This window comes from Vibrio sp. B1FLJ16 (assembly GCF_905175385.1).
GTDB lineage: Bacteria > Pseudomonadota > Gammaproteobacteria > Enterobacterales > Vibrionaceae > Vibrio.
On record NZ_HG992750.1, the window covers coordinates 807,105 to 864,775 of the forward strand.

The 57,671-nt window shown below is 44.8% G+C and carries 49 protein-coding genes and 2 pseudogenes (2 of these 51 cut by a window edge); 31 read left to right on the forward strand and 20 right to left on the reverse strand.

The window, feature by feature from the left end; genetic code table 11:
- Both KHN79_RS17660 and KHN79_RS17665 read right to left on the reverse strand, forming a co-directional pair.
- A protein-coding gene (locus tag KHN79_RS17660; RefSeq protein ID WP_182009964.1) for a hypothetical protein crosses the window boundary here: on the reverse strand, positions 1-151 show its 5' portion. 62 nt of this gene lie to the left of the window's left edge; 151 of the gene's 213 nt are visible here — the first part of the coding sequence; it begins with the start codon at positions 149-151; its stop codon lies beyond the left edge, outside the window.
- Between the two features lie 58 nt (positions 152-209).
- On the reverse strand, positions 210-440 hold the full coding sequence (locus tag KHN79_RS17665; protein WP_182009963.1) for a hypothetical protein: 231 nt from the start codon (positions 438-440) through the stop codon (positions 210-212).
- 469 nt (positions 441-909) lie between these two features.
- Here KHN79_RS17665 and KHN79_RS17670 point away from each other — a divergent pair, with 469 nt between their 5' ends.
- Positions 910-2,538, forward strand: a complete 1,629-nt coding sequence (locus KHN79_RS17670; protein WP_182009962.1) for an EAL domain-containing protein — start codon at positions 910-912, stop codon at positions 2,536-2,538.
- A 90-nt stretch (positions 2,539-2,628) separates the two neighbouring features.
- Here KHN79_RS17670 and KHN79_RS17675 read toward each other — a convergent pair whose 3' ends face one another.
- Together KHN79_RS17675 and KHN79_RS17680 are read right to left on the reverse strand one after the other, a co-directional pair.
- On the reverse strand, positions 2,629-3,099 hold the full coding sequence (locus KHN79_RS17675; RefSeq protein ID WP_182009961.1) for a heme-degrading domain-containing protein: 471 nt from the start codon (positions 3,097-3,099) through the stop codon (positions 2,629-2,631).
- A 10-nt stretch (positions 3,100-3,109) separates the two neighbouring features.
- Complete coding sequence (locus KHN79_RS17680; protein WP_182009960.1) at positions 3,110-4,153, reverse strand: oxidoreductase; 1,044 nt, start codon at positions 4,151-4,153, stop codon at positions 3,110-3,112.
- A gap of 320 nt (positions 4,154-4,473) precedes the next feature.
- On the opposite strand from KHN79_RS17680, the gene KHN79_RS17685 reads away from it, so the two are divergent.
- The gene (locus tag KHN79_RS17685) at positions 4,474-5,232 is read left to right on the forward strand and encodes a DeoR/GlpR family DNA-binding transcription regulator (protein ID WP_182009959.1); all 759 of its coding nucleotides are present in this window, start codon (positions 4,474-4,476) and stop codon (positions 5,230-5,232) included.
- Between the two features lie 130 nt (positions 5,233-5,362).
- On the opposite strand, the gene KHN79_RS17690 is transcribed toward KHN79_RS17685, so the two are convergent.
- A complete protein-coding gene (locus tag KHN79_RS17690) occupies positions 5,363-6,037 on the reverse strand; it encodes a fructose-6-phosphate aldolase (RefSeq protein WP_182009958.1) in 675 nt (224 codons plus the stop codon).
- A 191-nt stretch (positions 6,038-6,228) separates the two neighbouring features.
- On the opposite strand from KHN79_RS17690, the gene KHN79_RS17695 reads away from it, so the two are divergent.
- From KHN79_RS17695 to KHN79_RS17705, 4 genes and pseudogenes are all read left to right on the forward strand, one after another.
- The gene (locus KHN79_RS17695) at positions 6,229-7,143 is read left to right on the forward strand and encodes a glycyl-radical enzyme activating protein (protein ID WP_182009957.1); all 915 of its coding nucleotides are present in this window, start codon (positions 6,229-6,231) and stop codon (positions 7,141-7,143) included.
- A gap of 2 nt (positions 7,144-7,145) precedes the next feature.
- Positions 7,146-9,087 (forward strand): annotated as a pseudogene (locus KHN79_RS17700) (formate C-acetyltransferase/glycerol dehydratase family glycyl radical enzyme); the annotation flags it as partial.
- Positions 9,088-9,156: 69 nt separating this feature from the next.
- Positions 9,157-9,567 carry a glycine radical domain-containing protein gene (locus tag KHN79_RS21650; protein WP_244812788.1) on the forward strand — a complete coding sequence of 137 codons (411 nt, stop codon included), beginning with the start codon at positions 9,157-9,159 and terminating at the stop codon, positions 9,565-9,567.
- Between the two features lie 91 nt (positions 9,568-9,658).
- On the forward strand, positions 9,659-10,399 hold the full coding sequence (locus KHN79_RS17705; protein WP_182009393.1) for a DNA-binding transcriptional regulator YciT: 741 nt from the start codon (positions 9,659-9,661) through the stop codon (positions 10,397-10,399).
- Positions 10,400-10,427: 28 nt separating this feature from the next.
- Here the strand turns inward: KHN79_RS17705 and KHN79_RS17710 are convergent, their stop codons facing one another.
- Positions 10,428-13,271, reverse strand: a complete 2,844-nt coding sequence (locus KHN79_RS17710; protein ID WP_182009392.1) for an AMP-binding protein — start codon at positions 13,269-13,271, stop codon at positions 10,428-10,430.
- Between the two features lie 449 nt (positions 13,272-13,720).
- On the opposite strand from KHN79_RS17710, the gene KHN79_RS17715 reads away from it, so the two are divergent.
- From KHN79_RS17715 to KHN79_RS17755, 9 genes are all read left to right on the forward strand, one after another.
- On the forward strand, positions 13,721-16,144 hold the full coding sequence (locus tag KHN79_RS17715) for an ATP-binding protein (protein ID WP_182009391.1): 2,424 nt from the start codon (positions 13,721-13,723) through the stop codon (positions 16,142-16,144).
- Between the two features lie 182 nt (positions 16,145-16,326).
- Positions 16,327-17,712: a F0F1 ATP synthase subunit beta gene (gene atpD / locus KHN79_RS17720; RefSeq protein ID WP_182009390.1), complete on the forward strand. Its 1,386-nt coding sequence runs from the start codon at positions 16,327-16,329 to the stop codon at positions 17,710-17,712.
- Positions 17,709-18,113, forward strand: coding sequence for a F0F1 ATP synthase subunit epsilon (locus KHN79_RS17725; protein WP_182009389.1), 405 nt, complete (start codon positions 17,709-17,711; stop codon positions 18,111-18,113). The genes atpD and KHN79_RS17725 overlap by 4 nt, the downstream gene beginning before the upstream one ends.
- Positions 18,114-18,117: 4 nt before the next feature.
- Entirely contained in the window at positions 18,118-18,387 is a 270-nt protein-coding gene (locus KHN79_RS17730; protein ID WP_182009388.1) for an AtpZ/AtpI family protein, read from the forward strand.
- Positions 18,388-18,440: 53 nt separating this feature from the next.
- A complete protein-coding gene (locus KHN79_RS17735; protein WP_182009387.1) occupies positions 18,441-19,082 on the forward strand; it encodes a F0F1 ATP synthase subunit A in 642 nt (213 codons plus the stop codon).
- Entirely contained in the window at positions 19,075-19,341 is a 267-nt protein-coding gene (gene atpE / locus KHN79_RS17740; protein ID WP_182009386.1) for an ATP synthase F0 subunit C, read from the forward strand. The genes KHN79_RS17735 and atpE overlap by 8 nt, the downstream gene beginning before the upstream one ends.
- 52 nt (positions 19,342-19,393) lie before the next feature.
- Positions 19,394-20,143, forward strand: a complete 750-nt coding sequence (locus KHN79_RS17745; protein WP_182009385.1) for a F0F1 ATP synthase subunit delta — start codon at positions 19,394-19,396, stop codon at positions 20,141-20,143.
- Positions 20,130-21,629: a F0F1 ATP synthase subunit alpha gene (locus tag KHN79_RS17750; protein WP_182009384.1), complete on the forward strand. Its 1,500-nt coding sequence runs from the start codon at positions 20,130-20,132 to the stop codon at positions 21,627-21,629. Before KHN79_RS17745 ends, KHN79_RS17750 begins: the two co-directional genes overlap by 14 nt.
- A complete protein-coding gene (locus tag KHN79_RS17755) occupies positions 21,626-22,474 on the forward strand; it encodes a FoF1 ATP synthase subunit gamma (protein ID WP_182009383.1) in 849 nt (282 codons plus the stop codon). Before KHN79_RS17750 ends, KHN79_RS17755 begins: the two co-directional genes overlap by 4 nt.
- A gap of 196 nt (positions 22,475-22,670) precedes the next feature.
- Here the strand turns inward: KHN79_RS17755 and KHN79_RS17760 are convergent, their stop codons facing one another.
- From KHN79_RS17760 to pdhA, 5 genes are all read right to left on the reverse strand, one after another.
- Positions 22,671-23,612: a universal stress protein gene (locus KHN79_RS17760; protein WP_182009382.1), complete on the reverse strand. Its 942-nt coding sequence runs from the start codon at positions 23,610-23,612 to the stop codon at positions 22,671-22,673.
- A 214-nt stretch (positions 23,613-23,826) separates the two neighbouring features.
- The gene (locus KHN79_RS17765) at positions 23,827-25,488 is read right to left on the reverse strand and encodes an electron transfer flavoprotein-ubiquinone oxidoreductase (RefSeq protein WP_182009381.1); all 1,662 of its coding nucleotides are present in this window, start codon (positions 25,486-25,488) and stop codon (positions 23,827-23,829) included.
- A gap of 167 nt (positions 25,489-25,655) precedes the next feature.
- Positions 25,656-26,816 (reverse strand): dihydrolipoamide acetyltransferase family protein, encoded by a 1,161-nt coding sequence (locus KHN79_RS17770; protein ID WP_182009380.1) that lies wholly within the window; start codon positions 26,814-26,816, stop codon positions 25,656-25,658.
- Complete coding sequence (locus KHN79_RS17775) at positions 26,813-27,796, reverse strand: alpha-ketoacid dehydrogenase subunit beta (RefSeq protein WP_182009379.1); 984 nt, start codon at positions 27,794-27,796, stop codon at positions 26,813-26,815. The genes KHN79_RS17770 and KHN79_RS17775 overlap by 4 nt, the downstream gene beginning before the upstream one ends.
- Positions 27,789-28,883 (reverse strand): pyruvate dehydrogenase (acetyl-transferring) E1 component subunit alpha, encoded by a 1,095-nt coding sequence (pdhA, locus tag KHN79_RS17780; protein ID WP_182009413.1) that lies wholly within the window; start codon positions 28,881-28,883, stop codon positions 27,789-27,791. The genes KHN79_RS17775 and pdhA overlap by 8 nt, the downstream gene beginning before the upstream one ends.
- Before the next feature lie 651 nt (positions 28,884-29,534).
- Between pdhA and KHN79_RS17785 the strand changes: the two genes are divergently transcribed.
- The 3 genes from KHN79_RS17785 to yegD all read left to right on the forward strand — a co-directional run bounded on the left by KHN79_RS17785 (position 29,535) and on the right by yegD (position 32,158).
- Positions 29,535-29,855: a DOPA 4,5-dioxygenase family protein gene (locus tag KHN79_RS17785; RefSeq protein WP_182009378.1), complete on the forward strand. Its 321-nt coding sequence runs from the start codon at positions 29,535-29,537 to the stop codon at positions 29,853-29,855.
- A 253-nt stretch (positions 29,856-30,108) separates the two neighbouring features.
- Positions 30,109-30,735 (forward strand): hypothetical protein, encoded by a 627-nt coding sequence (locus tag KHN79_RS17790; RefSeq protein ID WP_182009377.1) that lies wholly within the window; start codon positions 30,109-30,111, stop codon positions 30,733-30,735.
- 70 nt (positions 30,736-30,805) lie between these two features.
- Positions 30,806-32,158, forward strand: coding sequence for a molecular chaperone (gene yegD / locus KHN79_RS17795; protein WP_182009376.1), 1,353 nt, complete (start codon positions 30,806-30,808; stop codon positions 32,156-32,158).
- A gap of 95 nt (positions 32,159-32,253) precedes the next feature.
- Here the strand turns inward: yegD and KHN79_RS17800 are convergent, their stop codons facing one another.
- Both KHN79_RS17800 and KHN79_RS17805 read right to left on the reverse strand, forming a co-directional pair.
- Positions 32,254-32,727, reverse strand: coding sequence for a copper chaperone PCu(A)C (locus tag KHN79_RS17800; RefSeq protein ID WP_182009375.1), 474 nt, complete (start codon positions 32,725-32,727; stop codon positions 32,254-32,256).
- 77 nt (positions 32,728-32,804) lie between these two features.
- Positions 32,805-33,266, reverse strand: coding sequence for a hypothetical protein (locus KHN79_RS17805; RefSeq protein WP_182009412.1), 462 nt, complete (start codon positions 33,264-33,266; stop codon positions 32,805-32,807).
- A gap of 333 nt (positions 33,267-33,599) precedes the next feature.
- On the opposite strand from KHN79_RS17805, the gene KHN79_RS17810 reads away from it, so the two are divergent.
- From KHN79_RS17810 to nirD, 11 genes are all read left to right on the forward strand, one after another.
- Positions 33,600-34,529 (forward strand): SRPBCC family protein, encoded by a 930-nt coding sequence (locus KHN79_RS17810; protein WP_182009374.1) that lies wholly within the window; start codon positions 33,600-33,602, stop codon positions 34,527-34,529.
- 813 nt (positions 34,530-35,342) lie between these two features.
- Positions 35,343-37,958, forward strand: a complete 2,616-nt coding sequence (locus KHN79_RS17815; RefSeq protein ID WP_182009373.1) for a nitrate reductase — start codon at positions 35,343-35,345, stop codon at positions 37,956-37,958.
- A gap of 29 nt (positions 37,959-37,987) precedes the next feature.
- Positions 37,988-38,875, forward strand: a complete 888-nt coding sequence (cobA, locus tag KHN79_RS17820; RefSeq protein ID WP_182009372.1) for a uroporphyrinogen-III C-methyltransferase — start codon at positions 37,988-37,990, stop codon at positions 38,873-38,875.
- Complete coding sequence (locus KHN79_RS17825; protein WP_182009371.1) at positions 38,872-39,834, forward strand: glycosyl transferase family protein; 963 nt, start codon at positions 38,872-38,874, stop codon at positions 39,832-39,834. The genes cobA and KHN79_RS17825 overlap by 4 nt, the downstream gene beginning before the upstream one ends.
- Positions 39,835-39,965: 131 nt before the next feature.
- Complete coding sequence (locus KHN79_RS17830) at positions 39,966-40,877, forward strand: dienelactone hydrolase family protein (protein WP_182009370.1); 912 nt, start codon at positions 39,966-39,968, stop codon at positions 40,875-40,877.
- A 94-nt stretch (positions 40,878-40,971) separates the two neighbouring features.
- Positions 40,972-41,553, forward strand: a complete 582-nt coding sequence (locus tag KHN79_RS17835; protein WP_182009369.1) for an ANTAR domain-containing protein — start codon at positions 40,972-40,974, stop codon at positions 41,551-41,553.
- A gap of 265 nt (positions 41,554-41,818) precedes the next feature.
- Entirely contained in the window at positions 41,819-43,183 is a 1,365-nt protein-coding gene (locus tag KHN79_RS17840; protein WP_182009368.1) for a CmpA/NrtA family ABC transporter substrate-binding protein, read from the forward strand.
- A 76-nt stretch (positions 43,184-43,259) separates the two neighbouring features.
- A complete protein-coding gene (locus tag KHN79_RS17845) occupies positions 43,260-44,225 on the forward strand; it encodes an ABC transporter permease (protein WP_182009367.1) in 966 nt (321 codons plus the stop codon).
- A gap of 11 nt (positions 44,226-44,236) precedes the next feature.
- Positions 44,237-45,070 carry an ABC transporter ATP-binding protein gene (locus tag KHN79_RS17850; protein ID WP_182009366.1) on the forward strand — a complete coding sequence of 278 codons (834 nt, stop codon included), beginning with the start codon at positions 44,237-44,239 and terminating at the stop codon, positions 45,068-45,070.
- A 10-nt stretch (positions 45,071-45,080) separates the two neighbouring features.
- Positions 45,081-47,564: a nitrite reductase large subunit NirB gene (nirB, locus tag KHN79_RS17855; RefSeq protein ID WP_182009365.1), complete on the forward strand. Its 2,484-nt coding sequence runs from the start codon at positions 45,081-45,083 to the stop codon at positions 47,562-47,564.
- Complete coding sequence (nirD, locus tag KHN79_RS17860) at positions 47,565-47,900, forward strand: nitrite reductase small subunit NirD (protein WP_182009364.1); 336 nt, start codon at positions 47,565-47,567, stop codon at positions 47,898-47,900. It abuts the gene before it with no gap.
- Between the two features lie 51 nt (positions 47,901-47,951).
- On the opposite strand, the gene KHN79_RS17865 is transcribed toward nirD, so the two are convergent.
- The 3 genes from KHN79_RS17865 to KHN79_RS17875 all read right to left on the reverse strand — a co-directional run bounded on the left by KHN79_RS17865 (position 47,952) and on the right by KHN79_RS17875 (position 50,537).
- Positions 47,952-48,956, reverse strand: a complete 1,005-nt coding sequence (locus KHN79_RS17865; RefSeq protein ID WP_182009363.1) for a branched-chain amino acid aminotransferase — start codon at positions 48,954-48,956, stop codon at positions 47,952-47,954.
- Between the two features lie 608 nt (positions 48,957-49,564).
- Positions 49,565-49,960: a DUF296 domain-containing protein gene (locus KHN79_RS17870; RefSeq protein ID WP_182009362.1), complete on the reverse strand. Its 396-nt coding sequence runs from the start codon at positions 49,958-49,960 to the stop codon at positions 49,565-49,567.
- 1 nt (position 49,961) lies between these two features.
- Positions 49,962-50,537, reverse strand: coding sequence for a TetR/AcrR family transcriptional regulator (locus tag KHN79_RS17875; RefSeq protein ID WP_182009361.1), 576 nt, complete (start codon positions 50,535-50,537; stop codon positions 49,962-49,964).
- 140 nt (positions 50,538-50,677) lie between these two features.
- Between KHN79_RS17875 and KHN79_RS17880 the strand changes: the two genes are divergently transcribed.
- The gene (locus tag KHN79_RS17880) at positions 50,678-51,292 is read left to right on the forward strand and encodes a glutathione S-transferase (RefSeq protein WP_182009360.1); all 615 of its coding nucleotides are present in this window, start codon (positions 50,678-50,680) and stop codon (positions 51,290-51,292) included.
- Positions 51,293-51,402: 110 nt separating this feature from the next.
- Here KHN79_RS17880 and KHN79_RS17885 read toward each other — a convergent pair whose 3' ends face one another.
- The 4 genes and pseudogenes from KHN79_RS17885 to KHN79_RS17900 all read right to left on the reverse strand — a co-directional run bounded on the left by KHN79_RS17885 (position 51,403) and on the right by KHN79_RS17900 (position 56,785).
- Positions 51,403-51,594 carry a hypothetical protein gene (locus KHN79_RS17885; RefSeq protein WP_182009411.1) on the reverse strand — a complete coding sequence of 64 codons (192 nt, stop codon included), beginning with the start codon at positions 51,592-51,594 and terminating at the stop codon, positions 51,403-51,405.
- A 492-nt stretch (positions 51,595-52,086) separates the two neighbouring features.
- A pseudogene (gene gcvP, locus KHN79_RS17890) lies at positions 52,087-54,950 on the reverse strand (aminomethyl-transferring glycine dehydrogenase).
- A 122-nt stretch (positions 54,951-55,072) separates the two neighbouring features.
- Positions 55,073-55,453, reverse strand: coding sequence for a glycine cleavage system protein GcvH (gene gcvH / locus KHN79_RS17895; RefSeq protein ID WP_182009358.1), 381 nt, complete (start codon positions 55,451-55,453; stop codon positions 55,073-55,075).
- Positions 55,454-55,489: 36 nt separating this feature from the next.
- Entirely contained in the window at positions 55,490-56,785 is a 1,296-nt protein-coding gene (locus tag KHN79_RS17900; protein WP_182009357.1) for a serine hydroxymethyltransferase, read from the reverse strand.
- Positions 56,786-57,174: 389 nt separating this feature from the next.
- On the opposite strand from KHN79_RS17900, the gene KHN79_RS17905 reads away from it, so the two are divergent.
- Positions 57,175-57,671: the 5' portion of an XRE family transcriptional regulator gene (locus KHN79_RS17905; RefSeq protein ID WP_182009356.1), read on the forward strand. Its footprint extends 127 nt past the window's final position; 497 of the gene's 624 nt are visible here — the first part of the coding sequence; it begins with the start codon at positions 57,175-57,177; the stop codon falls past the right edge of the window.

The window sequence follows — 57,671 nt, forward strand, 5'->3', positions numbered from 1 at the left end:
AGTTGAAAGAAACCTCTACTTGGGTGTCTTCTTTTTCAAAAATCACTTTATCGAAATCGGTATACATTATTTTGAAACCTTTTCGAGCAAACAAGCTAGTGACTTCTGTCCGTTTTCTTAGCAAAAAGATTGTCTTAAATAACTCATCCATGAGTTTTGCTCCATATTTTAATATTGAACTGCGATCTGTGAATAAACATCCTTATTGATTAATGACTCGACAACATTTTAAGCGCTGCTTTTATTGAAACATATTTTGCATCAATACATTCATCTCGCTGATTAAACAGAGCAACGAGATAACGGCTTTTCACTTTTGAGCCTCGGGCTGATAGCCACTGTGCGACAACGTCATACTTATCACCGACATGCGATCCTATCTCAATTCCATTGCCTGATTTCGCTTTGAAGTAAAGCTTTAAAGTACATCCTTGTACCATTGTTACATCCTCCATGTGTTAACAATTTAATAACAGTTCTTGTGTGGTTAAAAATCAAATCTCATTATTGGCTTTGGTGATTTTGCTCAATGAAAAAGAGTGATTGTTTCCTGATTACATCATGCAGTTTGCAGTAGTATCTCTCAGTATTTCTTAGAGTTTTTACTCACTTAAAAATAATGTAGACCGGAACAGATAAGCTGTTTCTCGCTAAGATGAGGAAGCGTTGAGCCTGTTGGTGTTATTTAGTTAACCGGCTAAGTGATTATAAGCGGTAGCATCGTTTATATAAGCGGGGGACACGATTGGATTTCAGAAAGTCAACGTGTTTCTAACAGTCTTTCATAAAAATATCTTTATTCGTATAGTGAATAAATATATGAAAAATATAAATCGCCCTGATAGAATACGCCGTTTCATATGAAAGCATCAGTTGGTTGCACCAACGCAGACAGGAATTGTATTGGTTATGAGTCGGGCAGAACGCTTTATCAATATCCTCAACACTTCAAATGATGGTCTTTGGTACCAAGATGAAGATGGTAACGTCGAGTTTTACAGTGAAAGTTTTTATCAGTCTTTTGATATCCATTTGAATAACTCTACGTTTGATGATTGGTTGAAGCTTGTTCACCCTCTCGACGTTGAAAAACTGTCCAGCGCTGCTAAAAAACAGCAGAGTAGTAAATCCAGTGAAAGAGTCGTCACTCGTTACCGGGTGAGGGATAAACAAGGCAACTATCGCTGGATTGAAGCGTTAGGAATTAATGTCGAGGTTGGTAGTCAAAAGTACATGGTAGGGCTTCACAAGGACGTTTCTGACGAAGTCCTGATGACGGAATATCTTGTCCATGAGGCCTCCCATGATAGTGAAACCAATTTTCTGAACAGGCGTCAGTTTGAGCGGGATATGCGGGAGTTAGCTCCGGACAGTGTGGTGGTGACTTGCTGCTTTGATCCTGCGATCAACAGAGTGACCCGCACGAGAGAAGATGTGTTTCTCGGTCAAATTGCATCCAACCTGATTACGGCTTTTGATGAGGTGGTAAGTGGAGATTATGAACTTTACCGAGTAAACTCCAATACATTCGTTGCTATTATTCCTGACCAAAAGGGATTGGAGAAAAACTTACCGGGTTTAGTTATTAAGTTAGATACAGTCTACTTACAGTCTTCCCAGAAGAACTCTCAATGGATAAATAATAAAGGCGTTTATTTTTCTCCGTTATCTGGTCAGGAGTTTGTTGGTAAAGAGCCTCTCGATTACATCATGCAGGTTTCGGATTACGCTCTGTTCAAGAAAAGCAATTACTCGTGCCGCGATGATATGTCGGTTGAACTCCACCGCCATGCTTTTATTTATGAGAATATCGGTGAAGCCATACGGGCAGGAGAAATCACAATTGATCTACAACCTATCGTCGATGAGCTGGGTACTATTGTCTCATTTGAGACTTTAGCTCGTTGGCCTACAGAAGAATTTGGCTTTATATCACCAATAGAGTTTATTCCTGTTGCAGAGAGTCAGGATGCTATCCATCAATTAGGTTTGTCCGTTGTCAAATCCGCTTGCGTATTTTTGAATCAATATGATCTTATTGACGATTCCAAACCCCTTATAAACGTCAACGTTTCGGTTAAGCAGCTATTAAATAAGACTTTTGCCCAAGATGTCGTGGACATTGTGGTAGAGACCGGTCTTTCTTCAAGCCGAATTGTTTTAGAAATTACTGAGTCGTACATTTTGGATGATAATGTCGACGTTATGTCGCAAACCGCTTTGCTTGCTAAATTAGGTTTTAATATTTCTATTGACGATTTTGGCTCTGGGTACAGTTCCATTACATCGATATACCGACTACCTCTTTACCAGATAAAACTGGACAAAGGCCTTGTGTGGCAATCATTACAATCACCTTCGTGCCGGGAATTTGTGGAATACATGGCTGAGTTTGGCAAGAAGCACAATATTTCAATTGTCGCTGAAGGCATTGAGAGCCAAAGTATGATGCAAGAATTCATGGCTATGAAAGTAAGTCACTTTCAAGGCTACTATATTCACGAGCCAAAACATGCGTCGACTTTTCTGAAAAAGTAAACGTAATCATACGATAACTTGACTACCGATATAGTTATCACAACTAGATGATTAAAAAGCGTATTTAGTCTAACTAAATACGCTTTTTGTTTACTTCGAATTATTCATGTGTTTTCTGAGTGCCGCTACCACCATATTGTGGTCGTCCTCTGAGGGTAGGCCGGACACTGTGATCACGCCAATGAGTCCGCTGCCTTTAATACGAATAGGAAATGCCCCTCCGTGGGCGCAGTATTCATTGGCATCAATATGGGGCTGAGTTTCAAACTCGCGCTGTTTTGAGGCATTGTAATGACCAAGATAATGAGAACTGCGTCCATAACGCAGTACGGATTGACGCTTGCGTCTTGCCCAATCTTGGTTGTCTATACTGGTACCAGCCATGGCGTAACTGAACAGTACCTGGCCAAACGCATAAATCTCTATTGTTACCGCCGCGAACTGTTTCTCCGCCGTTTCTTTTAGTGAACTGCCGAGTTCCCATGCAATTTCATGATTAAAACAAGGTAACTGTAATTCCGTTTCTTGCTCAAGAAGCTCTGATAAAATGTCTTTACTCATTCACTCGTTCTCAAGCCTTGGTTACCGGAAGTTTTTGACCCAAGCGACTGCTTTCCATCGCAAGTTCGATAAGTTTGATGTTCCATAGTGCATCTTCCGCTTTAACCGGCGGGGCGGTGTGGTTTCGGATTGCCTCAGCCATTCGCAAGAAATAGTGTTGGTAGCCACCTCTCTCTGTGGCAACAATTTCACTATCATCTGCACCATAGAAACAACCATAGTTATCTGAAGTTTCATCTGCCCAGCTTGGCTCGGTTGGCAAGACGCCTTCAATCAAACGAGGTTCTTGAGGGTCTAACCCCAGTTTTTCGTAGCTTCCTTTTGTGCCTTTTAGTGTAAAACGTTTATTGGGGCCTGCGCTAAATAGATCACCGTGCACGATGGCTAGATGGTTTGGGTAGTGCATCGCCACATCAAAGTAGTCGACATTGGTCGAGCCTTCATGCATCATTTTACATTCTGCGCTAACTGCTTCTGGCAGACCAAATAACTCTATTACCTGATCAATTAGGTGGGGACCTAAATCAAACAAAATACCACCGCCATCAGTTGCCTGCTCACGCCAGCGCTGACGTACTTCAGGACGAAAACGATCAAAATGAGATTCAAAGTGTTTTAGCTCCCCGATGCGTTTCTCTTCAATAATCTTTTTCGCCGTTAAGAAGTCACCATCCCAGCGGCGGTTATGGTAAACACTTAATACTCGGTTGTTTTCTTTGGCCAGCTTGATGAGCGCTTCACCGTCTTTAACGTTCGTGACAAACGGTTTTTCGATAATCACATGCTTACCGTTTTCAATCGCCTGTTTAGCCAACTCAAAATGCACATCATTTGGAGCGGTGATAATAACCAGTTCAGCGTCAGATGAGGCAAGCAAGTCGCTCGCATCTACATAGTGCTTTACGCTTGGCCAATCCCTCGCAACTGCATCGCCATTGCTGGTGCTGATGGCAACAAGTTCAAATTCTTCCAGAGAGCTAACGAAGGGGATATGAAAGGTTTTTGCTGAAAATCCATAACCGATAACGGCGGTTTTTATTGGTGAAAAAGTCATAACGTCTAACTCTCAGTGAGTGGGTAAAAAGATGCTCCTTGGTACTGATTAGGGACCATCTCTATAACGGCTATATATCGCATTAATCCATCAGGTTAATTGTAAGTATCACTTATACTTTTGGTGGAGATACTTACAATTGCGTAATAATACGTACTTAGTAATTAAATTTTGCACGTTTGCTTACGGTTTATCAAGTGATGTTGAATTTATTGCGCCTATTTTTCATATAGAAATACGAATGAATGTAAGTGTTTGTACGTGTATTCAAGTGTTTAATGGTGGTACACTAGTCCTAATTAACGCAAGGTGTATTTTTGATGACGCAAGAAGAACGTTTGATTGAGATAGAAGCTTATATAAAAAGCCATGGCAAAATCACCATTGAAGATATTTGTCATACCTATGGTATTTCTTACGACTCAGCGCGGCGCGATCTGGTTAAGCTCTCCAGCTATCCCGGCATTTTGCGCATACGAGGCGGCGCCATTCTAGATGACAAGAAGGTTACTTTATCTTTCAGTCAGAGATCTCAATCGAATCCAGTTAAACAAAAGCTTGCTGCTTTCGGAGCATCACTTGTGAAAGAACACGACATCGTCTTTCTCGATGCTGGTACTACATGCGCGGCTCTTGCACATCAACTTGAAGTGTCTTCTAGTGTTATTACAAATTCACTCGAAGCGCTGATTGAACTAAGAGAAAAAGCGAATATCAAGAAATGTGTACTTGGCGGAACGTTTGATGATTTTTCACATGCCATACTCGGTGATATGACTACGCAGCAGATAAGAAAATATCAGGCAAATAAAGCTTTCATTGGTGTTAGTGCCTTATCTGAATCAGGGATAACGACCGACTTAGAATCCGATGCGAATCTAAAGTTGGCGATGGCGAATCAATCAACGCAGGTGATTTGTATCGCTGAAGAGAGCAAGTTCAATACTCAGTTGATGTTCCAGTCTTGTGCATGGTCAGATATCGACTTTGTCGTGACCAACCGCCGACCGCCAGAAAATATAGTTAAACAGATGGAAAGTCATGGTGTCGAGTTGGTATTGGTAAATATTGATAAGTAAATCGTCTATTGTTTTAGATGTTTTTGCAGAGATAGATTCAATCAAACTTTAGAGCAGAGCCAAACGAAGAATGCGCCCGAAGCGGACAGGGCGCATAAAGACAGTGACATAGCCTTGGCCACATTATTAATTAACTTTCAAATGAAAGTTTGTTTCCAAACGCCTCTTTCCAGTCTTTGCCAAACTGATCCACCGCGGGTTGAACGGCTGGGTGAGCAAACATTTGTGCCGCGACATCGACAGGCAGAGTAATGGCTTCAATACCGAGTTTCATTACTTCCATCGCTTGTTGCGTATTCTTAAAGCTCGCAGCCAAAATTTTTGATGGCAGTTGGTTTTGATCCAGCAGCAATTGAAGGTCTGCAACCACTTCCACACCGTTACCGTTCATCGCGTCAATCCGGTTTACGTAGGGTGCTAAATAGTCTGCGCCACATAACGCCGCGAGAAATCCTTGTTGAGCAGAATAGATGGCCGTTGCCAATACTTGAATTCCTTCTGCTTTCATTCGCTTAATTGCGGCTAATCCAACTTCAGTCGCAGGTACTTTTACAACCATGTCATAAGGCAGTTCATTGATTTGGCGCGCTTCTTCAACCATATCTTCAACCGTTGTGCTGACGACTTGAGCATGAAAGCGAGGTGCACCACTTAGCGCTTCTTGCATTCCGGTTAGGGTTTCATTCAGCCCCTGTTTTGATTTCGCCAAGATGCTTGGGTTTGTGGTGACACCTTTTAGAGGTAGGCATTGGTTAAAGCGCTTTACTTCTGCCACATCAGCAGTATCTAAATAGAGTTCAATCATGGGTTCTACCTTAAATCATTCTTTGTTTTGATGATGGAGTCACTATAGATCTGACAATCCGCAGAGATCTTGATTTCGATCAAATGTAGTTTCATTTGAAAGTATAATAATTTCACTTAATGAAAGTTTAGTTCGAAAGTGCAGATATAAATTGCCGAACGAGATTAAGGTAAACCAAGAGGCTAACAGAGATGTATTTCAATATTCAGAGATTCTCGACTCATGATGGTGATGGTATTCGTACCATTCTGTTTCTGAAGGGGTGCAGTCTGTCGTGTCCTTGGTGTCAGAATCCGGAAAGCCGTAGTGAGAAACTCTCTCTATTATTTGATGAAAGAAGTTGCCTTGAAGAGTGCGAGCTTTGCGTTGCTGCGAGTCGTGAAATGGGATGCGATGGTATACAGCGCATCAATAACCAGATCATGATAAACCGTAAAGCGATTAAACAAGAGCAGCTTATCTCACTACGCAATGTCTGTCCGACGCAAGCGCTAACCGTATGTGGGGAAGAAGCGAAGTCTGACTTTCTGTTTGACATACTGATGAAAGACAAGCCTTTTTATGACCAAAGCAAAGGTGGTGTAACGTTTTCTGGTGGTGAACCCTTGATGCAAGCGGAACTTGTTGCCGAACTGGCTGAGCGGCTGCAACAAAACCACGTTTCGACGGCGATTGAGTCGTGCATGCACGTACCATGGAAAAACGTAGATAAAGCCGCGCCATTTATTGATTGCTGGCTCGCGGATTTAAAACACACCGATGAGGAAAAGTTTCTTAGCTGGGCAAAAGGCTCGCTAAAACGCATTAAAGACAACTTCCAGAAACTGGCACCAATTGCGAAACGCATCGTGATTCGTGTTCCTGTTGTTCCAGGCTTTAATGACACCATTGAAGAACTGAAAGACATCATTGATTTTGCTGCTTCACTAGAAAGCTGCCAAGAACTTCATTTGCTGCCGTACCACACGCTCGGCATTAATAAATACCGTTTGCTCGACATGCCTTACGAGTGTTCTGACAAGCCATTAAACAATCCAGAACTGCTAGATAACGCAATGCAATACGCAAGCGAACATACTCAACTTAACGTGATTGTTAGAGGTTAACCATGAACCTAAATGTCCTTCCCGAACGTATCAAAGCGCATAAATCTGCACTGGTAAATATTGTAACGCCGCCTGTTTGTACAGAACGTGCAGAGGCTTATACCCGTGCGTATCAAGCTAATGAAGATAAACCTGTCATTGTTCAGCGAGCTCTGGCGTTGCAAGAGCATTTACGCACTCGTACCATTGGATTAAACACGATGAGCTGATAGTTGGTAACCAGGCGAGTAAAGTCCGCGCTGCGCCAATCTTTCCGGAATACACGGTGCGTTGGATTGAAGCTGAAATTGACGAACTGGCTGATCGCCCGGGCGCAGGCTTTGCGGTAACGGAAGAAGATAAACAGAATATTCACGCGATCACGCCATACTGGCGCGGTAAAACGGTTCAAGACCGTTGTTATGGACTGTTTACTAATGAGCAGCAAGAGATCTTAGCCAGCACTATCATCAAAGCCGAAGGCAACATGACATCGGGTGATGCGCACCTTGCGGTAGATAACGAAAAGATCCTTAAGTTGGGCATGAATGGCTTAATCGAAGACGTTCGTCACCATCGCGGTAATAATGACGTTTCTACTTATGAAGGTTTGAAAAAAGAGCAGTTCTACAAGTCAGTAGAAATTGTCTTGCTTGCGATTCAGGATCATATAGTGAGCTACGCAGACCTTGCTTTTGAAATGGCGCAAAGTGAAACACGTCCGGAGCGAAAAGCGGAGCTTGAGGCGATTGCAGATAACTGCCGTCGCGTTGCTTTCCATGCGCCGACTAACTTCTGGCAAGCGTTGCAATTAAGCTACTTTGTTCAGTTGATGCTGCAAATTGAATCGAATGGCCACTCAGTGTCATTTGGACGTATGGATCAGTTCCTAAATGAATACTACGTGCGCGATATTGAAAATGGGGCGATAGAAAAAGAATTTGCTCTGGAGTTATTGCAAAGCTGCTGGTTGAAGCTGCTGGAAGTGAACAAAATCCGTTCAGGTGCGCACTCGAAAGCATCGGCTGGCTCGCCACTGTATCAAAATGTTTGTATCGGTGGTCAAAAACTGAATGAGAACGGAGAGCCAGAAGACGCAGTAAACCCACTTTCTTGGGCGATTCTGGAGTCATGTGGTCAGCTGCGTTCTACTCAACCAAACTTAAGTGTACGCTACCATGAAGGTCTGAACCAAGAGTTCTTGATGGGCTGTATTGAAGTCATTAAATGTGGTTTCGGTATGCCTGCGTTCAACAATGATGAAATCGTAATTCCAGAATTCATCAAACTGGGTGTCGAGAAAGAAGACGCTTACAACTATGCTTCCATTGGTTGTATCGAAACCGCCGTTCCGGGTAAATGGGGTTACCGTTGTACTGGTATGAGCTTTATCAACTTCGCTCGAATTTTACTTGCAGCGTTAAATGAAGGTGTGGATGCAACCACCGGTAAAGCTTTCTTGCCGCATGATAAGTCTCTGGCGAAAGGCAACTTTGAGAACTTTGAGCAGGTGACCGAATCGTGGGCAGAGCAAATTCGCTACTACACGCGTAAATCGATTGAGATTGATTGTGTGGTTGATAGTGTTCTTGAACACCAAGCGCAAGATATCTTCTGTTCTACATTAGTGGATGACTGTTTGGCAGTGGTAAAACGGTCAAAGAGGGTGGTGCGAAATACGATTGGGTATCTGGCCTGCAAGTGGGTATCGCAAACTTAGGTAACAGCCTGGCTGCGATTAAACATCTCGTGTTCGATGATGCGCAAATTACTCAACCTGAGCTAGCAAAAGCATTAGCTGAAGATTTCGACGGTATTGAGAACGAACAGCTTCGCCAGCGTTTAATCAACTTTGCGCCAAAATATGGTAACGATGATGATGCGGTCGATCAGCTATTGGCAGACGCATATCAAGTCTACATTGGTGAACTAGAGCAGTTTGTCAATACACGTCATGGCCGTGGCCCTGTCGGCGGCGGTTACTATGCAGGTACATCAAGCATTTCAGCCAACGTTCCGTTTGGTGCGTCGACGATGGCAACGCCAGATGGTCGTAAAGCAAAAACACCACTAGCAGAGGGTGCGAGCCCTGCTTCAGGATCGGACCGTTTAGGGCCAACAGCGGTCTACAACTCAGTGGGTAAGATTCAAGCGAATAAAATCTTAGGCGGTGTACTGCTTAATCAGAAGTTAAGCCCAGCGGCAGTGGCGTCAGAAGGTGATAAGCTGAAACTTTCTATGCTTATCCGAACCTTCTTTAACCACCACAAGGGTTGGCACGTTCAATATAATATTGTTTCTCGCGATACCTTACTGGCTGCGAAGAAAAATCCGGAACAATACCGTGATTTAGTGGTTCGAGTGGCGGGTTATTCTGCGTTCTTTACCGCGCTATCACCAGATGCACAAGACGACATTATTGCGCGTACTGAGCACGAGCTATAAGTGAATCTTCACTTTAGTTTCAAATGAAAGTAAGAGGCATTATAATAATGCCTCTTTTATTATTCCGTCCTTTACTGAAAGTCTATAAGCCATGAACCCAAGACAAAATGAAATTCTCCAGCTCGTTAACGACCGAAAGCGAGTTCAAGTTACTGAGTTAGTGGACGTGATTGGCGTTTCTGGGGTGACTATCCGACAAGATCTCAATTTCCTTGAGCAAGAAGGGTACTTAAAGCGAGTGCACGGCGCTGCAATGGCTTTGCAAAGTGATGATATTGATAACCGACTGGAAGTGCGCTTTGATATTAAACAATCGCTTGCGAATAAAGCCGCAGATTTGGTTGCACCTAATGAAACGGTGTTAATTGAAGGGGGAAGTGCGAACGCGCTGTTGGCGAGAACACTGGCTGAGAGGGGAGATGTCACGATTATCACACCTTCTGCGTACATCGCACACTTGATACGTAACACCTCCGCGAACATCATTTTGCTTGGCGGTGTTTATCAGCACCAAGGTGAAAGCTTAGTGGGGCCATTAACTAAACTCTGCATTGAAAATATTCACTTTAGTACCGCTTTCTTAGGTATCGATGGATTTCAACCAGACACCGGTTTTACCAGCCGCGATATGATGAGAGCAGAGATAGCCTCGACTATTTTGGCTAAAAATCGCCGCAACATTGTGCTTACCGATTCGAGTAAATTTGGTCAGATCTTTCCTTCTACAATAGGCCGAGTTGAGCAAATATCGATTGTATTAACAGATAGCTCGGCACCTGAAGCGGATATAGAGTTCCTCAAGCAAAACGGTATCACAGTCTATTTTGGTTAGACGTGATCAAAGAGGCCACCATTCATATCTAAGCTAATTGTGAACTGCGTGCCATATCTGGCTCACCGCAGTGGCTTAGGATTTCTGCTCTGGCTTTAGCTCTGAGTTCAAGAGCACAGTTCCAGTCATTGCCTTGAGGGTAGATTGGCTGACCAATGGTGACATTGATATCGCCTCTACGTGGGAAAAGTGAATTGCCTCTGAGTTTCGAACGGGTGCCACATAGGGTAATTGGAATAACCGGAACCCCTGAATTTGTGGCAGCGATGAATGCGCCCATGTGAAACGGATGCAAACCGGCCATCCTGAATAATGTCCCTTCTGGAAAAACAACTAACGGCTGGGTATCATTTGAATCAACGGTAAGTTTTTTCGCATCCAAAACGCTCTTTTCTACATCAAAACGTTCAACGAATTCGGTACCGAGTTTAGTTAAGAAAATCCGCGTAAATGGGTTATTCAACAGTTCGCTTTTAGCGACAAAGCGACACTGTAAACCCGTTACCGCAACAATCACTAAGCCATCAAGATAGCTGCTGTGATTCGCAACTAAAATGCTGGGACTGTTCTGATTGGGTAGGTTTTGTATCCCGTCTACTTTGCATGTTGTCCCTGTTAGCTTGATCAACGCTTTCGCACCCAACTGAGTGACCTTCCAACATAAGGACTTACCAGGCAGTAAGGCAACCAATGTCCAAACGATAACGGAAAGCAAGGCTAAGATTAACCATACATACGCCGCATAGGCTATATCCGAGAAAGTACGCGCGTATTTACGTACCTGTGGCATGATGCCAGCTGCAGCCAGATTCATGGTCTGTAGCCAAACCGCGCGATGTTGTTTAGCAAATGAGCCTTTTTCATACAGCTCTTTACAAGCGCTTCGGCGGATTTTACCACTGGACGTTTTAGGGATTGCATGAGGCGGTCCAATGACGATGTCATCTACCGGGCTGCCAAGTAGGCGCAAAGCGAGTTTGTTAATTTTCGCTTTAAAGTGCTTTATTTTACCTGTATCGGTTTCGCGACTTTCTGCAAGAACCACCAGCTTTTCTGTGCCAGAATGGCAGTCGTGACAGCCAAAAGCGGCGACGCAACCTTTACGTATCCCACTAATGCCTGCTACTGCTTGTTCGAGTTCGTGGGGATAGATATTGCGACCGGCTTTTATAATGATGTCTTTACTTCGTCCAGTGATGAAAAGCTCGCCACTGAGCGTGAAAGCGCGATCACCGGTTACCAGCCAGTCATCGTGATAGAGCTTGTCTGTTTGTTCCGGATTACGATAATAGCCCTGAGTGGCAGATGGCCCCTGAAACTCAAGTGAGCCTTCCTCACCTTCGGGTAACTCCTTACCGAGTTCGTCTACAATACGAATTTGATGCTCCGGCAACGGATAACCAAGTCCAATGAAAGGGATAGCATCGGCTTCGTCTTCATTTACCAGTATCGCTTGACCATGCTGACTTAATGACTCTCTGTCGAAATATTCAATTCTGGGCTCTCGAACTTTAACAGGGAAAGTGAGTCCGACAGAGGACTCTGCTAACCCATAAACGGGCGACATGGTTTCTGGCCTGAAACCATACTTAGCATATCTTTCGGTAAAGCTTTTAATGGATTTTGGACTTACCGGCTCAGCGCCGTTCCAGGATAGCCGCCAACTGCTGAGATCCAGCCCCTCAAGCTCGCTTTCCTTGACCCGGGCAACGCAGAGTTCATAAGCAAAATTCGGTGCCGGAGATAAGGTTCCCCGGTGTCGATGAATAGCCCAGAGCCAGCGCTGGGGTTTGGTTAAAAACAGTAATGGCGACATGATCACTAAAGGAATTGCGTGGTAGAGGCTGCCGAGCCAAGCGCCAATTAAACCCATGTCGTGATAGACAGGCAGCCAGCTTACGAAAACATCATCAGATTTTGCGCCGATAATTCTTCCCATTGCACGAATGTTCGCGAGTAAATTCGAATGTGTCAGCGTCACGCCTTTGGGCACGCCAGTACTGCCCGATGTATATTGTAGAAATGCGATGTCGTCAGTTTCAGCGATACCGACGTCAGGCGAAATTTGCGATGTACTTTCAAGATCTTCACATGTGACAATTGCCTCAATGCTCGGAACCTGCAATTTAAGTAAGTGAGCGAGGGGCTTGGCTTGGGGTACTGTAATCAGTAACTTTGCCTGCGCGTTATTCAGAATGCTTGCATGACGATTTAAATGATCCTCGATTTGTTGCACTCTTGCTGGTGGATATATAGGTACAGGGATGGCTCTGGCATAGAGGATACCGAAAAAACTGAAAAAGTAATCGGTGCTCGTCGGCAGCATAATCGCCACGCAATCTCCCGGTTCAATGCCGGTATCGACTAATCCTGCAGAGATTCTGAGAGCCTGATCTTTAAGCTGTTTGTAGCTGACTTCTATGAGTTCGTCAGCGTTTTGATAGACATACAGGTGCGGACGTTCAGGGTGATGATCTACATGCCAGTCGAGCAGATCTTGTAGTGTACTGGCTTCTGTGGGGAAAAGGTTGACGGAGTCGAGTTTGATTTCTCGAGTCGAACTGCCTGGCTCAACTACTTTGTCTGCAGACATCGCTTTAATTACTTCATTCACGATATCTTCTGGTGATGAGATACTCGACAGAGCATTGTCAGACAAAGTAACGTCAAATTGTGTTTCAATACGAGTTAGAAGCTCTGCGCGAGTTAGGCTGTCAAATGCAAGGTCACGATCAAGGTCGCTCTTTAAATTAAGGGAAACAGACGATATTATTTCGGGATCCAGTTCTAGCGCAAGCTCCCGAACGACCTCTAATACAGCTTTAGTGATATTTTCAGAATTTTTACCTGTACTGCCTTTATCGTCAGACATAATAAAGCTTCCTGATAAAAGAAGAGTTGAGGCTGGTTTTATACCAATCTACATAAGTATCTGATCTTTCTTGTTGGTTAAAATAGCTGATAGCTGCGTTATAGATTTTGCAATTAGAATAACTAGTTACAGCAATCTATGCCTTGCTCTAAGCGATTTTCCCTGCGCAATAAGTAGATCACTTACTTATCCAGAATGGTATTACTCTGCTATTAACATTTATCGTATTTAAAGCTTAGACCACTACTGACAATAAATAGTAAATGGTGTTAATAAGTTACATATTCTGATAGTTCGGCCCGCCGCCACCTTCTGCGTTTCCTGGTGATGTTTTTTCATACTTCAATTTAAGCAACCATGCTTACTCTGAACTCTGGGTGTACGTAGCGGAATTGTACTACACTGGATTTTACAGAGGCTATCGTGCTTAAGGCTCTAGGAGTGACCGCGTGCAGAAGAAGTGTCTAGCTCTGACGGAGGTGCAGCTTTATCATGCCTGCGATCTCAGCTTGCTGAATTTTGATACCACCGAAGAGTTACCGACGCTGGCCGAGCCACTGGGTCAGGATCGAGCAATGGAAGCCCTGAGTTTTGGGCTCGATATGCCCCACGCGGGATACAATATTTTTGTCACCGGTTCAACTGGTTTAGGCAAGCATACCCTCATCGAGCGGGTGCTGCTAAGTCTTTCCCAGGGTGCACCTGCTGCTGACTGGTGTTATGTCAATAATTTCAACCATCCGCAGAATCCGATGATATTGCAGCTTAGCGCCGGGGATGGGCGACGGCTACGACAGAGCGTGCAAAACCTGATGGAGTACCTCGTGCAGGTGATCCCGGAAACGATGCAGAGTGATGATCTTCAGGCTCGAATACAAGCTATACAGTCGGAGTACACCGAGCGTTGTCATCGGGCTTTTCAAGCGGCTGAATCCCACTCTCAAGAGCGCCATATCGTTCTACAGAAAAACCAGAACGGTTACACTTTGCTGCCGGAACGAGACGGGAAAGTATTAAGTCAGGAGGAGTTCCGTGAACTTCCGGAAACGGAGCGGGTTAAGATAGAAGCGGATCTCAACGCACTGCGTCAGGAGCTCAAGCAAATCTCGCGGGACATGCCACTTTGGCATCGCCAACATCAGCAGGCCATTAAACAGCTTCAGCGGGATACCGTGGCCATCACTATCAGCCAACTTTTTTTGGATCTAGAGCAAAAGTTTTGCGCTTACCAGACGGTGATTGATTATCTGTATAGCTTTAAGCAAAACTTAATCGACAATATTGAACGCTTTCAACAGGTCCTGAACAGTTTGTCAGAAGAACATAAAAGCGATCAAGTGACGGAGTATTTCACTGAGTATCAAGTGAATTTGCTAGTCGATAACAGCGATACTAAAGGGCGGCCGGTGATCTATGAGGACACTCCGACCGTGGCGAATCTGTTGGGGCGCGTGGAGCACCTCAGTCATGCCGGTACGCTGTATACTAATTTCATGTTGATTAAAGCTGGTGCACTACATCGTGCCAATGGTGGTTATCTGGTTCTGGACGCGGCTCGATTGGTTAACAGTCCCTTACTTTGGGACTCACTCAAGCGAGCGATACGTTCAAATAAAATTCGGATTCAGTTTTTGGAGCAGATGCTGAGTTTAGCCACGACCACTACAATCGAGCCCGAGGTAGTCCCGTTGGATTTGAAAGTAGTGCTATGTGGTGATCGGCGGTTGTACTATCTACTCAAACATTATGATCCGGAATTTAGCTTGTTGTTTAAGGTTCAGGCCGATTTTTCGGAAGAGCTGTCTCGAGACGAAGCGTCAACACGTTTGTATGCGCAGCTAATTAGGACAGTACAGAGCCGAGAAAAGTTACTTCCTTTGTCACGAGAAGCGGTTGCCAGGGTAATTGAGTACAGTAGTCGGATGGTGGCCGATCGGGATAAACTCTCCCTGCATATGAGTTCCCTAATGGATTTGTTGCGCGACACGAATTACTGGTCTAAAAAGCGTGAAGAAAAAGTGATCACAGCAGAGGCTGTCGAAGCGGCTGTGACGGCGCAGCGTCACCGGGTAAACTACGTCAAAGAGTGCCAACAGGAAAGTGTGTTGCGCGGGATTAGAAAAATCGACACCGAGGGTGTCGCGGTGGGGCAGATCAACGCGCTATCAATTGTAGCAATTGGCGACCATTCTTTTGGCCTGCCTTCGCGCATTACATCGACTATTAGACTGGGTGACGGCAAGATACTTGATATTGAGCGAGAGGTTGATCTTGGTGGTTCAATTCACTCTAAAGGGGTGATGATTCTAAGCGGTTTTTTAGGGGAGCGCTATGGACAGAGCCAGCCACTGTCATTGAGTGCTTCTCTGGCCTTTGAGCAGTCTTACGGCGGGGTTGATGGAGACAGCGCTTCTGCCGCGGAACTATGCAGTTTGTTATCGGCCATTGGTCAGATCCCGCTTAAACAGTCGGTGGCCATTACTGGAGCGATTAATCAACATGGTCTGATTGAGGCGGTTGGCGGTATCAATGAAAAAATAGAAGGCTTTTTTGAGATCTGTCAGACACGTGAGTTTAACGGAGATAATGGTGTGATTATTCCCGCGGCTAATATTGCTCATCTGATGTTACGTTCCGATATCCGTGAGGCTGTCCGAGATAACCGGTTTCATATATGGGCGATTGACCATGTTGATCAGGCGATGGAGCTACTCACGGACTTACCTATTGGGGAGGCGGTCAACGAAAAGTATCCGGAGATGAGTGTGAATGGCAAGATCCATAAGCGACTCTCTGAGCTGACGCAATTACGTCAACAGTTTGGCGGGCATGCCAACGATCCCAGTGCCAAAAAGGGTTCTGATGATCTCTAACTGTGAGTAGGGGCGGTAACCCACAACAACGCTTTTATCTCGAACAAAACTCACCACGAAAGATATACATTCCCTGGTTACCCCAAGTTAATCAGTTAAACACTATACTAAAAACTGAAGTTGGTGCTCTCTTCGTAAATATAATTGCGTAAAGCAGGTATGCCTAAGCAGGGGTATAATTGATGAAATCAGGAAGGGAACAAATACCTATTGGTGTGATTACTGAGATACATGGTCCTGTGACTGTGATTGCTTGTGATAAGTTGCCTTCCTTGCATCAGGCTTTATATGCCAATGTTGCCGGTGAAACCTATTTGTTTGAAGTCCATCAACATCTCGATAAACGCCATATCCGCGCCATCATCTTACATAAAAATTCCTCTTTGCATCGAGGGATCTCTGTATATGATACGGGCGCTTCTCTTCATATTCCTGTAACCCCTGATTGCCTTGGACGTCTACTCAATGTTTTTGGTGAGCCGTTGGATGGTGGCAGTGAACTCAAAACGTCAACGTTTCGTAATGTCCATAGCGCTCCAGTACCAATCCATGAATCTGTCGGTGTCGGAAACGTATTAGAAACTGGAATTAAAGTTATCGATCTTCTCTGTCCTTTTATTGAGGGGGGGAAAACAGGATTGCTTGGCGGGGCTGGTGTAGGCAAAACAGTATTAATTATGGAGTTCATGCACGCCATGGCTTCATTACACCAGGGAGTATCTGTTTTTTCCGGGGTCGGGGAGCGAATACGTGAAGGCCATGAACTTTGGCACGCTATCCGTGATGCAGGCGTATTGCCACAGACATTGATGGTTTTCGGCCAAATGGATGAGTCTCCGGGGGTTCGTTTTCGGATTGGATTGTCTGCTTTGACGTACGCTGAATACCTGCGTGAAACCCTGAAAAAAGACGTACTGTTTGTTATGGATAATATTTTCCGTTTTGTTCAGGCAGGCAGTGAAGTATCAAGCTTACTTGGACGAATGCCCGCTACCGTAGGCTATCAACCGACACTATCGACAGATATAGCAGAAATGCAGGACCGCATCCTTTCAACTAATAACGGTACGATCACTTCGGTACAGGCCGTTTATGTCCCTGCCGATGACATGACAGATCCGGCAGTCAGTACGATTCTTAGTCACCTTGATAGCACAGTTATGTTGTCCCGCGCGCAAGCTGGTAAAGGTATCTATCCGGCAGTCGATGTTTTGCAGTCAACTAATAAACTAATGGATCGTCATACATTAGGGGCGCGCCATTACAGTGTTGCTGAAGGGGTGCGGGAACATTTGGCTCGTTACCATGAGCTGGAAGATATTATCACGATGTTAGGCGTGGGGGAGCTGTCTCAGGCTGATCGCAAAATCATTATGCGTGCCCGCAAGATTCAGCGTTATCTGACCCAGCCATTCTGGACAACGGCTGGACATACAGGAATGCCAGGTGTGTCGGTGCAGCTTGAGAATACGATTACGGATTGTGAGCATTTTCTGCTTGGTCACTATGATGAAATACCAGAAGAGTACTGCTATATGCAGGGGAGTATGGAGAAGCAACCACGATGAGTAGTTTTGTGCTTAATCTGCTGGATGCCACTCACACTGAAGAGATTATGGATGTCACTTCTTTTGTTGGAGAAGATCAAACTGGTAGCTTCGGGTTACAGGCAAATCACAGTCGTTTTATGACGGTTCTTTCTACTGGGATCGCGAAGTACCGCATTAGTGATGGTGACTGGAAGTACCTGGCAGCCGCTGGTGGGGTGATATATTTTAAAAATAACGTACTGACATTATGTACCTATCGTTTTTTGTTGGACGATGACTATAGTCGTATAAGCCAAGCTCTGGAGCGACAATTGCTTACAGAAAAACAAAAATTACAGACGTTCAAAGAAAGTCTTCATCAAATAGAGGAAGCGGTATTGATGCGGTTATGGGAAATCGGTAAGAGAGAGATGATTTAGTGTTATGGCCAAACTTGATGATTTAAAAAAGAAAATCGAGCATCAGGCTGGCCGTATGAAGAAGGCAGAGCGAGAACGGTATACGCTTCTCGGCCAAACGATTTACCTTGGGACGTTGGGGTTAGTGTTTGTGTTACCCGTTGTGGGGGGCGCCTACCTCGGCCATTGGATAGATAGCATGATCGAAGGATACTCAATACGCTGGACAATGAGTTTTATTTTTCTCGGACTGATAGCAGGGGTGATGAATGCTTATTTTCTAATTCGGAAATAACGCCAAGAATTTTAACTGGGGTTGGGTAACACCAAAGTGGTGAGACTATTATTATGATAGATAACACTGTAGTCACAACATGGGGAATTATGTTTGTAATCGGGTTACTTGCCTGGTTGCTGTCACGGAATTTATGCATTAAACCCGGACTGGTGCAGACTGCGGTCGAAGGGATCATTTCCAGTATTGAAAATGTGATTAAAGAAGTCGCACCGCAGCATGTTAATCGCCTGATTCCGTTTATTGGTAGTCTTTGGATATTTCTTGTTATTGCTAACCTAAGTGGTCTTATTCCGGGAGTTCATTCCCCTACGCGTGATTTATCGGCTACGTCTGCCTTGGCCATCGTTGTTTTTCTTTCTTCACACTGGTTTGGAATTAGTCTACTGGGTGTTAAACGTTATTTAAGTCATTACCTCAAACCAAGCCCCATTCTGTTGCCATTCCATCTTATTGGTGAGGTAACTCGTACGATTGCTTTGGCGGTGAGGTTGTTTGGTAACATGATGAGTCTGGAAATGGCCGCTTTGCTGTTTCTGATGGTGGCAGGATTCTTGGCTCCAGTTCCAATTTTAATGCTCCATGTTATAGAAGCATTAGTTCAGGCTTATATTTTCGGCATGTTAGCCCTCATTTACATCGCGGGTAGCCTACAATATCAACAACAGCAACAAGAAGGAGACACTAATGCATGAATTATCAACTTTTGTTCTGACTTCCACTGTTGCTGCCATTATCGGTGTTTCAATTGGTGTCATGTTACCAGCGATTGCTATGGGCTGGGCTGTTAGTCGGGCAATGGATGCGCTGGCACGTCAGCCAGAGGCTGAAAAGTCTATTACGCGGACGCTTTTTATCGGGTTGGCAATGATAGAGTCACTCGCCATCTATGTACTTGTTATTGTGCTGATTGTGTTGTTCCGTAATCCGTTGCTTGAATACCTTGTAAAATAAGGGACAGGAGCCATTCTGTGATGGCGATTGTCTAATATTGAGGAATAATGCTTTGGAGTTTAGCTGGTCTACATTTGTTCTGGAGATCATCAACTTTTTGGTGTTGGTCTGGATTCTCAAACACTTTCTGTTTAAGCCTGTCATGGCTGTTATTACTCAGCGCCAGGACGGCATTGATGAGCAGCTTGCTGAATCCCAGCGCCTTAATGATGAATCCGCAGCACTGAAAGAGGAATATGAGAATCGCCTGGCTAACTGGCAAGAGCAGTGTCAGTTAGCAAGAGAAGAGTTGAACAAGGAAATTGACGCAGAGCGGACGTCTCGATTAGAGCTGTTGACGCAGTCAATCGAAAAGGAAAAGAAAAAAGCTGAGGTCGCTGAATCACGCCAGCGCGTGGAAGTAATTCGTGAGAAGGAACACCAGGCATTACAGCAGAGTGCCCGGTTTGCTAAGACCTTACTTAGCAAGGCATCAGGACCTGATCTAGAGTCTCGGCTTCTGAATATCCTGTTGGATGATTTATCCTCGCTTTCTCATGATCATGCAGCCAATTTATTACTTCATTGGGGCGTTTCACCTGAAGTCATTGAAATTAGTAGCGCCTATCCAATACCTGAAAACAAGCGTCAAGAATTAGAGGAGGCTCTGGCCGCAGTCAGCCAGTTATCAATCCCTGTTCAGTATGATGAGGACCCCGAGTTAATTGCTGGGTTGTGTATCACGATAGGTGCTTGGTGTTTACGTGCCAATATAAGGGATGATTTAAAGGGATTCATGGAGTTTGCCTATGTTACCCGATGAAGATGGACTCAATAGCCCGCTGACACAACAGGCAATATGGCTCAGTCATTATAAGCCTGGGTTGCGTATTGAAGAGAGGGGAATAGTGCTCTCTATTGGAGATGGTATTGTCAGGATCACAGGGCTTCATTCGGCTGCGATGAACGATATTTTGACGATGGAGGATGGTAGTCAGGCCATGGTGTTTGACCTGACAGAAGGCTTGGTCAGTGCGGTTCTGCTGCATGAAACCAGTAATCTGACCGCTGGAACCCCGGTGCATCATTCCAACCATCCGCTGAGTGTTCCTGTGGGTGACAGATTACTCGGTCGGATCATTGATCCCTTAGGCAGTCCCCATGATGGGGAAGCGCCGCCCATCCCTTCAGCATGGCAGTGTCTGGATACATTGTCGCCTCCAATTATCGCCCGTGATTTTGTAAATTCCCCTTTGTATACGGGGATAAAGATCATTGATACGTTAATCCCTATTGGTAAAGGTCAGAGACAGTTACTTATCGGTGATGAAGGTTTAGGTCGGAGCGCGCTTGCCCTTGATACTGTGATTAACCAAAAAAACAGAGATGTGCGTTGTGTCTATGTGCTCATTGGGCAAAGGCGCTCTATAGTTACCAGGACGATAGAGATATTACGAGAGTTTGGTGCGTTGGAATACACTACCGTAGTGGTTGCGGAAGCGAGCAGTCTTCCGGGGTTACAGCATCTGGCGCCTTTCTCCGGTTGTGCTATTGCCGAGTATTGGATGCAGCAGGGACACGATACACTCGTTGTTTACGATGATCTCAGCACACATGCAAAAATTTACCGAGAATTATCACTGCTTCTTCGTCGACCGCCAGGGCGGGAAGCTTATCCTGGTGATATTTTTTCAGTGCATGCCAGCTTATTGGAGCGAACTACCTGCCTGAGTCCGTATCATGGTGGAGGAAGCATGACTGCGCTGCCTATCGTTGAGACTAAACAGGGAGAAATCGCCGATTATATCCCGACGAATCTGATATCGATTACCGACGGGCAGATCTATTTGGATCGTGGGTTGTTTTCAGCAGGATTCCGTCCGGCGATTGATATTGCCCGTTCGGTCTCTCGTATTGGCGGACAAGCTCAACACCCCAGAGTCAAAGCGGAAGCTGGAAGCATGAAGTTAAACTATTTACAGTTTTTAGAGCTTGAGAGTTTCACCCGTTTTGGTGCACGTCTTGAAGCGTCCATGGAAGAGGCGATTCAACGCGGTCTGGTATTAAGAGAAATCCTCAAACAGGAGCAATTTTCCCCTTTCCAAGAGACCTTTCAACTGGCATGGCTGGTTGCTTTTAATGATGGACATTTTAAAGGGATAGAACGGCAAAACGTTCAGCCACTTCTTGATATTCTTCAACAGGAGGTGGAGAGTTGCAGCCTTACTCTGGATAGTCCCAGAGAGGCATGGAGTTCAATGGTAGCGAGTTGGTTGTCTTCTAATAGAAATGCGGATGAAACGTCATGACCCGCCGCCAGGATCTACAGGATCATCATCATAATCTTAGAGAAATCATAAAAATTTTAGATGCCATGAAAATGTTAGCTTATATGGAAACTCATAAGCTGAGTACATTCCTGGATGCCCAACATCGAGTGTTTGATGCTATTAGTACCGCGACCAATGACTTTTTGAGCTTCTATCCTGAGATGAAACCAAAAGAATCTCAGGTAACCCCTGTATACCTCTTAATCGGTTCTGAACGTGGATTCTGTGGTGATTTCAACCAGGAGTTGGCGAAGTATCATATTGAGCAGTCATTAAACCTTTCTTTGAAACCAATTTTAATCATTGTTGGCCGTAAGCTATATAACTTAATACAAGACGATGTAGAGGTGTATGCTCAGTTAGATGGTCCTAATGTTGTCGAAGAGGTGCCTACCGTTCTCGATAAATTGGTTCAGGTACTCTCAAAGTTGCAACAGCAGCAACCGTTGATGAGTCTATATAGTGTTTATCATAGTGGAGAGCAGGGGATTATCACAAAAAGATTATTGCCACCGTTTCAGCAACAACCACAACAATCGCCACGTTTTCAATATCCTCCGGAACTCAACTTGTCTCCGACAGATTTTTTGTTTGATGTGGCTGAACAGTATCTTTTTGCGGCGTTGCATAAATTACTCTATTCATCTTTGTTAGAAGAAAATCACAATCGGATCATGCATCTTGAAGGTGCGGTGAAACATCTAGAAAATATAGCGGATGAGTTAACCCAGCAATGTAACATATTACGTCGGGAAGAGATTACCGAAGAAATTGAAGTAATTTTACTTAATGTAGGGGCTGTCGACCTTTCCAACGAAAATTAACCACACAAGATAAACAGACCCTAATGACATTGATGATAGGAGTATTGAATAAGTGTTTTATTAGCGGCAATAGCTTTTACATAGTGGAAATCACCGTTATATCAGCCAGTTCTTTTCCCCCATGTAGTTCTTCCCCTCTATCGCTTTAGAACCGTTACACTTATCGATCAATTTGAGAGTGGGAAGCGGTACAATTTTACTTTTTGTCTAATACCGGAGAATGAAACTCATCAGGTTTGAGGGTAAGAACAGAACAGGCGAACTTGTCTATCATGGATTCTGCGGTATGTCCCATAAAAAATCCGGCAACTCCGGTTCGTGCTAGTGAGCCCATAATGACCATATCGATTGAATTATCTATCACAAACTGAGGAATGACCGTTTTGGCGTCACCTTTCAATAGTTTGATTTGGTGTTTCACCGATAAATGGTCATGCGGTGTTGTTAGTGATTTCATTCGTTCGGTCCGCTCTGATTGAATTTCTTGTGAGATTAAATCAACATCCAAGTCACGGAAACTCCCCCATTTTTGGAAAAATCCAGTAAGATCCATATTCCAAGCATGTAACAGTATCAGCTCGGATCTGGTTAAGGCACCAATTTCAAAAGCAAGGGACAAGATTTTCTCATTAAACGCGTCTTGCTCCAGAAAAGAGACATCAACAGCCACTGCAATCCGGCGGACAGGTGACTGACGAGTGCTGATGGACCAGATCGGGTAGGCTGACTGACGCATTAAATAGAGCGTGGTACTGCCTCGCTGACAAGCTTGGGCTTTATGTTGTCGGAGGGCATGAATCACGATTATATCTGCCTGAACCTCCTCAGCCACCTTGATGATTTCAATAAAGGGGATCCCTAGTCGGACAATCATCGAAAACTCAATATTTGGATAGTTGGCTTTCAAAATTTGGGCTTGCTTTTCTAAAACCTGTTCGGCGGTTGTTGTCGCCTCATCCAACAAGTTCAACACCTTGTTGGAATACTTAGCGATTTCCTTTAACTCTTCAAGCTTTTCAATTACCGTAACTAAAGTAATCTTAGCCGACTGGGCATCGGCAATCTGGAGTACTTCATTGAAGTCGTCACCCAAAAGTTGATCCGGGGCAACAGGGAACAGTAGGTGATGAAAGCTCATAGGACCTCCTCAGGCATGATTGAAATCACCAATAGTATAGTCAAGTATCATAGAGAACGGTGAACTGCGCATGTGTCGGTAAAGACTTAATGAGGCCACTGTTCAATGACACCGTCTCCGGTCATCGCAACAAATTTGCCTTGTTCTCAAGCGTTTTTCCTGCGCTATTTCTGATCACTTATTTACTGTGATTGATATAAATGGTGTTAATAAGTTACATATTCTGATAGTTCGGCCCGCCGCCACCTTCTGGTGTTTTCCAGGTAATGTTTTGCGATGGGTCTTTGATATCACACGTTTTACAGTGTACGCAGTTCGAAGCATTGATTTGAAACTTTGGTTTTCCTTCGGCTTCAATCACTTCGTAAACGCCAGCAGGGCAATATCTTTGGCTGGGTTCATCAAACATTCCTAGGTTTACGTCTATCGGAATATGTGGGAAGGTCAGTACAAGATGACATGGCTGATTCTCTTCATGTTGCGTACCCGACAAAAATACCGAAGAAGGTTTGTCGAAACTGATTACACCATCCGGTTTAGGGTACGTAATAGGCTGACATTCTGCGATGGTTTTAAGCTGTTCGTGGTCATGCGACTTATCTTGAACTTTCCATGGTAATGGCTTCTTAAACAGAGGTTGCCACATATTATGTTCAAAGGTAGAAAGCGTGCCACCGAGCAGACTACCAAATTTGTGAATGTTTGCTCCGAAGTTACGCGTTTCCATCAATTCATCATAGAGCCATGATTTTTTGAACCGGGATTGGTAATCGGGTTCTGATAACGATGTTGAGTACGCATCTGTAATCGCTTCGGCTGCCAACAGACCCGATTTCATTGCGGTGTGACTGCCTTTAATTTTCGCGACATTCAATGTTCCCGCATCACAGCCAATCAAAAGTCCGCCGGGAAATTGCTGTTTAGGCAGAGAAGACAAACCGCCTTTTGTAATCGCTCTCGCGCCATACGCGATCCGTTGTGCGCCTTCTAGGTGTTGTTTTATCGCGGGATGATGCTTAAAACGCTGGAACTCGTCAAATGGGCTTAAATACGGATTGGCGTAGTTGAGATCAGTAATTAAACCGACCGCAATTTGATGATCTTGCATATAGTAGATAAATCCGCCGCCGGTGGTATTAGTTTCACTTAATGGCCAACCAACTGAGTGAATAACATTACCGGCGAACCCCCTTGAACGTTCTGAAAGCTGCCATATCTCTTTAATCCCTAGAGCATAGTGTTGCGGCTGTTTACCTGCAGCCAAATCAAATCTCTCAATCAGCTCTTTTCCCAGATGCCCGCGACAGCCTTCGCAAAACACGGTGTACTTTGCTTTAAGCTCAATTCCAGCTTCGAAGTTGGTTTTCGCTTGCCCGTTTTTGTCCAGCCCCATGTCACCCGTGGTGATCCCTGTAACAGCTCCGGTTCGGTCATAATTGATACTTGCCGCTGCAAAGCCAGGAAAAATCTCTACGCCGAGCTCTTCTGCCTGTTTTGCCAACCAGCGGCATAGGTTTCCAAGACTGATGACATAGTTGTTTTCATCGTTATGCATTGGTTTCGGTGTAAGGAAATGGGGGACTTGAATATGGTTGAGTGGTGTTGTCAGATAGAGAAATGCATCGTCTTTAACGTGGGTTGTTACAGGAGCGTCCATCGTTTGCCACTCAGGGAATAGTTCGTCCAAAGCTCTCGTTTCAAAAACGGCTCCGGAAAGTATATGTGCACCGATTTCAGAACCTTTCTCGACCAAGCAAATAGAAAGCGGGTCTTCTTCTCGCTGCTGATTGAGCTGAGCTAACCGACAAGCGGTGCTTAAACCCGCAGGTCCGGCACCGACGATAACCACGTCAAACTCCATGCATTCTCGTTCCATGTGTCTGTTTCCTCAATTACAAGTTCATCTGTGTGATGCTTCACTGATGTCTATAGCTTAGTTAACGTAAACGGATTTTGGCGTTGTTATAGGGGACGCGTATTCAACCAGTCAGAGAAACGAAAAGGCTTCCAGTTCGGAAGCCTTTTACTATTTCTATATCTCAATTATTGACCACTCGCTCTTTGCAAATGTTCAGCTAATACTTTGGTAAACCTCGCTGCTTCTCCACCAGTACATGCTCGGTGGTCAAAAGTAATCGATAATGGCATCACTTTTACTGCGACTGCTTCTCCGTTTCGTATCACTACTCGCTCTATGATGCGGCCTGCACCTACAATCGCGACCTGAGGCGGTGAAACGACAGGTGTTGCGAATATGCCGCCAATCGCGCCGAAGTTAGATAGGGTAATAGTCGCATGTTGCAGATCCTCGCGATTGATTTTCCGGTCGCGAATGCCTCCTACCGTTTGATCGAGCCAACGGCGAACATCTTTTGGCTCATATTCATCAGCATGACGCAGAACCGGAACGTACAAACCATGACGACTGTCGACGGCAACGCCAAGATTGACAGTGGTATGCACACAACGGGTCATGGTTTCGGCATCAAACCAGGCATTAAGTGCGGGCTCTTCCTGACAAGCATGAACAATGGCCTGAACCAGTCGGATACTGATGTCTTCTTCGGGGGCCCAGGTTTCCAACATGGCTTCTTCGGTAATAGTAACCGCAGCGACGTTTGTGTGTGACTCCGCCATAGCTGAAAACATGGTTCGACGGGCGCCCTTAAGGACTTCTGTTCCCGGACGTTGCTTGCCTGCTTCATCATAGATGTCAGAATCCATGATCAGACCATTTGCTCCGCTACCGGTCACCGCATTTAAATCAACACCGAGTTTTTTCGCGAGTAAGCGGGCAGAGGGCAGAGCCGTGATTAGGCTATTGTTAGACGCTCCGTCACTGCTGCCTACCCAAAAGTCATCTACGTTAACGTTTTGGGCTTGCTGGGATACGTTACCAACAACAGTAGCGGCATCAGCGGTTTCTCTTTTCTCAACGGCTTGTTTCTCAGAGGTTTGTCGTTCTGCGCCGCTCTCATCAATTTCGAGTAACAAGACACCGATGTTGACAATATCGCCTTCTTCGCCATGACGACTAACAATTCTGCCAGAGTAAGGAGCGGGAACATCGACTGTTGCCTTCGCTGTTTCTACGGTCAGGATCACTTGATCCAGTTCTACCATGTCACCGACATTCACGTGCCATTTTACGATTTCGGACTCAGCGAGACCTTCGCCGAGGTCGGGTAAGTTAAATGTCTTCATTTCCAATCCTCCACGAGCTCACGCGCGGCGCTCACAATGTCTTCTTCCTGAACCATAAAATAATCTTCATTACGATAGTAAGGCATGATGGTATCCATTCCGGTCACCCGTTTTGGTGGGGCTTTCAACAAACACATGGCGTGCTCTGCGGTACGGGCTAAAAGCTCTGAGCCCACACCACAGGTTTTACTTGCTTCGTGAACCACGAGCAGGCGTCCGGTTTTCTCTAATGAACGGAAGATGGTTGTGGTATCAATCGGCTTGATACTGGCTAAATCAAGCACTTCTACTTCAATACCTTGTTTTGATAATGTCTGAGCAGCTTGTAAAGATTCGACTACGCAAGCTCCCCAAGTGACTAATGTGATGTCCCGGCCTTTACGTAAAGTAAAACAGGTGTCTAGTGGCAAGGCTACACCGTTATCGGTGACTTCAGATTTGACTGTGCGGTAGATTCTTTTTGGTTCAAAGAACATCACGGGATCATTACTGCGAATCGCAGCGAGTAGCAGACCGTACGCGCGTTGAGGTGAGGAAGGGACGACCACTTTAAGTCCCGGTGTATGCGCAAAAAGTGCTTCGACACTTTCTGAGTGATGTTCAGGAGCATGAATACCACCGCCAAATGGGGCTCGGAAAACAGCCGGGCAGGTAAGGCGGCCACGAGTACGATTTCTCATTCGCGCTGCATGGCACATTAGATGTTCCATTGCAGGAAATACGAAGCCCTGGAACTGGAACTCGGCTACTGGACGTAGCCCCTGTGTTGCCATACCAACGGCAACACCGCCTATTAAGGCCTCTGCCAATGGAGTATCTATGACTCGTTTTACCCCGTACTTTTGCTTTAACCCCACTGTGGCACGGAAAACACCGCCGTTTTCACCTATGTCCTCGCCAAGTGCTACGACGTTTGGGTCGTGTTCCATTTCATAATGCAGCGCGAGGTTTACTGCTTCAACTAAGGTAAGTTCAGCCATGTTTGCCTCCCTGCATACGCATTGCTTTGTTGATGAGTTCATCTCTTTGTGAGTGCAACTCTTGAGGAAGAGACTCATAAAGATAATCAAATCCGGATTCCGGAGCCTGATCCGGCATCTTCAAGTAGCGTTTTACCGCTAACTCAACTTGTTCCTTACATTCTTCAAGCCATTGCTCTTCCTGCTCTTCACTCCACGCGTTCTGGCTGATTAAAAAGGCTTTGAGGCGAGCGACAGGTTCAAATTGCCATGCGGTTTGTACATCATCTGCGTTACGGTAGCGTGTGGCGTCGTCTGCCGTTGTGTGGTCACTCAAACGATAGCTAACGGCTTCAATTAGCGTCGCGCCCTTACCTTTTCGTGCACGTTCAAGTGCGGTCATGGTGGCATCGTAAACAGCCACGATGTCATTGCCATCGACGGTAATTCCAGGGATACCTGCACCTTTGGCCTTTTCTGATAAAAATTCTGCGGCGCATTGCAGGCTGCGCGGGACGGAAATCGCCCATTGGTTGTTATTGACGACAAATACCAGAGGAATGTTCCACGCGCCAGCACAGTTAATGGATTCCAGGAAATCACCTTTGGATGTACCGCCGTCTCCACACATGACTAAGGCAGCGTCATGATTTCCTTTTATCTTAAGTGCAGAAGCCACGCCTACGGCATGCGTGCACTGAGTCGCGATAGGTACACAAAATGGTAAATCCCGGCTTGGGATAGGGCTGCCTTCTGGTGAGAAGTCGCTACCGCGTTCATCACCACCCCAGTATTGAAGGTTCTTTTCCATACCAATGCCACGGCACCACATTGCGGGCATATCGCGATAATAAGGTACGAAAACATCGTCGGCTTCTAACGCACGACCGACAGCGATCCCAATAGCTTCAGAGCCAAGATGAGAAGGATAAGTCCCTAATTTACCTGTGCGTTGCAGAGCAACGGCTTTGTTATCGTAGGTACGGGTTAATACCATATCACGGTAAAAACCGACCAGTGTTTCGATGTCAGCCCAGTTGGGTAATTGGCCGACTAGGTTACCATGATGGTCGATAAACCGATGCATGGGTAATGCCTGAACGTTCATCTCAAGCTCCTTTTGACGCTGCGGGTCTTTTGGACTGCAGCTGTTCATTATCAAACCAAAGTTTGTATGGGTACTCAAACTTTGATATCAGCGTAAAAGGTTAAGGTTACGTTTGTTAATGACTGTTCTTACTCTTTCAGACGTTTATTCCGTTAACAAAGCTGTGTTTGGATGAAACACAAGGCGTAAACATTAGCGCTACTGAACACCTAACCTTTTGTTTAAATACTGGCATCACCAGACTCATTAAGTGTAAACAGGATGTTAAAATATGCTTTATTTTAACAATTTCCCAACAGTAAAGTTTTGCTTACACCCCAGTTATGCAGAGTTATATGCTGGTTTTTGATTTTCAGGGTTTTAAAAGTTGAAGGTAATCACTAAAAATCATTTGCTATTTACGACAAAATTGGGCTGTAAAATTTAACAAACTAAACCATTATTATTAAATCCCGATGGTTGTAGTGTTGGAGGAAACAGAGAAATTCTTCCCAATAGAACGGAATCAAGGTAGTGTGCTTTGCACAGAAGTCATTTTTATTCCAGCCACTTGCGTGAGCAGGTAAAAGGATTATTTAGATAGCTGTACCTATTGAACTCGCGGTTGTTTGGGGTTAATCGAGGTATAGCCGAGCGCATTATGGAGAAATTATGTATCGCGCCCACGTTTACTTTCCATTGCGACAGCAAGATAAAGCACAAGCGTTAAATGAAATCATTCGTCAAGAACGCCAGGATGTCCTTCGTGTATCTCCGTTAGTTGGCAGATTGCAGGGACCGCACAAGATGCCAATGTTTGAGATTCACCTTGAGTCACTCAGCGAAGAATTTATCGCCTGGTTAGATGTCATTCGCGGCGATTTTTCTGTACTTATTCGGCCAGTCAGTGAGCAAGAAGTGCTTGATTACACCGACCATGCTATTTGGCTCGGAAGAGAGTTAGGTGTATTTGAAGAAAAGTTGGGGCACTAGGACTACCGAACAAATTGGTTTTTCGAGTACTGAAGACCGGTAATTATCACTATATCTTAACCGGAGCCCAGGTCGGTAAAGCTGACCTGGGTTCTGCTCTCCACTACGTTTCTTTAATCCCTTTCCAGAGCATTCCTAATAGCTTTGTGCTACACCTACTTAGAGCCTTAGGTGACTTTTCAATTAAATAATCACGCATCTGGCGTTGATTTAGGCATAGCAGTAGCGTCGACATAATGAGAGAGGGAAGGGTATGCTTACAATACTCTTAGTCGTACTTGCACTGACTATTTTTTGGTTGCTGTATAGTAACAGTCCAGTATTTGAAGATCCTGTGCTCAGCGAAGAGCAGAGTTGGGTTGGACCCACAGAAAATCTAGAAGAGTGGCAAGGTTACCGCTCTCATGTATTTGAGCCATTTAGTTCCCAGACTACCTTCTATGCGATTGCCTATTTCGCTAACTTTGTCGCCGCGGCTAATGCGATTTCATGGTCAACAGTATTTGAGGGAGACTATTCATTTCTCATTAGCCGGTTTGGCAGCTATTTCATTGTGACTTCTTATGATGTCATGTTGCTGTCTGGTTTCGTGGCTTTGGCATTTTTTGTGATCAATTGGCAACTAGCTATGCACTGCGCTGGTCTCTTGAGCCAATACTTGGTTCGTCTTTTGGTTATGAATCGAATTCGCTTTGCCGCGATAAGCTTAATCTTTTGTAGTTATTTTGCATATTTGCTGACGATAAGTATTTTTTGGCTCTTTCACGACAGCTATTCCATCTGGCAAGGGTTGAAGCTTAGTCCGGTCTTCTTGTTTCTGGCTCTTGTGGTTGTCGTCGCCTTACCCTCAAAGAGAAAGGAGCCTCAAATAAAAGATTAAAGCTCTCCACAGTAGCAATTCATCCCTTGTTGAGTTAGCATTGCCGACCTTTTTCGTCAGTGGAGGATATATGTTTATCGGCTTTGACTATGGCACTGCAAACTGTTCAGTGGCAAAAATGGAATCAGGCGAGCCTGTTTTGCTCAAGCTTGAAGAGAGTAACCCTTATATTCCCTCCACACTTGCAGCTCCGACTCGTGAGTCAGTGTCTGAACATCTGTTTCGTCATCGAGACATCAAACCGTTAGATCAGGTTGGCGAACAAGTGCTTCGTCGCGCGATAAATCTGAATCGTGAAGAGAGCATCGATCTGGAGCCTGAAGACATCGATTTTGGTCAGGCAGCACTGAGCCGGTATTTAGAAGATCCTCGTGATATTTACTATGTAAAATCGCCTAAGTCATTCTTAGGTGCGTCTGGCTTGCGTGATGTCCAGTTAGCCTTCTTTGAAGATTTGGTCTGCGCCATGATGGATAACATCAAGTCACAAGCAGAAAATGACGCTCAGCAAACCATTACCGACGCGGTAATTGGACGCCCAATTAACTTTCACGGCCGTGGCGGAGAAAAAGCCAATATTCAGGCCGAAGGGATCTTACTAAAAGCGGCGAAACGTGCGGGTTTTAAAAACATCGAGTTTCAATTTGAGCCTGTAGCAGCAGGATTGGAATACGAAGCGACACTGACAGAAGATAAGACCATTTTGGTTGTCGATATCGGTGGTGGTACGACGGACTGTTCGTTGATTCAGATGGGACCGTCATGGGCTGGTAAAGCAGACAGAACCGATAGTTTACTTTCACACAGTGGTCAGCGTGTTGGCGGTAACGATTTAGATATTGCACTGGCATTCAAGCAGCTTATGTTTCCGTTTGGGATGGAAAGTAAAATGGAATCAGGCATTGTTATGCCTACCACTCAGTTCTGGAATCCAATTGCGATCAACAATGTTGAAGCTCAGAATGACTTTTACTCACGTGAAAATCTGGCAGCGTTAAAACTGTTACATAAACAGGCACAAGAACCTGCTAAGCTCGTTCGCTTACTAGAGGTTTATCATGAATCGTTGGGCTACAACATTGTGCGACGCGCTGAAGAGGCAAAAGTAGCGCTCTCCGAACAGGCTTCCTACCGCGCTGGTATTAATCTGTTGTCCGAGCTCATCGAAGTTGATGTGCAGCGGGATGATATGATTGAAGCCATTCAGTCACCGAAAGATAAAATGACGGCTTTGGTTACCGAAGCAGTCGAGCAGGCCGGTGTTAAACCGGATGCAATCTTTATGACAGGTGGTTCGGCTCGCTCGCCAATCTTACGTGATGCGGTGCAGACAGTACTTCCGAATATACCTGTGGTCAGTGGTAACTACTTCGGCTCAGTTACAGCTGGTTTAGCCCGCTGGGCAGAGGTCTGTTTTAAGTAGCTTTACTTGGTGACGTTGTCACTATGAAATCTGTGTAACTAAACTAAAAAAGCCCGACCAATAGGTCGGGCTTTTCCGTTGGGTTCGAACTGTGCTTAATGGCTCATGTGCTTTTGCATATGTCCTTTGTTCTCTACCGCCATATCGACTTCTACTTTACCCGCGTTTTTAAACGTCAACGTCACAGGGAAGCGATCGCCTTGTTTTAAAGTCTTTGTCGGGTTGAAAATCATCAAATGAAAGCTGCCTGGTTCAAGTGCCACACTGCCATTCGCCGGAACTGAAATCTCATTTACCTTCACCATCTTCATCACGCCATCTTTCATAATATGATTGTGAAGTTCGATGTGTCCCGAGATAGGGCTTTCTGCTGCAATTAATGCATCTTCTTTATCGCCGTGGTTATTCAGCTGAAGGAATCCACCAATAACCGGAGCATTAGGTGGCGCTTCACGACTCCATGGGTGATCGATGTGGATTTTTCCCGCTTCATATTCGTGAGCAAGGCTGACTGGACTCGCAATGATGGCAATAAGAGTGATAGCAAGGTTCTTAAACTGTTTAAGCATTTTGTATTTTTCCTTTTGATAGTAATGATTTCCCCTTGTCAGTACTGGATAGGGGGTATTGTTATTTTTACTAAGCCTTAGGCCGGAAAAATGCTGGGTGGAGAATGCTTAGGCGCGAGATGTTTATATACCAGCCTTCTGCATTGAGTAAAGTGATATAGAATCTTCGCGTGTTTTATCCGGCGTAACCAATAGATAGTTGCCAGAAGTAGTCCAGTAGAGCACAGCAAGAAAAACTGCACTGCTTGAAGCAAAGGACATTCAAAATGGAAGTCATCATGCAGATGAAGACTATTAACAAATTCTGAAGATGTGTGTTTGTTCGCTGCAACAAGTGTGTTGATGTCGACCCATTTAAAACCGTCAGCAGTACACAGCAACACTCTTTCGCCTTGCGCTTCGCTAAGCCAGTTACTGTTGTGTATTTGTGTAGGATTCAAAACCGCAGTGGAGGCAAGGTACAGTTGAAACAACACCGCGAAGATGACCACAAAAGCGGCTACGCGTTGTTTTCTGTACTGTAGATAAGTGATTTGCATACGGTCTGGCATCTGGCTTGCTCCGGCACAGGATACTAACAAATAACCTTTTGAATGTAACTGCAAGATTTATAAAGAGTGATAGAAGTGTAATTTATTTGTGTTGGCTTCTTGCATGAATCAGTACCATTTCGAAACTACTTGGAACTAGGTTTCCAACCCGCTGTGACGTAAAAAACGAACTTTAAAGTACACTTTATTTATAGCAAAGCATCCCAAGATGCAGGTTTAAGCGAGAATGGCTTGATTTACAGATGCGGCATCGATTCGATGAGCTGGTGGTTCTGAATCAAAAATCGCTTTATGGCGCAGTTGAAATTCAAGGAGCTCCATATGCTTTCGTATTTGGTAAGCAGAAGTATTGAAATAGAAAAATCTCAAAGAGAGATCGTAGACTACCTTAAGAATTTTAAGAACTGGCCAGAGTGGTCACCTTGGGTAATTCTTGAGCCTGATTGTGAACTCAATTATCACGGGGAACAAGGACATGTAGGCGGTGCGTATGAGTGGGATGGCAAGCTGATTGGCTCTGGTTCTGTGGTGTTAGAGAGTACTCAAGAACACCGTTTGGATATGGAGCTGCATTTTTTCCGTCCGATGAAAAGTCACGGAAAAGTAATGTTTATAGTGACGCCCTATGAGGGCGGTTGCTTGGTCGAATGGAAAATGAGCTCGGCTGTTCCTTGGTATCTGTTTTTTGCGAAAAACTTATTTAAGTCAATGATCGGAATGGACTTTGATCGTGGTTTAAGAATGCTCAAAAGCAAATTAGAAACGGGACAAGTATTGTCTAAGCTTGTTGAGATCGGCCATCGAAAACAACCAACAATCCGTTATATGGGGATTCACGGTTCTGGAACAATCCCGGAACTGGGGACCATAATGAGTGGTCATCTAAGTCAGTTAAACAACTGGGCTACAAAAGAAAGTTTGTCAGTGAACGGCGCACAGTTTTGTTATTACCTCTCTATGGATATGAAAAACGGTAAGTTTGAATTTATCACTTGCCTGCCTGTAGATAGTGACGTTGCTGTTCCCCAGGGATTTGTTTCAGGAACCATAGATGAATGCGATACCTTTGTTGTCGAACATAGGGGAGAGTATCAGTTTTTGGGTAACGCTTGGGCAATGGCAATGAACCTAACCCGTCACGGTCGAGTTAAAGTGAAGAGTAAACCATTGGGAATCGAGCGCTACTTGAACAATTCTGACGATACAGAGCAAGCGGATTTACGCACAGAAGTGATTCTTTTTAAAAAGTGAGTGGCTGAGGAATAAGAATTTAGTGATGCATATCACTCTTTGGGTGTGTTTATTGAAAAGTACAAACGACTGTAATAAATATTTAATGTTTATCTGAGTTGCTAAAAATTCCTGTATTAGACATAGTGTTATTAAGTCGTTAACAAACGGCTTTCATACTGTAACCAGGAGATGTCTATGCACAATGAAATGATTCAACCTTCGCACTTCGGTATTATTGGCCGTACTTGTATCGCCTCAGTAATCATGATGGCGGCTGTTTTCACTCTGATCTGATTGAGATGTAGAACGTTTAGGTTCTACTTTGAAAACAGAGCAAAATTCAGGGAATTACCTTGAACCTTAATAAGGTATTCCCCTGAAACCCCTACCAAATATTATCTTCTCTACTTAAAACTCGTTGTACCCACCACCGTAACACGCGCTTAGAGCTCCGAATCAACAGTCTAGGTGTAAGCCACTTATACGAAGAGACTCGGGTAATAGCGAAATTGTGTTTTTACTATCCCTTTCTGCACGAAAACGAATCTCGTTTGCACTTAATTAGTGCGACAAAAAGAGCTGTAAAAGTAACAAAAATTATAACTTGTTGTTATTTCGATAAAATAAATGTTGGCATCCTGATTGCAATCTAGAAAGAGTTCATCGTTAACTCGATGCACCGCTCTCCTAAGCAGGCGGAGATGCGGGTTAGGGTATTACTTTTGTTATAAATGTACTAACAGCGTTTTAAGGCAGTGCAGCCTCTCTCGGTTCGGGAGAGGTTTTTTTTTTGCTTGTTAGTTCGAACGATAAAAATCAGCAGGAGGCATGATGTCGCGAGGATGCAAAAAAACCACTTGTCCATATTGTGGAGTTGGATGTGGGGTAGAAGTTAATTCCAAAGAGATCGTTGGTGATAAATGTCATCCCGCAAATGCTGGGTCTTTGTGTGTAAAGGGAGTGGCATTAGCAGAGAGCCTTCAAATGCCGTCAAGATTGCTTTACCCCAAACATCTTGGAAAAGAAGTTAACTGGCAGCAAGCGATCGATTTAATTGCTGGCAAGATCCATCAGGCAAAAACTGCCTTTGGGCCGGACTCCATAGCGATGTATGTATCAGGACAACTATTGACTGAGGATTACTACTTGGCGAATAAGCTGATGAAGGGGTATATCGGTAGTGCGAATATTGATACCAACTCTCGTTTGTGCATGTCGTCCGCAGTGGCTGCTCATATCCGTGCGTTTGGTGAAGATGTGGTACCAGTTAACTATGACGATATTGATGATACGGATCTGCTAATTATCTGTGGGGCGAACACGGCCTGGACGCATCCAGTGTTGTTTCGCCGAATTCAGCAAGCACGAGAAAACAACCCTAACTTAAAGCTTGTGGTTATCGACCCTAGAGAGACAGTGACGGCTCAGCAAGCAGATTTGCACCTGGCAATTAAGAACGATGGTGATGTTTCTCTGTTTAACGGATTACTTAAGTTCTTAATAGATCAACAGTGTTTAGATTCGAATTACATTCAATCACACACTGAAGGATTTGATGAACTCGCCAACGAAGTAAGTAGTAAGCGTTACGATGTCACAGAATTAGCATCTACATTGGATGTCGATCCAGAAACATTACGTACTTTTTACCATTGGTTCGTACAAAGTCCTACGGCTATTACCTTGTTTTGCCAAGGTGTTAATCAGGCCGAGAATGGAGTCGATAAAGGTAATGCTATCATCAACGCACATCTCGCCTCCGGAAAAATCGGCAAAGCAGGTTGCGGGCCTTTTTCCATTACTGGTCAGCCGAATGCGATGGGCGGAAGAGAAGTTGGAGGATTAGCGAACCAGCTCGCGATTCACCGCGGTTTTGATCAAGAGTCCATTCAGCAAGTACAAGCGTTTTGGAACTCTCCGGAAATTGCGTCTCAGCCCGGTTTAAAAGCCGTTGAACTATTTCAGGCTGTCGAGAGGGGCGACATTAAAGTACTTTGGATAATGGCAACCAATCCAGTGGTTTCTTTACCAGAGAATCATTTGATAAAACGAGCGTTAGAAATTTGTCCATTTGTAATTGTGTCTGATATAACTTCGGACTCGGACGTTGCTCAGTACGCAGACTTGTTACTGCCAGCCGCTGGCTGGGGGGAGAAGCAAGGTATGGTGACCAACTCTGAGCGAAGAATGTCGCGTCAGCGCCAGTTTCAGCCACCTCCAGGGGAAGCAAAATCAGACTGGTGGGCGATCAACCAGGTTGGTAACGCGCTATGTGAGTTACAGGAAGGGCAGAGCGGATTTACGTTTCGTAATGAGCACGAAGTGTTCTGCGAATATGCTGCAATGACAAGCATAAACGGTGATTCAATGCTGAAGCTCGACTTATCGGAGTATGCATCGATGAGTGAGCAAGAATATGACGAGTGGATACCGGTACAGTGGGGTGGGGAGCGTCCATTCTCAGACGGTGTCTTTTCCCATCCGGATGGTAAAGCGCGTTTTGTTGTTACCACAGAATCTCGAGCCAGATTGGAACGTACAAAAGGTTGGTGGCTGAATACAGGGCGACAACGTGATCAGTGGCATACCATGACACGCACCGGGCATATAGCTCATCTCGCTGCTTCTGAAGTTGAACCCACCGTTTATATGAACTCACTTTCTGCGACTCAGAACCGGATCAAAGCCGGTCAGCTAATCAAACTTATTCAACCAAGTAACCAAAATGCGATTTACGCTAAAGCCGCGATTGATGACGGACTCGGCTATCAGGAGCTGTTTATGTCGATGCACTGGGCAGGCCGTTATGGCGGTGAAAGTTCAGTTAACGCGATTGTAAACAGTGTGACAGACCCGATATCCGGACAGCCGGCATTCAAGTCTGCCGTTGTTGATGTTCAAGAGGCAAATGTCAAAGCTTATGGGCTGTTCATCGGCACGCAGTTTGACTCAGAGACGTTTCTTTATAGTGCCTTTCAAGCGGAAAATAATCTGGGTATCTGGCGTTTTGCTTACGATAAATGGCCGCATAAGCAGAATTTTTGTCGCAAAGACAAAAGCAGGAGAATCATTATGGACATCTCTCAAGGCTGGTTAGCGGTTGATTATGACTTGTTGGGAGACGTTCAAATTATTCGTTCTCTATTAATGGTCTCTAACGAACCGATTCAAACCGACTATAGCAACCTTACCTCTTTGGTTGGTAAACCAATGGAGCTTTCAAAGTTGCTAACGATTACTCAGGGGCAAACAAGCGCAAAACTGGTTTGTAGTTGTTTTCGAGTCACTGACAGACAAATTCAGCAAGCGATGGACAAGCATGATTGTACTTCACTAACGCAACTACAAAACAAATTGAAATGTGGCACGAACTGCGGGTCTTGCGTGTCGCAAATCAAACAGATGGTGAGCTCACACAAACAGTCACTGGAATTGAACACTAAGTAGTTATTTAAATATATAAAGAGGGTAAGCATATGGAAGCGCCTTATCAACACTGGTTCAAAAGTGGACAGAAATCAGACTCTGCTGGATTTTCCGATCATCAAATGACGACAATGAAAGCTTTGATGGCTGAGAAGCAGGAGAAAAACAGCGGAGAACGTACTGGATTTGTGTCTATCGTCGGTGCCGGGCCGCACGATCCGGATCTGCTGACTGTTAAGGCGGTAAAAGCCATTATGTCTGCAGAGGTGCTTCTTTACGACCGACTGGTGAACAAAGACATTCTGCAATTGGCTTCACCGCATGCGGACTGGATATACGTTGGTAAACGTTGCGGCCAGCCGAGTATCGATCAAACTGAAATTTGCAGCTTAATAGTAGAACTCGCCAAGCAAGGGAAAAGAGTAGTACGATTGAAAGGTGGTGATCCGTTTGTCTTTGGTCGAGGCGGTGAAGAAGCCTTAGAGCTAGTTAAGCATTCTGTTCCCTATGAAGTGGTCCCCGGTATCACAGCCGCTATTGGTTGCTCAGCAAACAGCTTGATCCCTCTTACTCACAGAGGTGTTTCTCGCAGCGTAACCTTTGTCACCGGGCAAGTTGTGACTGGCGCATTTGATGCGTGGAGTCAGCTAATGCGAAGTGGTCAAACGTTGGTGTTCTATATGGGGTTAGAGAAATCGTCTGAGATTCAGTCAGGATTAATAAGTTCCGGATTACAAGAAGATTTCCCTGTTGCAGTTATTACACATGGTTGTAGTCCACAGCAAAAAGTTCACGTAACACAACTGAATCAGCTCAAAGAACTGGCAACTAGACTAAAAGGTGTCAGCCCGGCATTGATTGTGATGGGAGAAGTGGTAAAACTACGGGAAGCGTTGTTAGACACTGTAGAGTCAGTTGCAGAATACGAGGGAATATGAGCAGCATTCAAGAATGTATCAGAACGGTCGGCCGTGGTGAGCGCGGCAGAAAACCGCTTAGTTTTGAACAAGCCTATCGGGTTATGGATGAATATCTGAATAATGAGTTCGATGATGACCAAATGGCAATGCTATTGATGCTGATTCGTGTACAGAACGAGACACAGCAAGAGATCGCCGGTTTTGTTAAAGCATTCCAGTCACGTATGCCTGCGATAGGCGCTGACATTGACTGGCCATGCTACGCAGGAAAGCGCAAAGCCGCGGGCCAGCCTTGGCATCTTTTAGCTGCCAAGATTATGGCCGACAATGGACACAAAGTTCTGATGCATGGTTATCATGACCGCCAGTCTGGACGCTGGCACGCAGAAGACTATCTTGAAAAGTTCGGAATTGTTAAAGCTCAATCTGCAGAAGAGGCTAAGGGCGTTCTGGAAACACAGAATATTGTTTACCTGCCTTTAAGTGCATTTGCACCTCAGGCAGAAAAGATGATCAGTTGGAAAAACCGTTACGGGTTGAGAACTCCGATAAATACTGTCGTACGGGCTCTAAACCCCGGCCAGGCAACCGTCGGAATTCGAGGCAGTTTCCATCCCGGATTCCAGCAGCTTCACGCTGAAGTAGAGCATGAAATTGGCCAGACACGTCACGCTGTGGTGTCATTTAAAGGGCAATCCGGTGAATCGGAATATAACCCTAAAGTAAGCCAAACGGTATGGCTCAGTCAAACAAGTGGTGTTACTTCACACTACTGGACTGAACAGATGCTGTCGGAAGTGCCGATTCCAGACTCTTGTCCTTTTGACACGGCGAAAGAAGACTTAACGCAGATGGCCAATACCGTTATTGCAACCATGACTGCGGTGCTGTTTTCCGAGATGCAAGATCGGGAAAAAGCGTATGAACGAGCGTTTTCTTATTGGTTGGGGCATGTAAACGGTGAAAACCAAGTCTAACTAAACTTTTGTATTTATATTGTTAAACCAGAAACCATTATCTATTGTTTACAGTAGTTTGCGGAGTTGTTGTGACTGCTTAGTATCCCGCAAGGTAAACCCGTTTTTAAAATAAACAGAGGATAAGGGTAATGGTTCTAAAGCATCGCGCTTCCAGTGAAAAGGAGTCACATCCTATACCCCAAGAGGCATTTGACTGGTATGACGAATATGCACACGGTAAGATTTCACGCCGTGAGTTCATCAACCGACTGGGTGGTTTGGCTGTTTTGGGTTTTAGTGCGGCAGCGTTAATTGAAGCTTTAACACCCAACTATGCATTGGCGGAACAAGTCTCTTTTAATGACCCAGATATTAAAGCAACCTATCAAACCTTTCCTTCTCCGAATGGGCATGGAGAAGGAAGTGGTTATCTGGTCATGCCCCGTAAAAAGACCGTAAAGTCTCCTGCTGTGTTGGTTATTCATGAAAACAGAGGGCTAAACCCGTATATCAAAGACGTTGCGAGGCGATTAGCAAAAGATGGCTTTATTGCTTTCGCTCCGGATGCGCTTTATCCACTCGGAGGTTATCCCGGAAACGATGATGATGGTCGTGCAATGCAGAAAAGTATGGATCGAGCTAAGATTGAGCAGGATTTTATCGCAGCGGCTAATTTCCTTAAACAACATCAAAGTAGTTCAGGGAAACTCGGGGCAGTTGGATTCTGCTTTGGTGGATACATTGTTAACATGTTAGCCGCGGTCATGCCTGACAAGTTGGATGCCGGTGTCCCTTTTTACGGGACACCGGCAGAAGAATCCATTCGTAATCAGGTTAAAGGCCCTTTACTGCTGCATTTCGCAGGGCTTGATAAGCGTGTTAATGATACCTGGCCTGGCTATGAACAGCAGCTTATTGCCAATGACGCGGAGTATACAGCGCTCATGTATGAAAACGTCAACCACGGATTCCATAATGACTCTACAGGGCGTTATGCGCCAGAAGAAGCTGCGCTGGCCTGGGAGCGTACCATTGCGTTCTTTCGTAATCACCTTACCTAGATAACTCGTACTAGGGTTAGATAACTTTTTTTGTCAGTTGGCACATTCCTTGATTTACCTCTCTTGTTGAGAAAGGTTAAAGCAGGGAATGTCCATGACTCATTTTACTTCTAAAACACCCGTTATCGTATGTTGTGACAGCCTTACAGAACAAGCTCGCTTATCGGGTTTATTGACCCCAAATTATGACAATATTATCGGTTGTCCGTTAGCACGTTTAGAAAGTGCATTGGAACAAGAACCCAACGCGAATATAGTGGTGGGCTGGCAACAGCCAACTGCAGAGTTGCGTTTAATTGTGGATTTCTGCAGGTCAAAATCCTCACCTCTGTTAATTGTACTTAAACAGTTTTCAACTAATGATATCAATCGCTTATCTGAATCAATGGATTACGTTTTGATGCCGTATGACAGTCAGTTTGCCCTACAGCCGTGGGTGGAGCATGCTAGGCTAGTGCGTACGCGTTTTACACAGATGGAGTCAGAAATTGCAGATCTAACGAGCAAAATTGAAGAGCGAAAACTGGTTGAAAAAGCCAAAGGGCTACTGATGAAAATGCACAGGGTGGATGAGGAACAAGCGTATAAAGCGATGAGAAATTCTGCGATGCAAACTAGCCAGACGTTAGCTCAAGTTGCTAAAAATTTGATTTCCACATTGGAGGTTCTTAGCTAATTGCCTAACCCTTTGGGGTTATATGAAAAAATCTACCTTGGTGCGTATTGCACAGCCAATATGCAAGGTAGGTAATAATAAACATTCCATTTGACGTAACTTACTGTAATTTAATGAAATATAAACATGGCACATGCGTTGCAACGGTATTGTCGGGTTTATTGTTTAATAGCTTCACTCAATTATCAAAGACGGTAATTGTAGTCATGGCAACGGCGCCACTGCTCTTAGGAGTAGTGGCGTTTTTTTTTATGGGAGAAAAGCGATGAAATGGAGTTCGATGCTGAAAGTATCAGCAATCACACTATCTGTAATAAGTGCATTCAATGTGAGGGCTGAACTGGGTGAACCAGAAATTGAAGACCTAAAGTTTGGCTTTATTAAGTTAACCGATATGGCTCCACTGGCTGTCGCTTACGAAAAAGGCTTTTTTGAAGATGAGGGCTTATACGTCACTCTAGAAGCTCAGGCGAACTGGAAGGTATTGCTAGACCGCGTGATTGACGGTGAGTTGGATGGCGCGCATATGCTGGCAGGGCAACCTTTAGGGGCAACGATTGGCGTGGGAACCAAAGCGGAAGTCATCACGGCTTTTAGTATGGATTTAAACGGCAATGCGATCACCGTTTCTAACGATACGTGGGAGCAGATGAAGCCGCACATCCCATTGCAAGAAGATGGCAAGCCTGTCCATCCAATTAAAGCAGATGCACTTAAACCGGTTGTCGACAGTTACCGGGATCAGGGTAAGGCGTTCAATATGGGAATGGTGTTCCCGGTTTCGACACACAACTACGAGTTACGCTATTGGTTAGCCGCTGGCGGGATTCATCCGGGGTATTACGCACCGGAAAGTGGTGACAACAGTGGTCAGGTGAAAGCAGATGTATTGCTTAGCGTAACTCCACCACCACAAATGCCAGCCACCATGGAAGCAGGAACAATCAAAGGTTACTGCGTAGGTGAACCCTGGAACCAACAAGCGGTATTCAAAGGTATTGGAGCACCGGTGGTTACCGATTACGAAATCTGGAAAAACAACCCGGAGAAAGTATTTGGCGTTTCTAAACAGTGGGCTGAAGCAAACCCGAATACGCACATACGTGTTGTAAAAGCGTTGATTCGCGCGGCGCATTGGTTGGATGAAAACGACAATGCAAATCGTCAGGAAGCAGTGAAGCTCCTTGCTAAAAGTGAATACGTCGGGGCAGACGCAGAAGTTATCGCGAACTCAATGACCGGTACTTTCGAATATGAGAAAGGTGATAAACGAGATGTTCCGGACTTTAACGTCTTCTTCCGTCATAACGCAACCTACCCGTACTACAGCGACGCGATTTGGTACCTGACGCAAATGCGCCGTTGGGGACAAATCTCAACCTCTAAACCAGACGATTGGTACATGGACATCGCGAAAGAGGTGTATCGCCCTGACATCTACCAACAAGCAGCAGAAGCGCTGATTGAAGACGGTGTGCTGAGCGTTCAGGACTTCCCTGATTTTAAGGCTGAAGATGGATTCCGCGAACCACAGACACATTTTATTGATGACGTGGTTTATGACGGACGTGAACCGAACAAATACCTGGAGAAGTTCTCCATTGGTTTAAAAGGAAACGACAAGGTCTGACTGTAAGTATATGAACCAAATGTCGCGGGCATTGCAACAAGCCCGCGTCCACAAAGATGTAAATTTAGGAGCGACTATGTCTAGTAACGTTATTTCTCTTTTTCCTGCGAAAGAGGTGGTAAACAGAAGCCGGTTGGTGTTGTTACCGATTATCGGTTTACTGGTTTTCCTGAGTATCTGGCACTTAGCGGCGAGAGAAGTACAAACTTCGTTAGGCACGTTGCCAGGGCCAGTTGAGACTTATCAGCAGTTCCATAATCTGGTTGATGAACACTGGCAAGAACGCGAGAAAGAACAGGCATTCATTGAACGTCAGGAGAAACGTAACGCGGCTAAGTTGGCGAAAAATCCAGATGCAGAGGTGAAAATTCGGCCATATACAGGTAAGCCAACGTTCTTTGATCAAATACTTACAAGTCTGGTTACGGTAGCTGCCGGGTTCATGCTAGCGACCTTTTTAGCGATCCCTCTTGGTATTTTATTAGGATTAAATCATGGTCTTTACAAAGCGTTTAACCCGGTTATTCAACTGCTGAAACCAGTGTCACCACTGGCTTGGTTGCCGATAGTAACCATGGTCGTGAGCGCCACCTATGTCAGTGATGACCCCATGTTTGCTAAATCTTTTATCACTTCACTGATTACTGTTGCGTTATGTAGCTTGTGGCCGACTTTGATTAACACTGCTGTTGGCGTCACCAGTGTCGATAAAGATCTGATTAATGTAAGCAAAGTGCTGCAGCTTTCCTGGTGGCAGCATATTCGAACCATTGTTTTGCCTTCTGCTATTCCAATGATTTTTACCGGCCTGCGACTTTCCCTGGGTATTGCTTGGATGGTGCTGATTGCAGCAGAAATGCTGGCGCAGAATCCGGGGTTAGGCAAGTTCGTCTGGGATGAATTTCAAAACGGCAGCTCTGCCTCTCTCGGGAGGATTATGGTTGCAGTGATTACGATAGGCTTTATTGGCTTGATGCTCGATAAGGGAATGTTGCAATTGCAGAAATGTTTGTCGTGGAACAAACAACAAGCATTTAGATAAGGAATGGGACTATGGAAAAGCCATTACTAGATTTGACGCGTTTAGGGATGCGATTCCCGACACCAAACGGTGAGTTTATTGCGCTAAAAAATGTCGATTTGCAGATAAAAAAAGGTGAGTTTGTATCGCTAATAGGTCACTCGGGATGTGGTAAGTCAACGGTACTGAACTTAGTCGCTGGCCTTCACTTACCGACTGACGGGGGTGTTATTGTCGATGGTCGTGAAGTGGCGGGGCCCGGGCCGGACAGAGCTGTGGTGTTCCAGAACCATTCATTATTGCCTTGGCTGACGGTTTATCAAAACGTTGAATTGGCGGTCAAACAAGTCGCGGGTAAGCATGGTAAGTCTTGGGTAAAAGAGCAAGTTCACCATTACCTGAAGCTCATTCAAATGGAACACGCAGCAGATAAGAAACCAGATGAAATCTCCGGTGGTATGAAGCAGCGAGTCGGAATCGCCAGAGCACTGGCACTGCAACCAAAAGTTCTGTTGATGGATGAGCCTTTTGGTGCACTGGATGCTTTAACAAGAGCGCATTTGCAGGATGCGCTAATGACGATTCAGGCAGAGTTAAACAATACGGTGATCATGATTACTCATGACGTCGATGAAGCGGTTTTACTGTCTGACAAAATTGTAATGATGACGAATGGTCCTGCAGCGACTGTCGGTGAAGTACTAAATATCGAGTTAGCTCGTCCGCGCGAAAGGGTAGCACTAGCGGAAGATTCGCAATACCAAAAATATCGTCAATCTGTACTCAAGTTCCTTTACGAGAAGCAATCGAAAGTGGAACAGACAAACGACGTTAAGCAGTCAATGACCACAGCAAAACTGGCGTAAGGAGAGTCAAATGAATCATATTGTTATCGTTGGTAATGGCATGGTCGGTCACCACCTTGTCGAGCAACTTGTTCAGAAACAAGCACATTTAGAGCATCAAATCACCGTAATTGGCGCTGAGCGCTTTATCGCTTATGACCGAGTTCAGTTGTCGTCTTTGTTTGCAGGTAAATCCCATGAAGATTTGATGTTAAGTAATCAGCAATGGTACGACTTACACGGTATTCAGCTTGTGTTGGGGAGTCAGGTAACGGGTATTGACCGTGAACAAAAACGCATTTTGCTAGATGGTGAAGACATTCTCGGCTATGACCAATTAGTACTAGCGACGGGCTCTTATCCTTTCGTGCCGCCAATTGAAGGCAAAGACCGGGAAAACGTGTTTGTATATCGAACTTTGGATGACCTTTCACAAATTAAAAACGCGTGTACTGGTGCCAAAAAAGGAGCGGTCATTGGTGGTGGGCTATTAGGTCTGGAAGCGGCAAATGCACTTAAATTGCTTGGTTTGGAAACCCATGTCATTGAGTTTGCACCACGATTAATGCCTGTCCAGCTTGATGATGGCGCAGGTTTTGTTCTTAAAGAAAAGATCGAGTCACTTGGATTAACAGTCCATACATCTACAGGTACTGAGCGAATCTGTGATGGTGAAACTGCCAGACACAGGATGGTGTTTAAAGATAAAGAGCCACTGGAAGTCGATGTCATCGTATTTTCCGCTGGTATCCGGCCACAAGATCATTTGGCAAGGTTGGCTGAGCTAGAGATCGGTGAACGTGGCGGGGTAGTGATTAACAATCAATGCCAAACCAGTGATAAAAACATCTTTGCGATTGGTGAATGTGCATTGTGGCAGGAGAAGGTATTTGGCCTCGTTGCTCCGGGTTATACCATGGCGAGAATCACAGCAGATGTTCTGACCAACAGGACAAATCAAGGTTTCACTGGCGCGGACATGAGCACCAAGCTTAAGTTACTGGGTGTGGATGTTGCTTCTATCGGTGATGCTCAAATGCAGACAGAAGGCGCGCAGGAAATGGTGCTTCAAGACGCAGTCTCAGGTGTTTATAAGAAGTTAGTTGTTGATGAAACTGGCACTCAATTGCTTGGTGCTATCTTAGTTGGTGATAACAGTGATTATGATGCGCTATTGCAATGTTATTTGAATAAAACCCCTCTTCCGGATCACGCCGCAAACCTATTATTTGACACTGGGATGTTAGACCGAGAAATGCCCGACACCGCGATAATCTGTTCTTGTCATAACGTAAGTAAAGGGGACTTGGTTGCTGAAATTAAAGCGGGCGCGACCAACCTGTCGGACCTTAAAGCAAAAACAAAAGCAGGGACTGGCTGCGGAGGTTGCAGCAACATGGTTAAGTCTGTGTTAGATGCTCAACTTGTGGCAATGGGTGTTGAAGTAAACAACGATCTTTGTGAGCACTTTGCACTTAGCCGACAGGAGTTGTTCCACATTTGTCAGGTCGAGGAGATCAAAGACTTTGATACCTTGATAGGGCGCCATGGGAAAGGTCATGGCTGTGACATCTGTAAGCCAACCGCAGCCTCCGTATTTGCGTCGCTTTGGAATGAACACATTATGGAACCTCAACTCCAGCCATTACAAGATTCTAATGATGCCTTCATGGCAAACCTGCAAAAAGACGGTTCTTATTCTGTAGTACCAAGAGTACCTGGTGGTGAAATTACGCCGGATAAACTTATTGTTCTCGGCCAAGTGGCACAGCAATATGACCTGTATACCAAGATAACGGGTGGTCAGCGTGTCGACTTGTTTGGAGCGCAACTAGAGCAACTTCCAGAGATCTGGAAAACCCTGATCGATGCCGGTTTTGAAACCGGACATGCGTACGGGAAATCAGTACGTACCGTTAAATCGTGTGTTGGTTCAACGTGGTGCCGATACGGTGTGGATGATTCAATTGGTTTAGCCATTGAGTTAGAGAACCGATACAAAGGATTACGCGCCCCTCACAAGCTCAAGTTTGCTGTTTCGGGTTGTACACGAGAGTGTGCAGAAGCGCAAAGTAAGGACATCGGGGTGATAGCTACAGAAAATGGCTGGAACCTGTATGTGTGTGGGAATGGCGGCATGAGGCCAAGGCATGCGGATTTGTTCGCATCGGACTTATCTAAAGAAGAACTTATCACCATTATTGACCGTGTCTTGATGTTCTACGTCAGAACCGCAGATCGTTTGCAGCGCACGTCTGTATGGATGGACAACTTGGAAGGTGGTTTAGACTATCTGAAACAAGTAATACTAGAAGACTCGCTCAATATATGTAATTCACTCGATGAGCAAATGAATCTCGTAGCTGACACCTATCAATGCGAGTGGAAGAGCACCTTGGAAAATCCAACCAAATTGCAGCGTTTCCGACCTTATTTAAACAGCAATGCAGCGAGTAAAGTATTGCCGTATCAACGTGTACGTGGTCAGCGTATTCCGCTAAAAGAGGAGGTGTAAATGAATACGTTAACTTCAGTATCACTGTGTAAACTTGACGAGCTAATACCCTTTGTTGGCTCAATCGTGCTACTAGACGATGAACAAGTCGCGTTGTTCTACATTCCTGAACATGGTGTGTATGCAGTGCAAGACTGGGACCCAATAGGAAAAGCTTACGTTTTGAGTAGAGGTATAGTGGGGGATATTGACGGTGAACTTTGTGTCGCATCTCCCTTATATAAACAGCATTTCTGCTTAAAAACCGGACGTTGTGTCGAAGATGAGAAGTACCAACTTAAAACATGGAAAGTCACAATAGATGGCGGGACCGTATGTTTAACGACAGATAGATAAAAATAAGGCCAGCGAATGCTGGCCTTGTTGTAACGAATATTTGGTTGTTGATTAGCGATCGGTAATCTTAGTTAACCAATTGTGAGTGTCAGGAGCTTTACCCCATTGAATATCATTCAGTGCTTGGCGTAGTTTTGTTGCAACTGGCCCCATTTCACCTGTGCCGACTTTAAATTCTTCGCCGTTGTGAATAAGAGTACCTACAGAAGTCAAAACAGCCGCAGTGCCAGAAAGCATTGCTTCGGTGCCAGGTTTGGCTGCACGCTCAAGCAACTCTTCAACAGATACTTCTCGTTCTGTTACTGTCATACCAAGATCTTTCGCAAGCGTTAAGATACTTGCGCGTGTCACACCGTGCAAAAAGCTCGAATCTAGCGCTTTAGTGATGATCTCGTTACCGTCGACTAGTAAAAAGTTTGCAGCACCGGTCTCTGTAATATACCCGTTCGGGCAGAATAGAACCTGGTCTGCTTGATATTTTTGCTTTGCTTCTAGTGTAGGAGATAAAGCACTGGCGTAGTTGCCACCACTTTTGATCATTCCCATGTGTGGAGCACAACGTTGACCAGTTTCGTCCAGTAACAGACGTAATGCATGAGCACCGCCTGAGAAATAATCTCCCACTGGAGATAACAGGATATATACCATGGATGAAAGTGATGGTGCCGCTGCTTTACCGATTGCAGGTTCTGTACCGATGTGAGTAGGACGGATGTACATAGAACCTGGTGGTTCCGGGACATCTGATGCAAACTCAGAAACAATATCAACGATCATTTTTGATACTTGCTCTTTATCAATCTCAGGTAGAGAGAGTTGCTTACTACTTTGAGCAAAGCGTTCGACATTTTGATCCATTCGAAAAATGTGTACGCTGCCATCCTCGTGACGGAATGCTTTCAGACCTTCAAAGCAAGTGCTTGAGTAATGTAATACGTGCGCGCCCGGGTGTAGTGAAATACTATCTGCTGAAACTATCTGTGTATCAGTCCATTTGTCATTTTCGAATGTTGTTAATGCCATCCTAGGCATAAACTCAGTACCAAAAGCCGCCATTGTGACTCCCTTCTTTATTATTTATGAAGCAGATAGCTCTGCTTTGTGTGATATGCGTTTGCATCGTATGTTCTTTACAAGCGTAGCGTTAACTGACAGGTAACGGCTCTAATTGATCAAAGGTGTTTAGACTGACCATAGAACGGACTAAAAAAGTATAAAGATTTTTCAATCATGACGTTATCGGCGTTACTCAAAACTGTAAAGTAAAAAGCTTTTCTTATTTTTAAGCTATTTGTAACTTAGTCTCAAGTCAATTTTACGTATTGTTAAACAACCTTGGGATATTTACTGCTGCTAGCATGGTTTAAGTGCGTGTACTGTACAATTTGACTTCACAATATTGTAGGGATCAGTCGCTAGCTAAAAAAATCCCAAGCGGTTGCTTGGGAGAAAGGAGTTAACAAGAAGTCTTAGCTCATATTCAATGTAGTACGCTATGACGCCAGCGCAACTAAACGATTGAGTTCGTGTGCATTTCTGGAAGTAAAGTAGCGATACAATTCTAATGTTTGCATGCAAGCTATTTAATATTGTGCTCATTGTCTCTACTAAAAAATCCTAGATTGAATACAGCTAAGTCCAATCTGCTCCTTGGTTTTTTTCTTTCACTTTACAACGAGTTCTGTATATCCAGTTGATTCATCCATTTTACGGCTGAAGGTGAGGTCTGGATAGCTATGGATGATCAGCTCTGCGGTGGTATCTATCAGAGTGCCTTCCATCAGATGCCCGCCCCAGACATGTCCCTGCTTGTCCGACACAGAAATGTGAACGTGTTGATGTTCAGGAGTGAGAGTCCCCATAACAGAGACGATTTCAAACGGTTCAGATTTGGATAAAGTGGATTCCGCACCGGCCAGACGAAGATTGAGCGTAGATATACATCCGGCACATGAGGCAACGGAACCTGCCTTGATGTTATGGTCTTTAACGATCTTAGCCAGTGAGCGTTTTAGATCCATACCTTTAGTCAGCCGAGTAGCAATCACGTTTATGGACATGTTATTTCCTAATCAGAACTAAAAGGCAAGATAGAGCGGAATCTAAGTCTTCATAACGCTTGGCTTTACCGAGTACGCGCATACCTTGCATATTATTGAGAATAAACCGCGCTAGGTCGGATGGCTTAAGTGTTTTAGGGACTATTTTCTCTCTCTGTGCGTTTTCTAATGCTTCGGTCAAGATCTCGATAAGGTGATCGAATAAAAAATGCCCCATGCGCAGCACATCTTCATCTTCACCAGCATGTTCAACCAACGCATTTTGAACAAAACAGCCACAACTCCGTTTGCGCTGAAGCGCAGCAAAAGACGTTAAAAATTCTTCAATCTCACGAAGTGAAGCGCCTTCGTTTTGTAAGTTAGCGAGAGAAGGAAGGGAAACCTTTTTAAGGTACGCATCAAGGGCTTCATAATAGAGTTGTTGCTTATCACCGTACGTGTTGTAAAGACTGAACCGGTTAATATTCAACTCATCGGTTAGATCGGAGATTGATGTGTTAGCAAAGCCTTTACGCCAGAACACATCCATAGCGACCAAGAGCTTCTCTTCTCGGTCAAAGTTCGCTTTTCTTGCCATATAGTTACCTGCTGGGAAATATTGCGTTATAAAGCTTCCAATCTTACTGGCTGACTAATACTTATAATTCTTGACTGAACGTTTATAAACTGGCTACAGTATAACCTAACCGAACAGTTAGATAAAGAAAAGGGTAAAACATGAAACTGTATGAAACCGCAGTGACGCCTAGTTGTAAGCGAGTAAATATCTTTTTAAAGGAGATTGGAGGCGACGTAGAACGCGTGGCGTTAAACGTACGTGAAGGCGAGAACCTAACTGAATCTTTCAAACAGAAGAGTGTGAACGGTAAGGTGCCTCTTCTAGAGTTAGATGACGGCACAACGCTTTGTGAAAGCGTCGCGATTTGCCGTTATTTTGATGAAGAGTTTAAAAACGATTTAAACTTATTTGGTGGTAATCAACGCGAACGAGCGCAAGTAGAAATGTGGCATCGCGTTGTAGAGTTCCAGGGCTTATATGCGGCCTTTCAGGCTTTTCGAAACATCTCAGCGATTTACAAAGATCGCGAGAACTGCATTAAAGAATGGGGTGAGGAATCTAAGTCTCGCGTACTAGACTTTTTGCCGACTCTGGATAAGCGCCTAAGTGAAAGTGAGTTTATCGCTACGAATAGCTTTACCATCGTTGATATCACTGGCTTTTTGTTTGTTGGATTTGCCATCAATGCACTTCAAATCGACGTTCTTGCAACCGCGCCAAACATCGCTCGTTGGTACGAGCAGATTGCCGACCGCGAAGCTTTCCAAATTTAATCTCACTTTAGATATTCGATAAAAAATTTAAGACTTTAGTAAGTTGAGATAACAAAAAACCAAGTAAAGTAATGCTGCTTTACTTGGTTGTTAGTTTTGCTGATCAGATATTATTTTGATTCTGTTGTGTACGTTGGAGATAGTAGCGCCTCCAGTTCTTCCTGTGTAAGTAGATCATCTGTTCTGAACATGCCGTTCTCATCGTCCAGTGACATCCTAGTCCGGCTAATCAGGTACCTCTTCTGAGTTGGCGTTAAGTCCTTGAGTGAGTCAATCAGCTCTCTAAAGTTGCTGCCGTTCATTGCCATAAACCCTCCGTTTTAAGCCTGTACGGATTTGTGATTCCATTTCGTATCAATAAGCGAAAATCTACTGGTTAGATTAATAGTTAATAGCTAGTAGTTCCTATTAACTATAGTTACATCTGGTGATTCCTGTTTAATTTCTTCTAAAGCTGTGACGTCTGTTCTTTTGCTAAGTCCGTCCTCGTCTGGTTAGCACCAGTTCTTGCAGCTTTAAGAACGCAGTAATGATCAGCCTACATACTAAGTTTTACCGCTAACGTGTATTTTTAACTAGGTGTTTGAAACAAAGTCATACTGATAGGATAAAGAGATAGGAAAAAAATTCGAATTAGTGTTTAAGATGTATTGGTTCAGATTAGATCTGACACTTCAATTTGAAAAGAAAAGCGAACCCAAAGGTTCGCTTTTTAATTAATTATTCATATCTAAGCCTGTTTCTAACTACAGATCCGCTGTTTCCAACTTGATATGACATGATCAACTACTAAATTAATCTTCGTAGTTTTCAATGCTTGGGCACGAACAGATTAGGTTACGGTCGCCGTAAACGTTATCTACGCGGTTTACTGTTGGCCAGTATTTCCAAGATTTAGTTGCTTTCGACGGGAAACAGCCTAATTCACGAGAGTAAGGGCGATCCCATTCTGCTGCTGCAAGATCGACTTGAGTGTGTGGTGCGTTAACCAGAGGGTTGTTCTCTAGCGGCCATTCACCGTTCTTCACTTTAGCCATCTCTTCGCGAATAGCGATCATTGCCTCACAGAAACGGTCTAGCTCTTCCAAATCTTCTGATTCAGTTGGCTCAATCATCAGTGTGCCAGCAACTGGGAACGACATCGTCGGAGCGTGGAAACCGTAGTCCATTAGACGCTTCGCGATATCTTCTTCGCTAATGCCTGTTTCTTCTTTTAGCGGACGAATATCAACGATACATTCGTGTGCTACGCGGCCATTTTTACCACGGTAAAGAATCGGGTAGTGCGGACGTAGACGCTCCATTACGTAGTTGGCGTTAAGAATTGCAACTTCAGTCGCTTCTTTAAGGCCAGCTTCACCCATCATCGCAATGTAAGCCCAAGAGATAGGCAGGATAGAAGCGCTACCTAAATCTGCTGCAGAAACTGCGTATTCTTTACCTTCAGTGCCATTTTCGATATGTCCCGGAAGGAAAGGAGCCAGGTGAGATTTAACACCGATAGGACCCATGCCCGGACCACCGCCACCGTGTGGAATACAGAAGGTTTTGTGCAAGTTCAGGTGTGAAACGTCAGAACCGATAATCCCCGGAGAGGTTAGGCCAACCTGTGCGTTCATGTTTGCACCGTCCAGGTATACCTGACCGCCAGCAGCATGAACCATTTCACACACTTCTTTAACTTGCTCTTCGTATACGCCGTGCGTAGAAGGGTAAGTGATCATGATGCTTGATAGATTGTCTTTATGCTTCTCAATCTTGTCAGCAAGATCGGACATGTCGATGTTGCCGTTTTCGTCACACTTAACTACTACCACTTTCATTGACACCATTGACGCTGTCGCAGGGTTAGTGCCGTGCGCAGAGCTTGGGATCAAACATACGTTACGGTGACCTTCGCCACGGCTGTCGTGGTAACGCTGAATCGCAATAAGACCCGCGTACTCACCAGATGCACCAGAGTTAGGCTGTAGTGAGAAATCATCGTAACCTGTGATTTCACATAGCTTCTCTTTTAGATCTTTTGCAAGAGCAGCGTAACCAGCCGCTTGCTCAAGAGGTGCGAACGGGTGGATAGAACCAAACTCAGGCCATGTTACAGGAATCATCTCTGCTGCTGCGTTCAGTTTCATCGTACAACTACCCAACGGGATCATACCGTGAGTCAGTGAGAAGTCTTTGTTCTCTAGCTGTTTCAGGTAACGCATCATTTGAGTTTCGCTGTGGTGCGTATTGAATACTGGGTGAGTCAGGAACTCAGAAGTACGGCGTAACGCTTCTGGGATTGAAGCAAACTCGTTGCTTGCGATTTCTGAAGACAACGCGTTAACGTCTTGCTTCACAAAAACACAGCAAATAGCGCTTCGATGTCAGCCGTTGTCGTTGTTTCGTCGAAGCTGATTCCTAGCTTACCATTCAATTTGCGTAGGTTGATGTCTGCAGCTTGTGCTTTAGCGTAAAGCTCTTCAGTTTTGCCATTCGTGTTAATAGTAATGGTGTCGAAGAAGCTATTGTGAGCCAGCTCGTAACCTGATTTTGTCAGGCCAGCAGCCAAGATTGCAGTCATGTGGTGAGTGCGGCGAGCGATGGTACGAAGACCTTCTGCGCCGTGGAATACAGCGTAGAAAGACGCCATGTTCGCTAGTAGTGCTTGCGCAGTACAGATGTTCGATGTCGCTTTTTCACGACGGATGTGCTGCTCACGCGTCTGCATTGCCATGCGAAGTGCCTGGTTGCCGTTTACGTCGATAGAAACACCAATAACGCGACCTGGCATTGTACGTTTATGCTTGTCACGAGTTGCCATGAATGCAGCGTGTGGACCACCGTAACCCATTGGTACGCCAAAACGTTGAGCTGAACCAATTACTACGTCTGCGCCCATTTCGCCTGCTGGTTTCAGCAGAGTAGAAGCAAGTAGGTCAGTGGCAACCGTCACTAGCGTTTTGTTTGCTTGTGCTTTTGCGATGATGTCCGTTAGGTCACGAACTTCACCCGTTGTGCCCGGGTATTGAACTAGTGCGCCAAATACGTCTTGCTCTGGAAGTGATTCAAGCGAACCAACTTGCACGTCAAAGCCAATGTACTTCGCACGAGTTTTAACTACTTCCAGTGTTTGTGGGTGAACGTCGTCAGCCACGAAGAATACATTACTCTTGCTCTTACCAGCGCGCTTACACAGAGTCATAGCTTCAGCGGCAGCGGTTGCTTCGTCAAGTAGGGAGGCGTTCGCGATTTCCATACCAGTCAGGTCCATGACCATTTGCTGGTAGTTTAGTAGCGCTTCAAGACGACCTTGAGAGATTTCTGGCTGGTAAGGTGTGTAAGCTGTGTACCAGCCTGGGTTTTCTAGTACGTTACGTAGAATAACGTTTGGCGTAAAGGTGTTGTAGTAACCTTGGCCTATAAACGTACGTTTAATTTGGTTCTGGTCAGCAAATTTACGCATCGCGACAAGCATATCTGATTCGCTTTTCGCTTCTGCTAGAGATAGCGGTTTTTCCAGACGAATTTGTGCAGGAACCGTTTCTTCGATAAGTGCGTCAAGGTTAGCAACATTGATCGCGTCCAACATTTTTTGTTGGTCAGATTTGTTTGGGCCGTTGTGGCGAGCAACGAACTCATTTTGTGTGCTGAGGCTTTGAAGTAATTCAGTCATTGTCCTTTACCTACTCCTTGTTCGGGTAACGGATTGGCTCGTTACTGATAAGCTTAATTATACTTCCGAACATTTAAAAAAAGCTGCCTTCTAAGCGGAGGCAGCTTTGTTAATCTTCCTAATTACTCTTCTTCAATCGAGTTTAGGTATTCTTCTGCGTCTTTCAGATTGTCTAGTTCTGATGGGTCAGACATCTTCACTTTAACAATCCAGCCGCCTTCGTACGGTTCTTCGTTGATTAGCTCTGGGCTATCTTCAAGCTCTTCGTTGATTTCTACAATTTCACCACTGATTGGTGCGTAGATATCTGAAGCAGCTTTTACAGACTCAACAAGAGAGAAGCTATCACCCGCTTCAATTTCGTCTTCCACTTCTGGTAGGTCTACGAATACTACGTCACCTAACATTTCTTGTGCGTGCTCAGAAATACCGATAGTTACTGTGCCATCGCCATTATCGCGTACCCACTCGTGGCTATCTGCAAACTTCAATGTGTTGTCCATTGCTTAATCTCCAAAAAATAACTGCGTTTAAATTGTTTATTGGTAAAGAGGGAAGCGATTACACAGCGCTTTCACTTCTTTGCGAACGCGTTGTTCTACTTCCGTGTTACCTTCAGGGTTTTCAACTAACCCATCCAGTACATCGCCAATCCAATTACCGATGAGCTTGAATTCTTCTTCGCCAAAGCCGCGGCTTGTGCCTGCTGGTGTACCTAAGCGGATACCCGATGTAATCATAGGCTTCTCTGAATCGAATGGGATGCCATTTTTATTACATGTGATCCCAGCACGTTCGAGAGCTTCTTCAGTTTTATTACCTTTCAAACCCTTAGGGCGAAGGTCAACTAACATCAGGTGAGTATCCGTACCGCCAGTCACAATATCGCACCCGCGAGTTTGCAATACTTCGGCTAATACTTTTGCGTTATTGATCACTGAATCAATATAAGTTTTAAACTCAGGGCCAAGCGCTTCGCCAAATGCGACTGCTTTTGCTGCGATAACATGCATTAGCGGGCCGCCTTGAAGGCCAGGGAATACCGCTGAGTTAATTTTCTTAATGATATCTTCGTAGTTGGTCAGGATCATGCCGCCACGAGGGCCGCGTAGTGTTTTGTGTGTTGTCGTCGTTACTACGTGCGCATGTGGAAGCGGGCTAGGGTGAGCACCGGTCGCGATAAGACCGGCGATGTGTGCCATATCAACCATTAGGACTGCATCTACTTCGTCTGCGATTTCACGGAATTTAGCGAAATCGATAGTACGTGGAATTGCACTACCACCTGCGATGATCATCTTTGGTTTGTGTTCAAGTGCAAGGGCACGAACATCTTCGTAATTAATTTCTAATGTTTCGCGATCAACACCGTACTGTACTGCGTTGAACCATTTACCAGATAGAGCTGGACGCGCACCGTGTGTAAGGTGGCCTCCGGCGTCCAGTGACATGCCTAAAATGGTGTCGCCTGGTTGAAGAAGTGCCAGTTTTACTGCACCGTTAGCCTGAGCACCAGAGTGAGGTTGAACGTTTGCGTATTCGCAACTAAAAAGCTTTTTCGCACGTTCGATAGCGATAGCCTCGACGGTATCGACGTGCTCACAACCACCGTAGTAACGACGTCCTGGGTAACCTTCAGCGTATTTGTTTGTTAGGCAAGTGCCCTGAGCTTGCATTACTGCTTTAGAAACAATGTTCTCAGAAGCGATAAGCTCGATTTGTTCGTTTTGGCGAGCGGATTCCGCCTGAATTCCGGCAAAGACAGCATCATCTGTCGCAGAGAGATTGGTAGAGAAAAAGTTTTCCAAGCTGTGGTTAGGGTAACTCTTATTCATGGTAGTTGACCTTCCAAATCTGAAAATGAACCCGCAGTAGATTTGTTTATTGAATTGCGATTAGGTTCATTTGTCCTCAAACAGCTGAACTGCGTAGCAGAACAGAGCGAACATCCAGCCCTAAAAGTGGGCAAAAACTCCGTTGAAACGCGCGTTAACTAATCCAATCTCACACGCCAATCTTAACGGAAAAGTGCATCTCTACATCTAACAAGGCTGTAACATAGCGTTTGCGACAAGAACAATCAATAAAAAATTTCCTATAGGAAACTAGATTTCTAAATTTGTTAACGAGAACACGGTTTAATTAACGTGGTGGACTTTTATCCACTATAGTGATCATGCACAATGGCTTTAATAACAAAATAAGGATATCAACAGAGGGATTTATGGCCGATAGTATTTACGACGAGTACCCATCGATGACGTTGGCGAAAGAAAATAATGGTGACAACATAGAACCACTTAAACTCGGTCAGCGCATCAAAGATATCCGCTCGAAACTCGGTATTACTTTGGAAGAGGCGAGCCAGCGAACCGGACTCGCCCGTTCCACACTTAGCAAAATCGAGAATGAACAGATTTCACCAACCTTCCAGGCGATGCAGAAGTTGGCACTCGGCTTACAAATAGATATGCCGCAACTATTTGAACCGCCAAGGAAAAAGGTGGCAGCGGGTCGCAGGGATATCACAAAGAAAAATGAAGGCAAACCTCACCCGACTCAAACCTATGAGCATGAGCTGCTGGCAACACAACTTTCCAATAAGAAAATGATGCCTTTCAAAAGCCAGATCCGTGCACGAAGTTTTGACGAATACAAAGATTGGGTACGTCACGACGGTGAAGAGTTTTTACTTATCTTATCGGGCGAAGTTAGGTTCTA

Coding starts and splice junctions, on each gene's coding strand:
- KHN79_RS17665 (WP_182009963.1), bottom strand. CDS start 440: ATGGTACAAGGATGTACTTTAAAGCTTTACTTCAAAGCGAAATCAGGC.
- KHN79_RS17670 (WP_182009962.1), top strand. CDS start 910: ATGAGTCGGGCAGAACGCTTTATCAATATCCTCAACACTTCAAATGAT.
- KHN79_RS17675 (WP_182009961.1), bottom strand. CDS start 3,099: ATGAGTAAAGACATTTTATCAGAGCTTCTTGAGCAAGAAACGGAATTA.
- KHN79_RS17680 (WP_182009960.1), bottom strand. CDS start 4,153: ATGACTTTTTCACCAATAAAAACCGCCGTTATCGGTTATGGATTTTCA.
- KHN79_RS17685 (WP_182009959.1), top strand. CDS start 4,474: ATGACGCAAGAAGAACGTTTGATTGAGATAGAAGCTTATATAAAAAGC.
- KHN79_RS17690 (WP_182009958.1), bottom strand. CDS start 6,037: ATGATTGAACTCTATTTAGATACTGCTGATGTGGCAGAAGTAAAGCGC.
- KHN79_RS17695 (WP_182009957.1), top strand. CDS start 6,229: ATGTATTTCAATATTCAGAGATTCTCGACTCATGATGGTGATGGTATT.
- KHN79_RS21650 (WP_244812788.1), top strand. CDS start 9,157: ATGGCAACGCCAGATGGTCGTAAAGCAAAAACACCACTAGCAGAGGGT.
- KHN79_RS17705 (WP_182009393.1), top strand. CDS start 9,659: ATGAACCCAAGACAAAATGAAATTCTCCAGCTCGTTAACGACCGAAAG.
- KHN79_RS17710 (WP_182009392.1), bottom strand. CDS start 13,271: ATGTCTGACGATAAAGGCAGTACAGGTAAAAATTCTGAAAATATCACT.
- atpD (WP_182009390.1), top strand. CDS start 16,327: ATGAAATCAGGAAGGGAACAAATACCTATTGGTGTGATTACTGAGATA.
- KHN79_RS17725 (WP_182009389.1), top strand. CDS start 17,709: ATGAGTAGTTTTGTGCTTAATCTGCTGGATGCCACTCACACTGAAGAG.
- KHN79_RS17730 (WP_182009388.1), top strand. CDS start 18,118: ATGGCCAAACTTGATGATTTAAAAAAGAAAATCGAGCATCAGGCTGGC.
- KHN79_RS17735 (WP_182009387.1), top strand. CDS start 18,441: ATGATAGATAACACTGTAGTCACAACATGGGGAATTATGTTTGTAATC.
- atpE (WP_182009386.1), top strand. CDS start 19,075: ATGCATGAATTATCAACTTTTGTTCTGACTTCCACTGTTGCTGCCATT.
- KHN79_RS17750 (WP_182009384.1), top strand. CDS start 20,130: ATGTTACCCGATGAAGATGGACTCAATAGCCCGCTGACACAACAGGCA.
- KHN79_RS17755 (WP_182009383.1), top strand. CDS start 21,626: ATGACCCGCCGCCAGGATCTACAGGATCATCATCATAATCTTAGAGAA.
- KHN79_RS17760 (WP_182009382.1), bottom strand. CDS start 23,612: ATGAGCTTTCATCACCTACTGTTCCCTGTTGCCCCGGATCAACTTTTG.
- KHN79_RS17765 (WP_182009381.1), bottom strand. CDS start 25,488: ATGGAACGAGAATGCATGGAGTTTGACGTGGTTATCGTCGGTGCCGGA.
- KHN79_RS17770 (WP_182009380.1), bottom strand. CDS start 26,816: ATGAAGACATTTAACTTACCCGACCTCGGCGAAGGTCTCGCTGAGTCC.
- KHN79_RS17775 (WP_182009379.1), bottom strand. CDS start 27,796: ATGGCTGAACTTACCTTAGTTGAAGCAGTAAACCTCGCGCTGCATTAT.
- pdhA (WP_182009413.1), bottom strand. CDS start 28,883: ATGAACGTTCAGGCATTACCCATGCATCGGTTTATCGACCATCATGGT.
- KHN79_RS17785 (WP_182009378.1), top strand. CDS start 29,535: ATGTATCGCGCCCACGTTTACTTTCCATTGCGACAGCAAGATAAAGCA.
- KHN79_RS17790 (WP_182009377.1), top strand. CDS start 30,109: ATGCTTACAATACTCTTAGTCGTACTTGCACTGACTATTTTTTGGTTG.
- yegD (WP_182009376.1), top strand. CDS start 30,806: ATGTTTATCGGCTTTGACTATGGCACTGCAAACTGTTCAGTGGCAAAA.
- KHN79_RS17800 (WP_182009375.1), bottom strand. CDS start 32,727: ATGCTTAAACAGTTTAAGAACCTTGCTATCACTCTTATTGCCATCATT.
- KHN79_RS17805 (WP_182009412.1), bottom strand. CDS start 33,266: ATGCAAATCACTTATCTACAGTACAGAAAACAACGCGTAGCCGCTTTT.
- KHN79_RS17810 (WP_182009374.1), top strand. CDS start 33,600: ATGCTTTCGTATTTGGTAAGCAGAAGTATTGAAATAGAAAAATCTCAA.
- KHN79_RS17815 (WP_182009373.1), top strand. CDS start 35,343: ATGTCGCGAGGATGCAAAAAAACCACTTGTCCATATTGTGGAGTTGGA.
- cobA (WP_182009372.1), top strand. CDS start 37,988: ATGGAAGCGCCTTATCAACACTGGTTCAAAAGTGGACAGAAATCAGAC.
- KHN79_RS17825 (WP_182009371.1), top strand. CDS start 38,872: ATGAGCAGCATTCAAGAATGTATCAGAACGGTCGGCCGTGGTGAGCGC.
- KHN79_RS17830 (WP_182009370.1), top strand. CDS start 39,966: ATGGTTCTAAAGCATCGCGCTTCCAGTGAAAAGGAGTCACATCCTATA.
- KHN79_RS17835 (WP_182009369.1), top strand. CDS start 40,972: ATGACTCATTTTACTTCTAAAACACCCGTTATCGTATGTTGTGACAGC.
- KHN79_RS17840 (WP_182009368.1), top strand. CDS start 41,819: ATGAAATGGAGTTCGATGCTGAAAGTATCAGCAATCACACTATCTGTA.
- KHN79_RS17845 (WP_182009367.1), top strand. CDS start 43,260: ATGTCTAGTAACGTTATTTCTCTTTTTCCTGCGAAAGAGGTGGTAAAC.
- KHN79_RS17850 (WP_182009366.1), top strand. CDS start 44,237: ATGGAAAAGCCATTACTAGATTTGACGCGTTTAGGGATGCGATTCCCG.
- nirB (WP_182009365.1), top strand. CDS start 45,081: ATGAATCATATTGTTATCGTTGGTAATGGCATGGTCGGTCACCACCTT.
- nirD (WP_182009364.1), top strand. CDS start 47,565: ATGAATACGTTAACTTCAGTATCACTGTGTAAACTTGACGAGCTAATA.
- KHN79_RS17865 (WP_182009363.1), bottom strand. CDS start 48,956: ATGGCGGCTTTTGGTACTGAGTTTATGCCTAGGATGGCATTAACAACA.
- KHN79_RS17870 (WP_182009362.1), bottom strand. CDS start 49,960: ATGTCCATAAACGTGATTGCTACTCGGCTGACTAAAGGTATGGATCTA.
- KHN79_RS17875 (WP_182009361.1), bottom strand. CDS start 50,537: ATGGCAAGAAAAGCGAACTTTGACCGAGAAGAGAAGCTCTTGGTCGCT.
- KHN79_RS17880 (WP_182009360.1), top strand. CDS start 50,678: ATGAAACTGTATGAAACCGCAGTGACGCCTAGTTGTAAGCGAGTAAAT.
- KHN79_RS17885 (WP_182009411.1), bottom strand. CDS start 51,594: ATGAACGGCAGCAACTTTAGAGAGCTGATTGACTCACTCAAGGACTTA.
- gcvH (WP_182009358.1), bottom strand. CDS start 55,453: ATGGACAACACATTGAAGTTTGCAGATAGCCACGAGTGGGTACGCGAT.
- KHN79_RS17900 (WP_182009357.1), bottom strand. CDS start 56,785: ATGAATAAGAGTTACCCTAACCACAGCTTGGAAAACTTTTTCTCTACC.